Source organism: Nitratireductor luteus (assembly GCF_026162365.1).
Taxonomy (GTDB): Bacteria; Pseudomonadota; Alphaproteobacteria; order Rhizobiales; family Rhizobiaceae; genus Chelativorans; species Chelativorans luteus.
This window is the reverse complement of the sequence record NZ_JAOANW010000004.1, coordinates 283,880-339,518: the sequence shown is the minus strand read 5'-3', so window position 1 is coordinate 339,518 and position 55,639 is coordinate 283,880. Positions and strand designations below refer to the sequence as shown.

Annotated in this window: 55 protein-coding genes and 1 pseudogene (1 of these 56 only partly in view); 27 read left to right on the top strand and 29 right to left on the bottom strand. The window is 62.7% G+C overall.

Annotation, left to right across the window (positions count from 1 at the left end; genetic code table 11):
• Positions 1 to 169 precede the first annotated feature (169 nt).
• A pseudogene (locus N1058_RS24205) lies at positions 170 to 262 on the top strand (hypothetical protein); the annotation flags it as partial.
• A 363-nt stretch (positions 263 to 625) separates the two neighbouring features.
• Here the strand turns inward: N1058_RS24205 and N1058_RS06805 are convergent.
• A complete protein-coding gene (locus tag N1058_RS06805; protein WP_265516745.1) occupies positions 626 to 1,015 on the bottom strand; it encodes a helix-turn-helix domain-containing protein in 390 nt (129 codons plus the stop codon).
• A gap of 226 nt (positions 1,016 to 1,241) precedes the next feature.
• Here N1058_RS06805 and N1058_RS06800 point away from each other — a divergent pair, with 226 nt between their 5' ends.
• Positions 1,242 to 1,487, top strand: coding sequence for a GlsB/YeaQ/YmgE family stress response membrane protein (locus tag N1058_RS06800; RefSeq protein ID WP_265516744.1), 246 nt, complete (start codon positions 1,242 to 1,244; stop codon positions 1,485 to 1,487).
• A 108-nt stretch (positions 1,488 to 1,595) separates the two neighbouring features.
• On the opposite strand, the gene N1058_RS06795 is transcribed toward N1058_RS06800, so the two are convergent.
• Positions 1,596 to 1,970 carry a hypothetical protein gene (locus N1058_RS06795; RefSeq protein WP_265516743.1) on the bottom strand — a complete coding sequence of 125 codons (375 nt, stop codon included), beginning with the start codon at positions 1,968 to 1,970 and terminating at the stop codon, positions 1,596 to 1,598.
• 203 nt (positions 1,971 to 2,173) lie between these two features.
• Between N1058_RS06795 and N1058_RS06790 the strand changes: the two genes are divergently transcribed.
• Complete coding sequence (locus tag N1058_RS06790) at positions 2,174 to 2,818, top strand: SGNH/GDSL hydrolase family protein (protein WP_265516742.1); 645 nt, start codon at positions 2,174 to 2,176, stop codon at positions 2,816 to 2,818.
• An 18-nt stretch (positions 2,819 to 2,836) separates the two neighbouring features.
• Here N1058_RS06790 and N1058_RS06785 read toward each other — a convergent pair whose 3' ends face one another.
• Positions 2,837 to 3,559: a FadR/GntR family transcriptional regulator gene (locus tag N1058_RS06785; protein WP_265516741.1), complete on the bottom strand. Its 723-nt coding sequence runs from the start codon at positions 3,557 to 3,559 to the stop codon at positions 2,837 to 2,839.
• 321 nt (positions 3,560 to 3,880) lie between these two features.
• Between N1058_RS06785 and N1058_RS06780 the strand changes: the two genes are divergently transcribed.
• From N1058_RS06780 to N1058_RS06740, 9 genes are all read left to right on the top strand, one after another.
• Positions 3,881 to 5,077 (top strand): mandelate racemase/muconate lactonizing enzyme family protein, encoded by a 1,197-nt coding sequence (locus N1058_RS06780; protein WP_265516740.1) that lies wholly within the window; start codon positions 3,881 to 3,883, stop codon positions 5,075 to 5,077.
• Positions 5,078 to 5,095: 18 nt separating this feature from the next.
• Positions 5,096 to 5,488: a cupin domain-containing protein gene (locus N1058_RS06775; RefSeq protein ID WP_265516739.1), complete on the top strand. Its 393-nt coding sequence runs from the start codon at positions 5,096 to 5,098 to the stop codon at positions 5,486 to 5,488.
• Between the two features lie 66 nt (positions 5,489 to 5,554).
• Positions 5,555 to 6,493 carry a tripartite tricarboxylate transporter substrate binding protein gene (locus N1058_RS06770; protein WP_265516738.1) on the top strand — a complete coding sequence of 313 codons (939 nt, stop codon included), beginning with the start codon at positions 5,555 to 5,557 and terminating at the stop codon, positions 6,491 to 6,493.
• A 65-nt stretch (positions 6,494 to 6,558) separates the two neighbouring features.
• Positions 6,559 to 7,068 carry a tripartite tricarboxylate transporter TctB family protein gene (locus N1058_RS06765; protein ID WP_265516737.1) on the top strand — a complete coding sequence of 170 codons (510 nt, stop codon included), beginning with the start codon at positions 6,559 to 6,561 and terminating at the stop codon, positions 7,066 to 7,068.
• Between the two features lie 9 nt (positions 7,069 to 7,077).
• The gene (locus tag N1058_RS06760; RefSeq protein WP_265516736.1) at positions 7,078 to 8,571 is read left to right on the top strand and encodes a tripartite tricarboxylate transporter permease; all 1,494 of its coding nucleotides are present in this window, start codon (positions 7,078 to 7,080) and stop codon (positions 8,569 to 8,571) included.
• 48 nt (positions 8,572 to 8,619) lie between these two features.
• Positions 8,620 to 10,359 carry an L-arabinonate dehydratase gene (gene araD, locus N1058_RS06755; protein ID WP_265516735.1) on the top strand — a complete coding sequence of 580 codons (1,740 nt, stop codon included), beginning with the start codon at positions 8,620 to 8,622 and terminating at the stop codon, positions 10,357 to 10,359.
• A 44-nt stretch (positions 10,360 to 10,403) separates the two neighbouring features.
• A complete protein-coding gene (locus N1058_RS06750; protein ID WP_265516734.1) occupies positions 10,404 to 11,303 on the top strand; it encodes a dihydrodipicolinate synthase family protein in 900 nt (299 codons plus the stop codon).
• 226 nt (positions 11,304 to 11,529) lie between these two features.
• The gene (locus tag N1058_RS06745) at positions 11,530 to 11,943 is read left to right on the top strand and encodes a CAP domain-containing protein (RefSeq protein WP_265516733.1); all 414 of its coding nucleotides are present in this window, start codon (positions 11,530 to 11,532) and stop codon (positions 11,941 to 11,943) included.
• 291 nt (positions 11,944 to 12,234) lie between these two features.
• The gene (locus tag N1058_RS06740; RefSeq protein ID WP_265516732.1) at positions 12,235 to 12,480 is read left to right on the top strand and encodes a GlsB/YeaQ/YmgE family stress response membrane protein; all 246 of its coding nucleotides are present in this window, start codon (positions 12,235 to 12,237) and stop codon (positions 12,478 to 12,480) included.
• Between the two features lie 149 nt (positions 12,481 to 12,629).
• On the opposite strand, the gene N1058_RS06735 is transcribed toward N1058_RS06740, so the two are convergent.
• Positions 12,630 to 14,315 carry a sulfatase-like hydrolase/transferase gene (locus tag N1058_RS06735; RefSeq protein WP_265516731.1) on the bottom strand — a complete coding sequence of 562 codons (1,686 nt, stop codon included), beginning with the start codon at positions 14,313 to 14,315 and terminating at the stop codon, positions 12,630 to 12,632.
• A 189-nt stretch (positions 14,316 to 14,504) separates the two neighbouring features.
• Here N1058_RS06735 and N1058_RS06730 point away from each other — a divergent pair, with 189 nt between their 5' ends.
• Both N1058_RS06730 and N1058_RS06725 read left to right on the top strand, forming a co-directional pair.
• Positions 14,505 to 14,771: a hypothetical protein gene (locus N1058_RS06730; RefSeq protein WP_265516730.1), complete on the top strand. Its 267-nt coding sequence runs from the start codon at positions 14,505 to 14,507 to the stop codon at positions 14,769 to 14,771.
• Between the two features lie 33 nt (positions 14,772 to 14,804).
• Positions 14,805 to 16,271 (top strand): class I SAM-dependent methyltransferase, encoded by a 1,467-nt coding sequence (locus N1058_RS06725; RefSeq protein ID WP_265516729.1) that lies wholly within the window; start codon positions 14,805 to 14,807, stop codon positions 16,269 to 16,271.
• 22 nt (positions 16,272 to 16,293) lie between these two features.
• Here the strand turns inward: N1058_RS06725 and N1058_RS06720 are convergent, their stop codons facing one another.
• The 5 genes from N1058_RS06720 to N1058_RS06700 all read right to left on the bottom strand — a co-directional run bounded on the left by N1058_RS06720 (position 16,294) and on the right by N1058_RS06700 (position 19,171).
• Positions 16,294 to 17,199 carry a lipid kinase gene (locus tag N1058_RS06720; protein WP_265516728.1) on the bottom strand — a complete coding sequence of 302 codons (906 nt, stop codon included), beginning with the start codon at positions 17,197 to 17,199 and terminating at the stop codon, positions 16,294 to 16,296.
• A 15-nt stretch (positions 17,200 to 17,214) separates the two neighbouring features.
• Positions 17,215 to 17,418 (bottom strand): hypothetical protein, encoded by a 204-nt coding sequence (locus tag N1058_RS06715; RefSeq protein ID WP_265516727.1) that lies wholly within the window; start codon positions 17,416 to 17,418, stop codon positions 17,215 to 17,217.
• 84 nt (positions 17,419 to 17,502) lie between these two features.
• Positions 17,503 to 18,234, bottom strand: a complete 732-nt coding sequence (locus tag N1058_RS06710; protein ID WP_265516726.1) for an RNA polymerase sigma factor — start codon at positions 18,232 to 18,234, stop codon at positions 17,503 to 17,505.
• On the bottom strand, positions 18,231 to 18,752 hold the full coding sequence (locus N1058_RS06705) for a plastocyanin/azurin family copper-binding protein (RefSeq protein WP_265516725.1): 522 nt from the start codon (positions 18,750 to 18,752) through the stop codon (positions 18,231 to 18,233). The genes N1058_RS06710 and N1058_RS06705 overlap by 4 nt, the downstream gene beginning before the upstream one ends.
• Positions 18,749 to 19,171, bottom strand: coding sequence for a DUF5602 domain-containing protein (locus tag N1058_RS06700; RefSeq protein ID WP_265516724.1), 423 nt, complete (start codon positions 19,169 to 19,171; stop codon positions 18,749 to 18,751). Before N1058_RS06700 ends, N1058_RS06705 begins: the two co-directional genes overlap by 4 nt.
• Positions 19,172 to 19,459: 288 nt before the next feature.
• Here N1058_RS06700 and N1058_RS06695 point away from each other — a divergent pair, with 288 nt between their 5' ends.
• From N1058_RS06695 to N1058_RS06685, 3 genes are read left to right on the top strand one after another with little or no spacing between them, the layout of a single operon-like run.
• Positions 19,460 to 21,658 carry a TonB-dependent receptor gene (locus tag N1058_RS06695; protein ID WP_265516723.1) on the top strand — a complete coding sequence of 733 codons (2,199 nt, stop codon included), beginning with the start codon at positions 19,460 to 19,462 and terminating at the stop codon, positions 21,656 to 21,658.
• A 10-nt stretch (positions 21,659 to 21,668) separates the two neighbouring features.
• Complete coding sequence (locus N1058_RS06690) at positions 21,669 to 22,049, top strand: hypothetical protein (protein WP_265516722.1); 381 nt, start codon at positions 21,669 to 21,671, stop codon at positions 22,047 to 22,049.
• A complete protein-coding gene (locus tag N1058_RS06685; protein ID WP_265516721.1) occupies positions 22,046 to 23,326 on the top strand; it encodes an MFS transporter in 1,281 nt (426 codons plus the stop codon). Before N1058_RS06690 ends, N1058_RS06685 begins: the two co-directional genes overlap by 4 nt.
• A gap of 29 nt (positions 23,327 to 23,355) precedes the next feature.
• Here N1058_RS06685 and N1058_RS06680 read toward each other — a convergent pair whose 3' ends face one another.
• Positions 23,356 to 24,543, bottom strand: a complete 1,188-nt coding sequence (locus tag N1058_RS06680; RefSeq protein WP_265516720.1) for an MFS transporter — start codon at positions 24,541 to 24,543, stop codon at positions 23,356 to 23,358.
• Positions 24,544 to 24,665: 122 nt separating this feature from the next.
• Between N1058_RS06680 and N1058_RS06675 the strand changes: the two genes are divergently transcribed.
• The 4 genes from N1058_RS06675 to N1058_RS06660 are packed head-to-tail and all read left to right on the top strand — an operon-like array spanning position 24,666 to position 30,682.
• Positions 24,666 to 26,435, top strand: coding sequence for an IucA/IucC family protein (locus N1058_RS06675; protein ID WP_265516719.1), 1,770 nt, complete (start codon positions 24,666 to 24,668; stop codon positions 26,433 to 26,435).
• Positions 26,436 to 26,439: 4 nt separating this feature from the next.
• Positions 26,440 to 27,537 (top strand): GNAT family N-acetyltransferase, encoded by a 1,098-nt coding sequence (locus tag N1058_RS24110; protein ID WP_265516718.1) that lies wholly within the window; start codon positions 26,440 to 26,442, stop codon positions 27,535 to 27,537.
• The gene (locus tag N1058_RS06665; RefSeq protein WP_265516717.1) at positions 27,537 to 29,372 is read left to right on the top strand and encodes an IucA/IucC family protein; all 1,836 of its coding nucleotides are present in this window, start codon (positions 27,537 to 27,539) and stop codon (positions 29,370 to 29,372) included. The genes N1058_RS24110 and N1058_RS06665 overlap by 1 nt, the downstream gene beginning before the upstream one ends.
• Positions 29,369 to 30,682, top strand: coding sequence for a lysine N(6)-hydroxylase/L-ornithine N(5)-oxygenase family protein (locus N1058_RS06660; RefSeq protein WP_265516716.1), 1,314 nt, complete (start codon positions 29,369 to 29,371; stop codon positions 30,680 to 30,682). The genes N1058_RS06665 and N1058_RS06660 overlap by 4 nt, the downstream gene beginning before the upstream one ends.
• Positions 30,683 to 30,806: 124 nt before the next feature.
• On the opposite strand, the gene N1058_RS06655 is transcribed toward N1058_RS06660, so the two are convergent.
• The 6 genes from N1058_RS06655 to N1058_RS06630 all read right to left on the bottom strand — a co-directional run bounded on the left by N1058_RS06655 (position 30,807) and on the right by N1058_RS06630 (position 36,315).
• Positions 30,807 to 32,066, bottom strand: coding sequence for a TRAP transporter large permease (locus N1058_RS06655; protein WP_265516715.1), 1,260 nt, complete (start codon positions 32,064 to 32,066; stop codon positions 30,807 to 30,809).
• Positions 32,063 to 32,605 (bottom strand): TRAP transporter small permease, encoded by a 543-nt coding sequence (locus tag N1058_RS06650; protein ID WP_265516714.1) that lies wholly within the window; start codon positions 32,603 to 32,605, stop codon positions 32,063 to 32,065. Before N1058_RS06650 ends, N1058_RS06655 begins: the two co-directional genes overlap by 4 nt.
• 8 nt (positions 32,606 to 32,613) lie before the next feature.
• Entirely contained in the window at positions 32,614 to 33,606 is a 993-nt protein-coding gene (locus N1058_RS06645) for a TRAP transporter substrate-binding protein (RefSeq protein ID WP_265516713.1), read from the bottom strand.
• A 75-nt stretch (positions 33,607 to 33,681) separates the two neighbouring features.
• Positions 33,682 to 34,704 carry a transketolase family protein gene (locus tag N1058_RS06640; RefSeq protein WP_265516712.1) on the bottom strand — a complete coding sequence of 341 codons (1,023 nt, stop codon included), beginning with the start codon at positions 34,702 to 34,704 and terminating at the stop codon, positions 33,682 to 33,684.
• A complete protein-coding gene (locus tag N1058_RS06635; RefSeq protein ID WP_265516711.1) occupies positions 34,701 to 35,570 on the bottom strand; it encodes a transketolase in 870 nt (289 codons plus the stop codon). The genes N1058_RS06640 and N1058_RS06635 overlap by 4 nt, the downstream gene beginning before the upstream one ends.
• Positions 35,563 to 36,315, bottom strand: a complete 753-nt coding sequence (locus tag N1058_RS06630; protein WP_265516710.1) for an SDR family NAD(P)-dependent oxidoreductase — start codon at positions 36,313 to 36,315, stop codon at positions 35,563 to 35,565. Before N1058_RS06630 ends, N1058_RS06635 begins: the two co-directional genes overlap by 8 nt.
• A 100-nt stretch (positions 36,316 to 36,415) precedes the next feature.
• Here N1058_RS06630 and N1058_RS06625 point away from each other — a divergent pair, with 100 nt between their 5' ends.
• Positions 36,416 to 37,309 carry a LysR substrate-binding domain-containing protein gene (locus tag N1058_RS06625; protein WP_265516782.1) on the top strand — a complete coding sequence of 298 codons (894 nt, stop codon included), beginning with the start codon at positions 36,416 to 36,418 and terminating at the stop codon, positions 37,307 to 37,309.
• Positions 37,310 to 37,358: 49 nt separating this feature from the next.
• Here the strand turns inward: N1058_RS06625 and iolG are convergent, their stop codons facing one another.
• From iolG to N1058_RS06590, 7 genes are all read right to left on the bottom strand, one after another.
• On the bottom strand, positions 37,359 to 38,363 hold the full coding sequence (gene iolG / locus N1058_RS06620; protein ID WP_265516709.1) for an inositol 2-dehydrogenase: 1,005 nt from the start codon (positions 38,361 to 38,363) through the stop codon (positions 37,359 to 37,361).
• Between the two features lie 54 nt (positions 38,364 to 38,417).
• On the bottom strand, positions 38,418 to 39,197 hold the full coding sequence (locus tag N1058_RS06615) for an SDR family oxidoreductase (RefSeq protein ID WP_265516708.1): 780 nt from the start codon (positions 39,195 to 39,197) through the stop codon (positions 38,418 to 38,420).
• Between the two features lie 95 nt (positions 39,198 to 39,292).
• Positions 39,293 to 40,075, bottom strand: a complete 783-nt coding sequence (locus N1058_RS06610) for an ATP-binding cassette domain-containing protein (protein WP_265516707.1) — start codon at positions 40,073 to 40,075, stop codon at positions 39,293 to 39,295.
• Between the two features lie 29 nt (positions 40,076 to 40,104).
• On the bottom strand, positions 40,105 to 41,133 hold the full coding sequence (locus N1058_RS06605; protein WP_265516706.1) for an ABC transporter permease: 1,029 nt from the start codon (positions 41,131 to 41,133) through the stop codon (positions 40,105 to 40,107).
• A 277-nt stretch (positions 41,134 to 41,410) separates the two neighbouring features.
• A complete protein-coding gene (locus tag N1058_RS06600; protein ID WP_265516705.1) occupies positions 41,411 to 42,355 on the bottom strand; it encodes a sugar ABC transporter substrate-binding protein in 945 nt (314 codons plus the stop codon).
• Between the two features lie 237 nt (positions 42,356 to 42,592).
• Positions 42,593 to 43,429, bottom strand: a complete 837-nt coding sequence (locus N1058_RS06595) for a TIM barrel protein (RefSeq protein ID WP_265516704.1) — start codon at positions 43,427 to 43,429, stop codon at positions 42,593 to 42,595.
• A 138-nt stretch (positions 43,430 to 43,567) separates the two neighbouring features.
• Entirely contained in the window at positions 43,568 to 44,602 is a 1,035-nt protein-coding gene (locus N1058_RS06590; RefSeq protein ID WP_265516703.1) for a LacI family DNA-binding transcriptional regulator, read from the bottom strand.
• Positions 44,603 to 44,753: 151 nt separating this feature from the next.
• Between N1058_RS06590 and N1058_RS06585 the strand changes: the two genes are divergently transcribed.
• Genes N1058_RS06585 through purU form a run of 5 tightly spaced genes read left to right on the top strand, consistent with a single transcriptional unit; the run spans position 44,754 to position 49,087 of the window.
• Positions 44,754 to 45,842 carry a fatty acid desaturase family protein gene (locus N1058_RS06585; protein WP_265516702.1) on the top strand — a complete coding sequence of 363 codons (1,089 nt, stop codon included), beginning with the start codon at positions 44,754 to 44,756 and terminating at the stop codon, positions 45,840 to 45,842.
• Between the two features lie 20 nt (positions 45,843 to 45,862).
• On the top strand, positions 45,863 to 46,177 hold the full coding sequence (locus N1058_RS06580; protein WP_265516701.1) for a MocE family 2Fe-2S type ferredoxin: 315 nt from the start codon (positions 45,863 to 45,865) through the stop codon (positions 46,175 to 46,177).
• Positions 46,178 to 46,179: 2 nt separating this feature from the next.
• Positions 46,180 to 47,364, top strand: coding sequence for an NAD(P)/FAD-dependent oxidoreductase (locus N1058_RS06575; RefSeq protein ID WP_265516700.1), 1,185 nt, complete (start codon positions 46,180 to 46,182; stop codon positions 47,362 to 47,364).
• 3 nt (positions 47,365 to 47,367) lie between these two features.
• Positions 47,368 to 48,171, top strand: a complete 804-nt coding sequence (locus tag N1058_RS06570) for a 3-methyl-2-oxobutanoate hydroxymethyltransferase (RefSeq protein WP_265516699.1) — start codon at positions 47,368 to 47,370, stop codon at positions 48,169 to 48,171.
• Positions 48,172 to 48,226: 55 nt separating this feature from the next.
• On the top strand, positions 48,227 to 49,087 hold the full coding sequence (gene purU, locus N1058_RS06565) for a formyltetrahydrofolate deformylase (RefSeq protein WP_265516698.1): 861 nt from the start codon (positions 48,227 to 48,229) through the stop codon (positions 49,085 to 49,087).
• A 285-nt stretch (positions 49,088 to 49,372) separates the two neighbouring features.
• Here purU and N1058_RS06560 read toward each other — a convergent pair whose 3' ends face one another.
• The 6 genes from N1058_RS06560 to N1058_RS06535 form a co-directional block, all read right to left on the bottom strand.
• Positions 49,373 to 50,383: an aldose epimerase family protein gene (locus tag N1058_RS06560; RefSeq protein ID WP_265516697.1), complete on the bottom strand. Its 1,011-nt coding sequence runs from the start codon at positions 50,381 to 50,383 to the stop codon at positions 49,373 to 49,375.
• Positions 50,384 to 50,456: 73 nt separating this feature from the next.
• Positions 50,457 to 51,635, bottom strand: coding sequence for a Gfo/Idh/MocA family protein (locus N1058_RS06555; RefSeq protein WP_265516696.1), 1,179 nt, complete (start codon positions 51,633 to 51,635; stop codon positions 50,457 to 50,459).
• 119 nt (positions 51,636 to 51,754) lie between these two features.
• Entirely contained in the window at positions 51,755 to 52,813 is a 1,059-nt protein-coding gene (locus N1058_RS06550) for a sugar phosphate isomerase/epimerase family protein (RefSeq protein ID WP_265516695.1), read from the bottom strand.
• A gap of 52 nt (positions 52,814 to 52,865) precedes the next feature.
• Positions 52,866 to 54,476, bottom strand: coding sequence for a glycoside hydrolase family 43 protein (locus tag N1058_RS06545; protein ID WP_265516694.1), 1,611 nt, complete (start codon positions 54,474 to 54,476; stop codon positions 52,866 to 52,868).
• Complete coding sequence (gene mgrA / locus N1058_RS06540; protein WP_265516693.1) at positions 54,473 to 55,519, bottom strand: L-glyceraldehyde 3-phosphate reductase; 1,047 nt, start codon at positions 55,517 to 55,519, stop codon at positions 54,473 to 54,475. The genes N1058_RS06545 and mgrA overlap by 4 nt, the downstream gene beginning before the upstream one ends.
• Positions 55,516 to 55,639, bottom strand: the end of a protein-coding gene (locus tag N1058_RS06535; protein WP_265516692.1) for a Gfo/Idh/MocA family protein. The gene runs 1,031 nt beyond the window's last position; 124 of the gene's 1,155 nt are visible here — the last part of the coding sequence; its start codon lies off the right edge, out of view; its stop codon occupies positions 55,516 to 55,518. Before N1058_RS06535 ends, mgrA begins: the two co-directional genes overlap by 4 nt.

The following is a 55,639-nucleotide window of genomic DNA, read 5'->3' as shown; positions in this document are numbered from 1 at the left end:
TCAGTATGGGCGGTGGAACGATTAAGGGGACTGCACCCAGCACCGATCATCGCAGCACTGCGGCTGTGGCTCGAAAAACAGCTGTCGATGATCTCGTCGGGTTCCACCCCGGCTACCGACATCCGCTGGGCAAGGTCTCACCCGCTTACTCGATGACGGACGGCTTGAGCTCGATGCTAACCCGCTCGAGAACGCCATGAGGCCGGCCGCTCTTACAAGCCAGTCGCCGTTACAAGAAAGATGCACTTTCTGCCGGTCATGAGGTCGGCGCCGAAAATTGGGCGCTACTGGCCTCCATCGTCGCCATGCAAGCTCAACGATGGCAACCCGATCGCCTATATCGCCGAAAACCCTCGTGGCGATCCGCAAGGCCGCATTGGCGACCTCATGCCCCGGCACGTTGTAGTGACGGCTCGCCTTCGAGCAAATCCGTCTACGGTAGAAGGTTGGGAGATTCCAATTGGCATAGGGTTGCCCCGAAACAAGGGCAAAGAAGGGTGGCACCCTGCCCTTCCCCCCAATGTCGCGATCAGGATGTCAAAGTTAAAGCCGTAGAAGGCAGACTAGATCTCTCCCGACCGCGGCTCTGCAACTCTGACCAGCACCGCCTGGTCGGGCGCTCGTTTCAACTCCCGACCTTGACCCGTGCCACCGCCTTGACGAATTCGATGAGCGTTCGGCGCATTCCTTCATCGGGGATCAGCGGAAAGAGCCTGTTCAGTTCGGCCGCGTCCTGAACCAGGGCCACGTTCAGTTTCTGGTTCTCGGACAGCGGCAGTCCGTCGGCTTCTGTGTTCTTGAAGAAGTAGGACGGCGTGATGCCGAGCTGATCGGCGAAGACGGAAAGCTTGCTCGGACTGATCCGGTTCACACCTTTCTCGTATTTCTGGACCTGCTGAAAACTGATGCCGGCCGCGTCGGCGAGGTCGCCTTGGGATTTGCCGAGCATCTTGCGCCGGTGCATCAGGCGGAATCCGACGGTGCGATCAATATCGTTCGGCCTCTTCTGGGGCATCTGGCGCCTCTCCCACCACCTGAAAGTCTTTCGTCGCAGACATTCCTTTCAGTCGCGTTAGGGTTGATGCCATAATTGGAGCAGCCTCCAGCCGGTGAGCGGGGAGGCCGGCGTTTGGTTTCTTTTATCCGAGGTCTGTCGAGGCCGTGCGGGAACAACTGCGCCTTGCATGTTCACCGTTCTGGTGGATCATGCGCTGCGTTGCTCACATAGGAGGTGATTCCTTATGGAGGGAATTGGTTGGATCGCAGCCATCGTCATCGGCGGCATAGCCGGTTGGCTGGCGAAGCAGTTCATGAACACGAACACCGGGCTTCTCATGAACATCGTGCTCGGCATCGTCGGTGCTGCCGTGGCGAGCGCGCTGCTTGGGGTGTTCGGTATTTCGTCCGGGGGCTGGATCGGCTACCTGATCGCAGGGTTCATTGGCGCCTGTATTCTCATAGCAATTGTTCGAGCGGTCTCCAGGTAGCCATCACAGATGGGGGAGCTTGGCTGGCATCTCCGCACCACTTTGAAGACGCGTGATGTTCGCCGCGACCCGCTGCGCTTCCGGCGCGCGGGTCGTTTGTCAACTTGATCATCCAGCATTTACCGCTCTGGCAAGCAATGCGATGATGGCACCGGCGCCCAAAAGAGCGATCTGGCACAGAATCTCGACCAATCGACGCTGAGCCCGATTGCTTCGAGTGTCGCCAAGAAAGGCCACCACAGTGGCCGCCGCTCCGCTCAGAACAGTCATCGCCAGGACAGTTAAAAAGATCAGGTGGAAGGGGATCATTATCGGCTCCATCGCTTGATGAGAGCCATTATTCACCGGGCCGAAACACCGTGGATAAATCGCCTTCAAAAACACATGACGATGCCGGAATCCTGCCGCCTGCGGCGAGCGTCTATCCACGCACTGCGTCCAGGCGGCTCCGTTGAGGCGTTCGATCTCGCCGAGTACATCCATGATTTGGTCAGTATGCGCGCTGGCTCATAGCTTCCAGGCATCCGCTTCAGCCATGGAGCCGCCATGCGTGGTTCTGGCCCGAAAAGCGGCGTGTTGAGTTACACGCTTGAAAATCCCGATTTTCACGATAGTACTTTGCTGCGCCGGGGACGAACCGACGCGCTCTTTTCCCCCCAACGCTCAGATTCTCAACCAACGGGCCGATGAAGACCATCCTGGCATTTGGCGACAGTTTGACCTGGGGTACCGACGCCGCGGCGGAACGGCGGCATGCATTCGCCGATCGCTGGCCCAACGTTCTGGCCGCCGCGCTCGGCACCGATGTTCAAGTCGTCGCGGAAGGGCTCGGCGGGCGGACGACAATCTATGACGATCCGGAGTCCGTCGCAGACAAGAACGGCGCGCATGCGCTGCCGATTCTGCTTGGCAGCCACAATCCCCTGGACCTCGTCATCATCATGCTGGGCGCGAACGACCTCAAACCCGCCATGTGCGGGCGCGCGGAAGGTGCTGCAAAAGGCATCGAACAGCTTGTCCGGATAGTAAGGGACTACCCGTACAATTGGGATGTCCCGGCGCCGGAGGTGCTTATCGTGGCGCCACCCCATTTCGAGAAGAAATTCGACGGCTCGGGACCGGACGGAGAACGGATCATAGCCGAGTCTCACAAGCTCGCGGAGCTTTACCGCGAGGTCGCACGCAAGGCGGCAACCGGATTTTTCGATGTCGCACCCTTCGCGAAGGCTTCCGGTGCCGATGGGGTGCATCTAGACGCGACCAATTCACGAGCGGTGGGCATGGCGCTGGCACCGGTCGTGCGGGAGATGCTGGGCCTCGCGCAGGAATAGGGATGCAGCGCGCCACCCTCACCTGCCCAGGAAGACCCGTTCTCGCGCCCCTTCGATGTGGGCGCGCATGGCAGCCCGCGCCCGGTCCGCATCGCCGGACTTGATGATTTCCAGGAGACGCGCGTGCTCGGCCACGGCGTTGGCAATGCGTTCCTCGTTCGTCCAGCGCGAGAGCGTACGAGCGATCTTGATACCCACCATGATGGCCTTGGTCGCCGACTCGATAGTGGCGATGTAGTATGAGTTTTCCGTCGCTCGGGCGACGGCGAGATGGAAGTTGATATCTTCCTCTGCGCCAAAGGCATCGGCCTCGGACATGGCCTCCTGCATTCGCTTATGGGCCAGTTCGATATCGGCGATCCGTTCGGGTGAATTGCGAAGAGCGGCCAGATAGGCGGCCTCGCCCTCGATTCCCACGCGGAATTCATAGCAGCGCTGAAGATCGGCGATGCTGCCCGGTTCGGCGAACTCGAGGACCGAGCGGTTGGGCATGTTGATGACGCGCGTACCTGCGCCTTGGCGCGACTCGATAATCCCGTCGATACGCAGCCTCAGGAGCGCCTCGCGCACGACCGGCCGGGATACGCCATAAGCCGTCGCCAGCTCCACTTCGGTCGGCAGCCGCGCTCCCAGCGGCCACTCGCCAAGGGTGATGTTCTGATAGATCTTTTCGTACACACGATCGCTCAGAGAGCCCGACACACCCGATTTGACGATAGAGGACGGCTCATCGCTGTTCATAATCGGTTTCCTTTTCCGCGTGACATCTTTTGGCATGTAAGCGAGTTCTCCCGCCGGCTCATTTTCATTGGTCATACAAATCAGGCGCGCCGTACCGGGACATATTCGCATATTCCATGGCAAGAAAGGCACAACACGAACGTTATCCCCACGCGATTCCAGCGTTGCCTCACGAGACGCGGCCTCTCATTGACATACCATATTTATAAAAGTAAGACCAATCACGCTCATGAGGTGAGTTTGTAAAATGAATACGGCCATCGGGTCCGGGTCAAAGTGGAGACCCGCGATCCGACATGGGAGCCGCGAGATGAGAGCGAAATGAACGACACCTATTCCAACGGAAAAGACGTTATCCGGATCACCGACGTGAAACTGACGACGGTGCAGACGCGACGCCGCACAGGCGCCATCAGTTCCCACATCGTTCTTCAGCTCTCGACCGATGCCGGGATCACCGGCGTCGGGGAAATCTCCGACCTCGATTGCTATCGCATGTATATGCCCGATCCCGCCGCGGTGAAGATGGGCATCGAAAAAGTAGCGCTCGGGCAGAATGCGTTCGAGATCGCTGCCCTCCATGAGCGGCTACTGGCCTATATGCCTTCCTATTTCCGCTACGCAAACACCTACCCACCCTTTACGCCGGCCTCCCAGATCGCAGCAGGCGTCGAGATGGCGTTCTACGATATCGTCGGCAAGGCGTTCGGCACGCCGGTCTACAATCTCCTGGGCGGTCGTCAGCGTGATCGTTTCGAGATCACCTACCCCGTTTTCCAGGCCAAGAAGGAGAGCGATACCGAACGCTACCTTGGCTACATGGATGCACTCGTGGCCGAAGGGGTGACCCGGTTCCGCTACTACGTGGGGGTCAACTTCGAGCAAGACGAGAATTTCCTCATCGCCTTCCGCGACCGGTTCGGCGACAAGGTCCAGCTCAAGGCCCTCGATTTCCAGGGACACCACCACTGGAAGGATGTGCTGCGCATCTACGACCGGTTCCGCCAATATGGCTTCGAGCTCCTGGAAAGCCCGAGCTGGCGCGAGGATTACGAAGGCATGGCCGAATTGCGCAAGCGGGTCGATGTCGACATTTCCGAGCACATCTCGAGCCTTGCCCAGGCCATGCGCATGATCCGCGCCGGTGCGGTCGACGTCTTCAACATCACCATCCAGTCCGGGGGCATCTATCAGGCCAAGAAGCTCTTCGATCTGGCCGAGGCCGCTGGGCTCAAATCCCTCATCAGCACGACCCAGGAGATGAGCATCGGCACGGCCGCCAATGCGCATCTGGGCGCCGTCGTCCCGCAACTGCATTACGCGGGCGATCCCGTGGGGCCCCTGCTCTACGTGGATGACGTCGTCACCGAGAAACTGCGCTACGACGGCACCCAGCTGATCGTGCCGCAGGGCCCGGGTCTCGGTTTCGAAATCGACGAGGACAAGCTCGCTGCGCTCCAGGCAGGCCTGGTCGAATGGGATCGCCCGGCCCATGGCGCGAACTACGTCTCGGACTGAGGCTGAAGGAGAAGAACAATGGACCGCGGCCTCGGCGCACTCAAGAAATTCAACGTCATCGATACGCTGGAGGGTCATCCCCCACGTACCAACTTCAATGTCTTTCGCCTGGACGACAAATATAATCTGCGCATCGCGCGGGTCGAGGGGCGGTTTCCCTGGCACCGACATGTCAATGGCGACGAGGGCTGGCTGGTCCTCAAGGGCCGGCTGAGGATCGACGTCAAGGACAGTCCCTCGCTGGATTTGCGGGCTCTTGAGGGCACCATGATCCCTGTGGGCATGGTGCACTCCCCGATCGCCCTGGAGGATGACACGGTGGTGGCCGTCTTCAACGTCGATGATTTTCAGCATGAATACGTCGAGGAGGCGCCAGATCTCGGCGCCTTCGGCGAACGCGATGTCGAATGATCGCACGCGAGACAGATGTTCACGCGTGCCGAAAATCCACTCTCGGATAACAAGGAGGAGATCAAGATGACCCGATTCTGGAAAGCCGGACTGCTCGCAGCCGGCCTGTTGATGCCCGGTGCCGCCCTGGCGCAGGTAGACTATCCTGTCGATACGGTGCGCGTATTCGTGCCCGCAAGCCCGGGCGGAGGCACCGATGCCGGCGCCCGGCTCTTTGCCGAGTTCTTCCAGAAGCACTCAGATGCTTCGCTCGCCATTGTCAATCAGCCGGCTGGCGGCGGAGTCGTCGCGGCCCAGACGGTCGCCGAGGGTCCAAGCGATGGCAGCGTGTTGTTCTTCTTTCATGCCGCCCTCCACACGGCCAACCTCTTCGGCCAGTCGCCATTCTCCTGGGAATCGTTCACCCCGCTGGCGACAACCTCCGAGATCAACGAGGTCTATGCAGTGCGCGAGGACGCACCGTTCGATACCGTTGATGAATTGATCGCCTATGCAAAGGAGCATCCGGGCGAGCTCAATATCGGCTCGCAGCTGGGCGGAACGACGCAGGTCAAGGGTGAAGCGCTCAACCAGGCCACCGGCGGCAACATGCGGATCGTCGACGCGGGCACCGAGTCCGACCGCATCACCGCCCTTCTCGGCAGTCAGGTGGACGTCATCTCGATGAGTGTGGCCAACGCCAAGCAATATGCCGAAGATGGGCAGATGATTGTCCTTGCGCTGATGAACGAGACCCCGGATCCGGCCGCGCCGGAGTTTCCGACCACCGTTTCCCAGGGGATCGATTTCTCGCTCCCGCTGGTAATGACGGTTTACGGGCCGGGCGAGGTCGATCAGGCTGCGGTCGATGCCTTTGACCAGATCGTCGCCGAGATCAAGGCCGATCCTGAGTTTGCCGAGGCGCTGGCGAAGCAAAGCCAGGCTCCGGCTCTGCGCGGGCCCGAGGCGGCGGCCGGGTTCCTCGCCGGCGAGCACGAGACGATTGCCGGCCTACTCGGCAAGTGAGTGCAAACATGGCGTGCGGGGCCCGTTGGGGTCCCGCATCGCTTCTTCCCTGGGAGGATACTGTCGTGACGGCGGATCGGGTTTGCGGCCTCATCTTCTGCATTCTGGGCGTCCTGATCGTTCTGGGCAGCCTGATGATTGTTTCGAATTTCCCAGGATCGGGGGATCCCGGGCCCCAACTGGTTCCGCTTATTCTGGGGGGCGCCATGGCCGTGCTGGGGGCGCTTCTGGCCCTGCGCACGCCCCCGGAACTGAGCTTCGAAACGAGCCGAGCGGTCGGCCACGCCAAATCGGGTGACGACCTCGACACGCCCAATGAGACCGTCGCGCCACCGGCAGTCTGGCGCCGGATCGCGCTCGCAGCCCTGCTGATCGGCTACGTAGCGACCTTTAACCATCTTGGATTCTCGCTCGCGTCCTTCCTGTTTCTGGCCGGCTCGATCCTGCTCCTGGGCACGTTCGCCGTTGCCGCCGTCGTCAGGAAGGTCGTCGTCGCCGTTCTTGTTGTTCTGCTGTTGGGTTATGCGCTCAACGGCCTTCTGGGGCTTTCCGTACCCGGCGTCTGGTGGAGTTGAGACCCGACCATGGTTGATCTGTTTTTTGCCAGCGCCGTCCATCTTTTCGAGCCGCACATCCTCGTCCTGATGGTGCTCGGCGTTACCGTGGGGCTCATCTTCGGCGCATTGCCGGGGCTGAGCGCGACCATGGCGCTCGCCCTTCTCCTGCCCGTGACCTTCGCCATGGAGCCCGACGCCGGCATCGCCATGCTGGTTGCGACCTATATCGGCGGTGTCTCGGGCGGCCTCGTCGCCGCCACGCTCCTGAGAATTCCGGGAACGCCCTCGTCCATCGCCACCACATTCGACGGCTATCCGCTTGCGCGCAAAGGCCAAGCCATTAAGGCTCTTGCCACCGGCATGGTGGCGAGCGCCGTCGGCGGCCTGCTGGGGCTTGCCGTTCTCGTCGGATTTGCGCCCGTCGTCGCCCGTTTCGCGATTCAGTTCGGCGCGGCCGAATACACCGCGCTGACGATCGCCGCCCTCGTTCTCGTCGTGGTTCTATCGGAGTCCAACCTCCTGAAGGGACTGCTCGCCGCACTTCTGGGGCTTTCGCTTTCGATGGTCGGCTTTGCACCCATCGGTTCGGCGCAACGGTTCAGCTTCGGCAGTATCGATCTGCTGGCGGGTATCGGCATCATCCCCTTCATGGTCGGTCTGTTTGCCATTGCCCAGATCATTCGCGAGATCACCGAGCCGGGCACCCGCGTGAAAGGCAAGCTCGACCTAAAGGGCACAGGCATCCAGCTCAGCGAGTTCGTCGCCAATGGCGTCAACATGGTGCGCTCCGCAGCCATCGGCATCGCCATCGGCGTGCTGCCCGGCATCGGCGGCTCTGCATCGAACCTGGTAGCTTATGGTGCAGCGCGGTCAGCTTCTCGCAAGCCCGAGGAATTCGGCAAAGGTTCGCTTGAAGGCATATACGCCGCCGAGACGGCCAATAACGCTTCGGTCGGTGGCGCACTTCTGCCGCTCCTCACGCTGGGCATCCCAGGTGACGGCGTCACGGCAATCCTGATCGGCGGTTTCACCATCCATGGCTTGCAGCCAGGCCCACTCCTCTTCCGCAATGAGCCAGAGCTGATCGCGACGATCTATGCGGCATTCCTGCTCGCGACGTTGGCGCTTCTCGTCGTTCAATTGCTGACCATCAAGATGTTTCCCCGCGTTCTCCTGATCCCCAGGCACTACCTCGTACCGGTGCTCACGCTGCTGATGGTGGTAGGGGTCTATGTCGGCGAGTATCGCATCTTCGACGTCTGGCTGATGCTCGGCTTCGGCATTGTCGGCTACCTTCTGGAGCGCTACGGCTTCCCGCTCGGGCCCATGGTGCTCGGCTTCGTCCTGGGCACCATTTTCGAGACCAACATGCGGCGGGCGCTGATGTTCGCCGACGGCGACTGGTCGACATTCGTGACCCGACCGATCTCAGCCACCCTTCTGGCCGCGGCAACTGTCCTGCTCGGTTTTTCAATCCGGAATCTTCTGAAAGCCCGCTCACGACGGCAGACGGCAAGCTAGCTCGATGTCCAACCACTTCCATATTATCGCGAACGGAGGCCTCTCCTCATGACCAGCCGTCGTCTGGCACCCCGTGATCTGCGCAGTGCCCGCTGGTTCGCACCCGACGACCTGCGCAGCTTCGGGCACCGCTCGCGCATGATGCAGATGGGGCTCGATCCGCAGGACTGGGAGGGGAGGCCGATCATCGGCATTCTCAATACCTGGTCGGAGTTCAATCCCTGCCACCTGCACTTCCGGGACAGGGCGGAGGACGTCAAACGCGGCATAGCCCAGGCCGGCGGGCTGGGGATCGAAATACCGACGATCTCCGTCGACGAGAGTTTCACCAAGCCAACCTCGATGCTTTACCGTAACCTCATCGCGATCGAGGCGGAAGAGACCATTCGCTCCCACCCGCTAGATGGCGTGCTGCTGATGGGCGGATGCGACAAGTCAACGCCCGGCCTTGTCATGGGAGCGATCAGTGCCGGCGTTCCGTTCATCTTCCTTCCGGCGGGGCCGATGCTGAGAGGCAATTATGCCGGAAAGGTACTCGGCTCCGGTTCGGACGCATGGAAGTACTGGGACGAGCGCCGCGCGGGCAACATTTCCGATGAGGAATGGCTGGGGGTCGAAGGCGGCATCGCGCGCTCGTATGGCCACTGCATGACCATGGGCACCGCTTCGACCATGACCGCAATTGCCGAAGCGCTGGGGTTGTGCCTGCCCGGCGCCTCCTCCATCCCCGCGCCCGATTCCGGGCACAAGCGCATGAGCGCGCAATGCGGACGGCGTATCGTCGACATGGTATGGGAAAACCTGCGCCCGGACGCGCTCGTAACACCGGCTTCGGTGCGCAATGCCGCAACGGTCGCCATGGCCATGGGCTGCTCGACCAATGCCGTTGTGCATCTTCTGGCCATGGCGCGCCGCGCCGGCGTGCCGCTCACGCTCGAGGATTTCGACGCACTCGGCCGCACCACGCCGGTTATCGCCAATGTGCGGCCCTCGGGCAGTGCATATCTGATGGAAGATTTCTTCTATGCCGGTGGGCTGCGCGGGCTGATGAAGCAGCTCGGCGGGCGGCTCGACCGCGACGTGCTGACCTGCACCGGCGCCACGCTCGGCAAAACGCTCGAGGGTGCCGAGATCTATAACGAGGACGTCATCCGCCCTCTTTCCAATCCCGTCTACCATGAAGGCTCGCTCGCGGTGCTGCGTGGCAATCTCTGCCCCGACGGCGCGGTCATCAAGCCTGCTGCTTGCGATCCGCGCTTCCACGTGCACCAAGGGCCGGTCCTCGTCTTCGATTCCTATCCGGAGATGAAAGCCGCCGTCGAAGACGAGGATCTCGACGTGACGCCGGACCATATTCTCGTATTGCGCAATGCCGGCCCCCAGGGCGGGCCGGGCTTTCCCGAGTGGGGCATGCTGCCGATCCCCAAGGCCCTGATCAAGCAAGGACACCGGGACATGCTACGGATTTCCGACGCGCGCATGTCCGGCACCTCCTATGGTGCCTGTATCCTGCATGTGGCGCCCGAATCCTTTATCGGCGGGCCGCTGGCGCTTTTGCGCACGGGCGACATCGTTCGGCTGGACCTGCCCAAACGGCGGCTCGACACGCTTGTCGCCGATGACGAACTCGCGGCGCGGCGCGCCGCCTGGATCCGTCCCGAACCCCGCTTCCACCGTGGCTATGGCCACATGTTCAATGAGCACGTCACGCAGGCCAACGAAGGGTGCGATTTCGACTATCTCACCGCCCGCTTCGGACCTTCGGCGGACGAGCCTGCGATTTACTGAGCCGCCCGCTACGGCCTTACCAGAAAACCATCGAGGAGCTGATCATGTCAAAAGCCTTTCGCGATGCGCTTACCGGCATCTCGGGCATTCTTGTAACCCCTTACGACGAAAACGGAGAGGTCGCCCCCGCCAGGCTCGCACCCATCGTCGACAAGGTCGTCGGCGCGGGCGTCCATATGCCGGTCATCAATGGCAACACGGGTGAATTCTACGCCCTCACGATCGACGAGGCATGCACCATGGTCAGGGCGGTCGTGGGGCTTGTCGATGGCCGCGCGCCCGTGCTGGGCGGCGTCGGCCGCGGGGTTCGCGATGCCTGCCGGCTTGCCGACGTGTCGGTCAAGGCCGGTGTCTCGGGCCTTATGATCCACCAGCCGCCCGACCCCTTTGCCGCCCCGCGCGGGATCGTCGACTACGTCAAGGCCGTCGCGGAAGTGGCCGAGGGCACGCCCATAGTCCTTTATCTGCGCAACGATGCCATCGGCACGGCGACCATTGCCGAACTGTGCGCGATCGAGACAGTTGCAGGCGTCAAATGGGCAACACCCAATCCGCTGAAACTGGCCGAGGCGATCGAGGCTTCGCGCCCGGACGTGGTATGGGTCGGCGGCCTCGCCGAGGTCTGGGCCCCGGCCTTCTACGCGGTCGGCGCGCGCGGTTTCACCTCGGGGCTGATCAACGTCTGGCCCGAACGTTCGGTGGCCATCCACAGCGCGCTCGAAGCCGGCGACTACGTTCGGGCCCGCGAGTTGATCGGCGAGATGAAACCGTTCGAAGCGATCCGCGCCGAAGAGCTCAACGGCGCCAATGTGACCGGGGTCAAGGCAGCGCTGCGGGCGCTTGGGCACGACTGCGGCCCCACGCGCCCGCCTTCGGCCTGGCCCCTCAGCCCCTCCCAGGAGGAACAGCTTCAGACCTTCATGAGGGCCAACAAGCTTCTGTGAGTTTACGAGCGGTCATTCTTGCTGGCAGAGTTGCGACGCACGAGGGCTTGGCGCAGGCTGGACTGGACAGGCCACAATTCCGTGATAGCAGACCCACGTGAATCGGCTTTGCACCATCTCAGAACATTGGCGAGGGGCAGCTTGGGTGCTGCTCCTTCTTCTCATATGCGCTGCCTGCGCTTCGCCTCGGCAAAGGTCACTGGAGACTGTCGGCAAACTTGAAGGGTTGCGGCAGAGCGCTCTCGCGCTCGTCAACGCGGAGCGGGCGCGTGAAGGTCTTCCGGGCTTGCGCATCGCCGAGCCGCTCAATACGGCGGCGCAAGCTCACGCCGAGGATATGGCGCGGCGGGACTATTATGCACACCGCTCCCCCGAGGGGCAGGATGTGGCGGACCGCTATCGGGCAGCCGGCGGCGGCCTTTGGGATATCATTGCGGAAAACATATCCAGTTGCATTGCTTGCCGGACCGCTGGTGAGCAGATCATCGAGTTCCATGCCGGCTGGCTGCAGAGCCCGGGCCATCGCCGCAACATAGTGGATCCGCGCGTCAAAAGCTTCGGGTTCGGAATTGCGTCCGCCGAAGGCAAGCTCTATGCCGTGCAGGCCTTCGTCGGCGAACGCGTCGAGGCACGGCCGTAGGCGATCTCCACTTTGTTCGTGACGCTGTGGTGGGTTGAGCGGCTATTCGACCAGCTTCAACCTGCCGAACAATCAGCAGATTGTCTTTCCGCGGGCCTTACGGCTGGAGAGTTTTTGTGCCTGCCCATCGCCGCAAGCCGGCGCGGAATTCGCGCGCTCCAAATCCTGGCCCCGAGCCTGTGCCGCAGCCGACGAATTCGATTAGCGTCCGGTGCATCTCCTTCTGCACCTTGCATGTTCGCCGTTCTGGTGGATCATGCGCTGTATTGCTCACATAGGAGGTGATTCCTTATGGAGGGAATTGGTTGGATCGCAGCCATCGTCATCGGCGGCATAGCCGGTTGGCTGGCAAAGCAGTTCATGAACACGAACACCGGGCTTCTCATGAACATCGTGCTCGGCATCGTCGGTGCTGCCGTGGCGAGCGCGCTGCTTGGGGTGTTCGGTATTTCGTTCGGGGGCTGGATCGGCTACCTGATCGCAGGGTTCATTGGCGCCAGTATTCTCATAGCAATCGTTCGAGCGGTCTCCAGGTAGCCATCACAGAGGTGGACCTTGGCTGGCATCTTCCTCGCTCCACCTTGAGCACGCATGATGTTTGCCGCGGTCCGCTGCGCTTCCGGCGCGGCGGGCCGTCTGTCAATTGAGGCCCGGGCCTGTCTGGACAAGATCACGGCGCGTTGCATCTATTCCGTAGCCGGCGGGCTGATGGCTTGGTCGTTATCGGGGGCTGTCCCGGCCGGCTCCTCCTCCGTGCTTCCGCGTACCGTGTCCGTGACGTCATGGAATTCATAGAGCCGATTCGTGTTGGGAAAGGCGAAAATGCGATCGGGAAGCAATGAGTAGTCGGTTCCGAAATGCGCGTTGAACACCACGCGGTAAGTGTTCACCGAGGTTATGTCGGGGAATAGCTGGTCATATGCGCTGTTGGGGAAGTAGTAGGCATTCAGGATGCCTGTCTTGATCTGAAGTGCGTCGGCGGGCGCTTCATGCCAGTCGCCCTTCCAATCATGCTCGGGAAACGGCCCTTCATCGGCCTGAATCAGGATCACCGGCGGATCCGTGTCGCGACTTTGAAGCGTGGCCACGATTTCCCGTATGATCTGGTTGGCATAAGCGATCTGGTCGACATAGCCTTGCGCGCTGCCACGCTCGGCCGCCTCCTTCTGACTGAGGCAGCGCCCATCGGGAGCAAAGACAAAAGGACCGTGCGGAACCAATATATGTGCGAAGACATATAGAGGGTGGTCCCTCTCGCCGATTTCCTTGATTTCCGCAATCTGGTCCGACACCCGCTGGCATTGCGCGTTGTCCCAATCAAGGCGCATCGTGAGGTCGGTGTCCGGCAGGGCATGGAATAGCGGACGCAGTATCGTGCGTCTCAAATAGATCATGTTGAATTCGCTGAAACCATGCGGCCGGTTCTCGTCGGCGAGGGAGCTATCGAATGTTCCGCCCCACCAGGAGCCAAACTGGATGAACTCGTATCCGCGCGACTTCAGGAACCGTCCCACGCGATGGTCGTCAAGCATCGCATAGATGGGGCGCCAATTGCCGCCTTCTATCTGCGCATCCGCTAAGAGGTCGAGATAATCCATGTAGAACGTCGAGGCGAGAGAATGGCCCGTCTTCTGGTAGTTGGAGTTGCTCAAACGGGCGACGTAGAAGCCGCGGTCTTCCAGAAACCGCCCGATTGCCCGGTTGTCGAAGTTGTAATGGCGCTTCAGGATTCCTTCGGAAGCATAGCGGTCGAAGATGAAATGATAGATGTCCGGTCGGTTTGCTGCATCGGCGAGCGTTTCCTTCTCCGGCGCATCGACCCCCGGCACTTGGGCTGCAGCTCGATCCGCGTCATAGATGAAGCGAGCGACATCGTTGCGCCAGTTGTAGGCGACCGCCTGCCAGGCAGGTGTCACGAACATGACAACGGCAATGCAGTTCAAAACAATATCGACGGCGCCCAGCCATCGTCGTATTCGCAGCACGAGAAGGGTCAGCAAGATCAGCGCGATGAGTGCAAAGGGCAGCGAAACAACCATCGCGTAGCCACCGTCGAGCATGCGGTTCAGGCGGCCGAACAGGTCGACATAGAACAGGCATCCCACGATCCAGACCGTGGCGACCACCGTCGTTACGACGCCAAAATCCTGGCGCACAGCGGCCACCGCGAGATAAATTACCAGCGCGAAAACCAGCACCCCGGCCAGTGCGGGCGCGGCATCGGTGAAAGTGATCTGATTCAGCCCGTTCGCCATCACGGCAAGGACGGACGCAAGCGCAAACAGAAAGGGATGCAGCGGGTAGCTTCGCGTCCCCTTATCCTTCTTGCCGCGAGACACCCCGTCTGTTTTGACCCGCTGGGTACCGGCCATCAACAGCTCCTACTTTGCGCTTCGCCGCGCCCAGGCGGGGGAACTGGATGAGGCAGCAAGCTCCGGCCAGCGCCGCGCCAACCATTTACGACAGATTTGTAACACATTTTTGAAGGATCGTTCTTGCGCCGAGTTCGTTAGCCAGCTGCCATCGGATTTCCGTTAAAACGCGATGAAAGGCAGATTATCATGCGCCCGGGATTTGTGTCTCGTATCTTCCCTCTCACGCTGTCGGTGCTGTTTGTCGGAATTTCCACGAACAATGCGCATGCCTATCTCGACGCCGGCACGGGCAGCATGATCCTTCAGGTGGTGCTCGGTGGTGTTGCCGGGCTAGCCATTGCCGGCAGGCTCTATTGGCATAAGTTCCTTTCGTTATTCGGGATCGAACCGAGGAAGTCGGAGCCGGACCAAAGCGAACCGGAAAGACCGATTGAAGGCCCGGGCCGTCGATAAGTGAACGGGATCGGTGCCCAGAAGACCCAATCCGTGGCAACCGGTGCGCGGGCACGCAACCCCGCAAAGGAGCACCTCGCTATCGAAGAGGAGCCTGGCTCTTATCGGGATCGTAATGGAGCGGTCTTCTACCGGGACGGCCGCGTCTTCCGATATTTGAACGCCACGGCGGTTGCCAACTGGCGGTGCCTGCAGAAGGCGGCGTTCTTCGAACGTGAGTGTGGAACTGGCCGAATTGTAGACACCTGGATGGTCGATCCGGAGAAGGAAGGCATCGCCCAGGGGGAATGGGCGGGCGTTCTCGAGCACGCGCGTATACCTTATATCTCATACCCGTATGAATGGACCTTCAGCATGCTGAAGGATGCAGCGCTGCTTCATCTGGAGCTCATGCGTGGCGCGCTGGCCTCCGATATGATCTTGAAGGATGCTTCACCTTACAACATCCAATGGCGCGGGGTTCGTCCCGTCTTCATCGACATACCCTCATTTGAACCGCTCGGGCGCGGAGAGCCATGGGTCGGCTACCGGCAGTTCTGCGAGCTCTTCCTCTATCCGCTCATGCTGCAGGCCTACAAGGGTATGGATTTCCGGCCCTGGTTGCGCGGACGCATCGACGGCATTCCGGCCGAAGAGATAAGAAGTCTGTTGTCTGTGCGCGACATCCTGCGGCCTGGCGTTCTTCTGCATATCGTTGCGCAGAGCGCTCTCCAGAAGCGCTATTCCAATAGTGGTCGCGACGTACGCGGGGCGCTGCTTCAAGCAGGGTTTGATAAGACGCTCATCGAACGCAATGTTGAAAAGCTGATTGCTCTCGTCTCGAAACTGGAGCCACGCCCTAACAAGACCCAGTGGTCGGATTACGACCGAAATCATTCTTATGGCAAGACGGATCTTGAGAAGAAGGTGGAGTTCGTTCGTGCCGCGGCCGGGGTCAAACGCTGGCGCCGTGCGTGGGATTTGGGCTGCAACACCGGCACTTTTTCCCGGATAGTCGCTGAATATGCCGACGACGTCATAGCAATGGACGGCGATTGGATGGCGATAGAATACCTCTACCGACGCGAAAGCGAAAGCAAGGCTGCGAGATCCATCTTGCCGCTTGTCGTCAACCTCGCCGACGCTTCGCCCAACCAAGGCTGGCGCAACGCGGAAAGAAAAGGTCTTGCGGAGCGCGGGAAACCGGAGCTGACATTATGCCTCGCCCTGGTCCATCACATCGTGATCTCATCCAACATTCCGCTGGCTGACTTCATATCGTGGTTAGCCGGACTGGAAACGGCAATCGTTATCGAGTTCGTCGGGCGCGACGACGAAATGGTGCAGACCCTTCTGGCCAACCGCCAGGATCAATACACCGACTATTATCCCGATACGTTCCGGAATCTCCTGACGAGGCATTTCGATATCGAGGCCGAGCAGTCGCTGAAGGGCGGCAAACGCCACATCTATTTCGCATATCCAAAGCGACTGAGACAGACAGGCTCCAGCCGGAAGTAGAACATTGGAGACCTCAGTCCTGTCATCGGGCCACACCTGTTTGCTTCGGCGTGAAGACCTGGATGGCTCTCGGACGGATACGGAACTTGGCGGGTGTCCAGGTGCTCAGCTCGCCATCTGTGTTGACCGGTCTTGGCCGGCTGGTACGGATGGTCACTTCGGTGGTGCGGAACGCCCGCACATCATCCCACCGCCCGTGTGTGCCTTTCCTGAGCGCGGGAAGCAGCGCCAGTAGCCGCCACCAATGGTCGACCTCGAGGCTGTAGAAATCCAGCATCCCGTCATCTGCCGTCGCGTTTTCCTCCACGGTCATGCCGCCGCCGTAGTGGCGACCGTTGCCGACGGAAACCTGCATCGTCCTGATCCTTTCGGTCGTGCCGTCATGATCGAGCTGTGCGGTGAACACCCTGGAGCGGGCAAGGATCCGTGCGGCCGCAATGGCGTAGCCGAGCTTACCCCAGCGCTTCTTTGCCTGTTCGGTCAGGTCGGCGGCGAGTTGGGCGCTGAAGCCGATGCTGGCAACGTTGAAGAAAAGATGCCCGTTGACCTCGCCGAGGTCGATCGGGCTCGGCGTTCCGGTGGCAATCAGTTCGGCCGCCTTGACCAGATTGAACGGGATGCCGACCGTTCGGGCAAAGTCGTTGGCGGTGCCAAGCGGCAGCACGCCGAGCGACAATCGCGTATCGACGAGCGCAGGTGCTGCGGCATTCAGCGTACCGTCGCCGCCGCCGACCACGACCAGATCGAACTCGCCGGCATGATGCCGGATGAGATCGGCCATAGTTTCATGCGGACTGGCTTTCAATTCCGTTACATCAATGCCATTCGTCCGCAGCACATCAACCGCTGAGGCGATGGAACCGGTGCCGCGCCTGGCCTTCGGATTAACAAGGAGAAGCGCGCGCTTCAAGGTATTCGGTTTTCGCAAGATGCCTGTTCTTTATTAGCGTTGACGTGTCATCGCCAGATAGTCATGCGATGAGGCCAATTTAAGCCCGGCACCTTCAGCAAGCTGCCGCTCCACGTCGTCCGCCTGCTGACGCGGGTCAACGACCCAGGCCAGCTCATTATAATTCCGGTCGACTTCGTGCAGGAAGGATTGAGGGGAAGCAAATCGTGGCGGGTGGCCGTCATCGTCGCCAGTCATGCGTCGCGTCGATTCCCAACCGGCAGGCTTTCCTCGCCCCCCGTGATTCTCCCTCCCTGCCGGGACCTGCAATTGTGCCAGGGATCAGAAGGACGCCGCGCGCAACCGCTCGATCACGCGTTCAGCCATCATTGCACACCGCTTTCCAGCGAACGGAAAGACGTCGGAAAAACGCGGCAGCAATGCCTTCCTCATCTCCGCACGTAGCAAACGCCTTGCCCGGAAGAGGCGCGTCTTGACCGTCTCCGGCTTGATCGACAGAAGCGTTGCAGTTGCCTCGGTCCCAAGCCCCTCGATATCGCGCAGGATGAATACCAGTCTAAACGGTTCCGGCAGCCGATCGAGAGCATCTTCAAGGAGCCGTCGCACCTGCTCGCGTCCGGCTTCGGTTTCGGGACTCGGCGCAATGGACGACAGGGGAAACATGATGACTTCTGCTCCATCGGCATGGCTGGATTCGTCTACCTCTGACAGTTCGACCGTCGGGCGCTTGCGCCGCAGGCGCCCGTTGGCCTCGTTCAGCGCAATGCGCGTGAGCCAGGTGGAAAACGCCGCACCGCCACGGAAAGTTTCGAGCGCAGTGAAAGCTCGGACATAGGTCTCCTGGACAATATCTTCGGCTTCGTGGTCGTCGTGCACCACCCCGCGCGCAATGCGGAAGAGGCGTTGATTGTGGCGCCTGATGAGCGCGCTGACCGCTGTCTCATCCCGCTTGCGCGCCAGCGCGATCAGTTCGTCGTCGCTCATGCCTTCCCGACGGCGCCGGTGCTCTAATGCCGACCAGAAGGCTTCCACTGCTTTTGCACCCGCGCTCATTTTCGCTCGACCATTCCGTTCGCCACGATGTCCTCCACCGCTGGAAATGCCAGCCGTGCCGCTTCCGGCAGACCAGCATCAGTTCCGCGGCTGCGCCGATCATTGGCTTGTGGCCCAGCGACGACGATTCTGCCGACCATACCGGCTCGTTCATGCGGGATGCAGAAATAGTCGTAGACGCCGGGTTGGGTCAGTGTAACGGAAAAACTCTCGCCGGGCAGCAGATAGTCCGAGTCCCATGGCTCGGCGGCGGCCGGAATACGGTTTGGCTTGCCGAAATTGGCCGGATGATAGGCCGTTGCCGTATGCGAATTGCCCCGGTCGCGATTGATCCAACGTATGGTCTGCCCCGGCTGGACCATGAGCCCAACCGGGTCGAACCAGACATGCGACCCGTCGCTCCTGCCGCCCATGGTGATTTCCGTGATCGCTCCCGCACGGGCGAACAGGTTCGGAAGAGCGAGGGCGGTGACGAAGCTGCCGCCCATGCCGATCACCTGACGACGGCTCGGTTTCACTCGGCGACCCTCGCCTCGTCATCGGCGGAGACATGCCATAGGATGATATGGGCATGCGGCACTTCCACGCCGGGATGGCCGGCATTGTAGTAGACGTCCACGTGGTCAACGGTGCCGCCGGGCGCCTCAAGATCATCGAAGCTCTTGTCCGGGTTCAGGTCCTGGACCGGGATCATGTAGACCGTGCTGACCAGCTGGCCATCGTGATCGTAGGCGAGGAAAGGCCCGGCCGGAAGCGTCGAAGGATCGACAAAGAGCTGTCCGAGACCCGGGACAAAGTCAGGCAGCGAAACCAGGTCGCTCACCTTCTGGTAGGGCGCGGCCGGCGGCGCTTCCGCTACGGTCCCGGCATCCTGAGCCGGGGCCGCTACAAGGCCGCCGAAGAGCATGGCGACCGCAGGAAAAATGACCTTCTTCATTGTCTTGTCCTTCCGATTGGGCGCACCGAATTGCGAGGGCGCTACCTGATTGGATGGAGCTCGATGCGAAAAGTTCCCGGAAATCTTGCGGCGGTCCGGCTCAACGCTTCAGCGCGGGACGAGATTTAGGCGGCGAAGTGACAGGCGCTACCTCGTTCGTCGCGCGCAATCCATCCTTTTTCTTGACAATTGCAATCATATTTTCTAGCGACGAGATCGAGAAAGCCAGGTCGCTCCATGGCAGCTACCCAGCCAGCAAACATCATTGATGCAAGGGGCTCAATGCGCATGCGTGTCTGGCCATATCTTCTCTCGACCTGTCTCGTCTCGCCGGCCGCGTGGGCGCAAGACCAGGGAACATCCACAACGACATCCACTCTACTCGACCGGCTCGTCGTGACGGCGGGCCGCGAGGAAAGTTCCATCGCCGGGGTCGCCCAGTCCGTCATCGTGGTGGAACGCGACGAGATCGAGCAGGCGACGGAGATTTCGCCGAACGCCACCGATCTCGTTGAACGGCTGGTTCCCGGCTTCTCGCCTTCCAACCAGACGATTTCCGGCGGGTCGGAAACTTTCCGTGGCCGCAGTGTGCTCATCATGGTGGACGGCGTGCCGCGCAACACGCCGCTGCGCGACGTCTCCCGCATCCTGTCCTTGATAGACCTCAACACCGTGGAGCGCGTCGAAGTGGTGAACGGTTCGTCCAGCCTTTATGGAGCGGGTGCGACCGGCGGCACCATCAACTTCATCACCAGGCGCGGCACCAGCGAAAAGCCGACCGTGACCGTTCGCACCGGCGTGACGGCCTTTACCGAGAATGTCGGCAAATCTGCCGCACCAGAAACGAGCGTGACGGTGGAGGGCCGTAAGGGCGATTTCGACTATTTCTTCGCTGCTTCGGGCGAGCTGACGCGCCGCACCTATGATGGCAACGGCAACGAGATGCCCTCCGATGCAATGCTCGGCCAGGGCGGCGGCGACCGCACCGGCTCGGCGGACCTCTTCGGCGTCATGGGCTATGAAAGCGGATCCCGGCGCTTCGAGGCGAGCGTCGACTGGACCTACGCCGAACAAAAGCCCGACTGGTTCACCGATTATACGACAGACCCGGTCTCGCCGAATTTTTCCGATGCCTATACGGGCGAGCCGTTAAAGGAAGATTCCAAATACTTCACGGCCAAATATACCGACAGCGCCTTTGCCCTCGGCGATCTGGAAGTGAAGGCCTACTACAACAAGATCTTCAAGCAGTCGCCCTTCACCAAATTCTCCGCCGTCAATTCCATTGTCTACTACTCGGGCGATCCGCTGAATCCGACGGCCGACTACAACCAGTCCGCGCTGGAGGCCGACCGGACAGGCCTGAACTTGACAGTCAATTCGCCAATCGACTTCGTCCGCGACGGCGCCACGCTCACCTGGGGCGCGGACTACAGCTATGACGACACCCGTCAGAAGCTCACGAACGGCTGGGACGTCATCTCGCCGATGACGCAGCATTCGATTGCCGCCTTCGCGCAGGCCGAGATACCCGTTACGGATCGATTCCGGCTTCAAGGCGGCGTGCGCTTCGACCAGTTTTACCTCGACGTCGACGATTTCGAGCGGCCGGAGGCTTATGTCGGCCAGTTCCGCATGGCATTCCCGGCCATCGATGTGCTCGGCGGTTCCTTCGACTACAACGCCTTCACCGTCAACGCCGGTGCCGTCTTCGACGTCACGAACGAGCTTCAGGCGTTCGGCAATTTCTCGCAGGGCTACAGCCTGACCGACATCGGCGCCTTTACCCGCCGGGCGGGTTTGAACACCACGGCTGAAGCCTGTGACGCCTACGGCGCATTGCTCGGCGCGCTGGGCTGCGCCGGCACGCCCGATTTCACGATCAGCTATGCCAATATCGCGCCGGAGCCCCAGTTGGTGAACACCTATGAAGCGGGCCTGCGCGGAGACTGGGGAGACTTCCGCGGCATGGTCAGTGCTTACCTGTCGACCTCCAAGGACGGCGTGAACTACGATGTGGCCGCCAACCGCGTTACCCAGCAGGAGGAGCGCATCTGGGGCGTGGAGGCTTCCGCCGAGTACGACATCAACGCCATGTTCACAGTCGGCGGTCTGCTCGGCTACACCGAGGGCAAATACGACGAGGATGGCGACGGGTCGATCAATGATTATCTGCCGAACAACCGCATTCCGTCCACCTGGAAGGGACTCGCCCATGTGACCGCCCGCTTCGACAATGGGTTCAGGGCGCGCGGCGAGGTCGAATATTTCTCCGGCCGCGACCGTATCGGGGGCGAAGAACTCGACGGCGCGACACTCGTCAATGTCGCCGTGTCGAAGTCCTTCGAAAACGGCAGCGAACTCAGCCTCGCGGTGCGCAACCTCTTCGACACCGACTACATCAATCCGACAGCGACCGCCACACGCGGTGCGCCCGTCGCGGGATTGGGGCGGTCGGTCTTTGCATCTTACAGGGTTACCTTCTGAGGATGCGGCAATGGCTGTCAACCTGCATCGGGAAGAAGCACTTCTATCGTTGATCGTCGACGAACCGGTCGGGAAGGATGATCCCGACCGGTATATCGCAGCGCTTAACGAAATTTCAGGTGCAGCCGGTCCCTTCGTGCTCCTGGTCGCCTTCCGCGTGCCGCTCGACCTCGCGCAGGAGCAGCGCAAGGCGCAGAACCTCTGGTTCAAGGCCACACGCGAGAAAATGAACGCAACATGCCGGGCGGTCGCCATCGTCCGCGTCAATCCGAGCGAGGAGATGCAGCGCACCTTCAGCGGATTGTGGAATTTCCCGGTCCTCGTGACCGAAAAGACCGACGACGCCAAACCCTTCCTTGCCGCACACCTGCCGGAAAAGGGCCGATCATGACCGCCACGGACGCAATCTCCGCCCCCGACGCGCCTGCGAAGCCGCGCTACCGGCTGTTTGCCGTACTGGCGGGCCTCTATCTCGCGCAAGGCATTCCGACCTATCTCTTCGCCGCCGCCATTCCGCCGATCATGCGCGAGCAGGACGTCTCCCGTACCGCGATCGGCTTCTTCTCCATCCTGCTTTTGCCGCTTGTTCTGAAGTTCCTCTGGGCGCCCGTGGTGGACCGGGTTCGTCCCTTCGCGAGGGCACACCGCGCCGGCTGGGTGATCCTCACCCAATGCGGCATCATCGCCTCCATCCTGTCGCTGATGCTGGTGGAGCCCGACAATGTCTGGGCAATCTTCGGCATCGGCTTTGCCGCTTCGCTGTTTCTGTCCACCCAGGACATCGCCACCGACGGCTATGCCTCCAAATATCTGGAGCCGGAGGAGCGGCCCATCGGCAACGCCATACAGGGCGGCGCGGTTGCCTTCGGCGTGATCGCCGGCGGCACGATGGGCCTCGTGCTCTACCATTATGCCGGATGGGACGTGATGCTCCTCACCATCGCGCTCATCTCGATGCTGCCGCTCGCCGCCGCCTTCGCCATGCGGGAGGCGGACCCCGCGCCCGAGCAGGCGGGAGCACGGCTTTCCCGCCCCTCCATCATGGCGTTCCTGCGCCGCCCGGAGGCGCGGCAGATCCTCTGGATCGCGCTTGTCTACCGGGCAAGCGAGGGGCTCGTGAAGGCGATGGAAGGATCTTATCTGGTCGATGCCGGCATTCCGCTCGATGTCATCGGCTATCTCTCCGGCGCCTCGGCCGCCACTGCCGGTCTTGCCGGCTCGGTCATTGCCGCGATCCTCTTGCGGCGTTGGGGCGTCGCGCCGGTCCTCGGCCTGCTGGGCAGCCTGAGGACCGTGTGCTTCCTCGTCTTTGCCCTGCATGCGATGGGTGCAATCCTCGGAGTGTGGCCACTCTACGGGGCTTCCGCCTTCCAGACGCTTATCCGCTACATGGAAATCGTCGCGCTCTACAGCCTGTTCATGAGCGTCACCTCCTCCGAGCAGCCGGGGACGGACTTCACCATCCTCGCCTGCGCCCAGCTTCTCATCTATCTCGCCGGCTCCATGTCGTCGGGCGCTCTCGCCGATCTTATGGGTTATGGCGCGCTGTTCGGACTGTCCGCTGGTCTGTCGGGTGCGGCGGTGCTGGCGACGATGCTGATGCTGCGCACGCATGCTGCGGCAATACCGGGCCTGTCTGCCGCGCCGGCCGGAGGGCGCGGGCGATGAAGACAGGATCGGCTCTTCCGCTCTGCATTTCAGCTCTCGCCGGGCTTCATGGTCCACACTGCCGCCGCGACCCCCAGGGCAAGGCCGGCGCAGGAAAGAAGCGGCAGCAGCGGACACAGGGCAAAGGCGTAGCCGCCCAGGAGGGCGCCCGCGCCCTGCCCCAGCACATGAGCGCTCGCCAGCCATCCGGCGGCGGCACCCTGCTCTTCCGGCTGGACGCGCGAGAGGAGCCAGGCGAGATAGGCGGGCGTGGCGATTGCAACGCCGACGCCGCCGATGACGAGTCCAGCCGCGCAAAGGATAAATCCGCTGCTTGCCGCGACGATAAGCGCTCCGAGCGCCAGCAGGCTCGAGCCGATGGCTACACCGGCGCCCTGTCCGAGCGCGAGGCGGGGAACGGCAAAAACCTGCATCAGGATCATGGCTGCGGCAACGAGAGTGAGGATGAGGCCGGTCGCGGTGGTGGCGGAGGAAGCCGCAAGATCGAGCTTCGTCTGCAGGATCGGCCCCAGCATCATCTGCATCTGTCCGAAGCCCGCCATCAGGCAAAAGCCGATGGCCAGAAACGGCAGGATGCGGCGGTCGAAGGGAAACAGGCGCTTGCCCTCGCCTCCGTTCACGGCGGCAAGCTCCCTCTTGTCCTTCGGCGCAAGCAACAGCGTGATCGGGCTCAGCACGAGCAGCACGAATGGAAGCTGTGCCGCCAGGCCCGCCGTCATGGCGGCGACGGAACCGAGGATGCGGCCGGCGCCAAGCCCGGCGCTGAGCAGCGCCAGCAGGCCTCGATGTTCCTCCCGGGGTGCTTCCCCGCACACCCAGGCCTGCGCAACCGGCATGACGCCCGAGGCCCCGAGGCCATAGACCAGCCGCGAGGCGAGGAGGATAGCGAAGGCAAGCAGAGGCGCCAGCATTCCAGCCCATATCAGACCGGCGAAGACGAGCTGCCCCGCCAGCACCAGAAGGCCAAGGGCGCGCAGAGTGCGCCCATGACCGTAGCGTGCCCCAAGCGCGCCGCAAAAGGGCGCGCCGGCCACGAAGGCGAGCGCGCCGAAGGACGCCGCCGTGCCGATCGCACCCGTTCCAAGACCCGTCTGCACCGCGATAAGGGGCACCAGGGCGATGAAGGCGGATTGCCCGAAACCGATGGTGGACACGCCGAAGGCAAGCTGGCCAGCCAGCGCTCGTGCGCTGCCTCGGCATTTTCCCATCACCTTCATCGCGGGGCTCCAAGGCTGATAAGCTATAAACGATATAACGTTTCACATGGCTTTTGCCGTATTCCGTTCGCAAGGGCAACCGCCTCCTTCTGCTTGTCCCACGCAATCACGGAGGTGGGTCAATGCTGATCTCGGTCGAGACAGTGAAATACGACCCCACCTGCAGCCGCTTCCTGAATGCCCTCATCCGCGAATGGAGCGACTGGCGGATCTTGGAGAACGGGGACGGAACGGCGCCGCAAGGCTGCACCCATACGCTCTGCCTCCTTTTGCCGGCCTCGCACGCCGAGATCAGCGTGCCCGTCATGCACCATTCCACGAGCGGCTCGCACGCCTTCGCCTATCCCATGCATGTAAGCTGGGACGGAGGTACGCCCGAGCCGGTAACGCTTCCCGAACTCGCAATCCTCCTGATGCGCGAGCCTGACATCGGTGGCCGTGCTTTGCCGGAAGCTCGCCGGATTTTCCTCACCCGCGTCCTGGACAGCGCCGGAGCGATTGCTGAGGTGAGCCAAGCGGCTGGAGCGGAGCGTCCCTTCGCCGCGGGCGATCCCGGCTTCATCGAGGCGGAAAAGGCACTGCGTTTCGGCCATGCCGTGCATCCTTCCCCGCGCAGCCGCGACGAGTTCACGAACGAGGATTCCCGCCGCTACGGCCCCGAATACGGCAACGCCTTTTCGCTACGCTGGTGGGCCGTCGACCCCGTCCTGCTTGCCGGCGAAAGCGCAGCACCCGTCAGTGCGGCGGAAGCCGCGCGCGCCCTCGCCGCCCTCGATCCGGCGCTCGTCGGGCGCGCCGAGGCGGAGGCGGGCAAGGAACTGATGCCGCTGCATCCCTGGCAGGCCGCGAGGCTGATGCAGGAACCGTTGATCGACACGTTGATGCGCGCGGACCTCATAAGGGATCTCGGTCTGGGCGGCCCCCAATGGCGGGCGACGACCTCGCTCAGGACGGTCTATTCCGCTGATGCCGACTGGATGCTGAAATTCTCGCTCAGCCTGCGCCTCACCAATTCCCGTCGCCTGGTGGAAGAGCATGAATGCGCGCGCGGGCTTTCCGTCTACCGGCTGTTGGCGGGACCCATCGGACAGGCGCTTGAGGCGCGCTGCCCAGGTTTTCATGTCATGGGCGAACCGGCATGGCTTGCGCTGCGCGCGCCCGATGGGTCGGTTATCAAGGAAACCATGGTCTCCTTCCGGGAGAACCCGTTCCGGGGGGCGCATCAGCCCAAAGCCGCCGTGCTGGCCGCCCTTTGCGAACGGCATCAAGACGACCGCGACAGCCATCTGGCCGATCTCGTCCGCCGCATCGCCAAGGCGGAAGGTGAAGCACCGGAGCGCGTCGCCGAACGCTGGCTCGACCGCTTCCTCCAGGTCGCCATCGCGCCTTTCCTGATTGCCCAAGGCAGTTTCGGGCTCCTCTTCGGCGCCCATCAGCAAAACCTCGTCCTCGGCCTTCGAGAGGGATGGCCCGACCGGCTCTATTTCCGCGATTGCCAAGGCACCGGCTATGTCCGCAGTTTCCTGCCGAGGCTGAGAGAACATCTGCCGGAAGCCGGGGCAGCCAAGGATCATGTGTTCGGCACGGACGATGCCGCCCGCATCGTCGGCTACTATCTCTTCGTCAACGGCGCCTTCCCGGTGGTCGGCGCGCTGGCCGCGGCCGGCCTCGGCGGCGAGGACCGGCTTTTTGGCCGCTTCCGCGCCTTTGTGGAAAGGCTCGCCGCCGAGCCGATCGAGGACCGGACCTGCCTCGACTACCTGCTCTCCTCGCCCACCGTCGGCGCCAAGGGCAACTTCATGATTTCCCTCGGCAACATCAACGAGAACACGGACGTGACCGACCCGCTGGCAGGCTACGTTCAACTGCCAAACCCCCTGGCCAAAAGGTGATCCCGTGACCGTGCAGCCTGCCACCCGTGATTTCGCCCGTTCCGAAAAATCCCGCGCCGCCAGGAGCCATGACGTGACCTGGCACTATCCCGCGTCCATCGACACGCCCGTGGCGGTGCTGCTCGACGGCGGCAACCGGCTCATGCTTTCGGGAAGCGCCGGCGAATTCCTCGCCACGGCACAGCTTCAGCATGACGGACCGGACGGCGCCGGGCTTTCCGACGTGAAGATCGACCCCGCTCGGCCGGACGGCGCGCATCTGCTCGCCGCCCTGATCGACGCAATCTTCATCCGCCTTCCCGATGTGAACCGCATCCTCCTGCCCGCAGCGAAAGCGCTTCCCCCGGTCGCCGCCCTGGCAACCGGGCGTGTGCAGGCCCCAGGCACGGGGCAGGAAGCCGCCATTGTCGAGCGGGCCGTCTTCCGGCAGCTCCCACTGCTTTGGCGCGAGCAGAAATCCCACACGGCCTATCCCTGTCTCCGCTCCTCCATCGGCCCGGAGGATCGCCTGCCGCCATTGCGTCCGCCGCTGCCTTCGGGCGTCATGTATCGGCGCTGGGTGCCCGAGATCGAGCTGACCGTCACGCTCCGGCCGATCGACCGCCGCACGGACCTTTCCCTCTTTCACGGCTGGATGAACCAGGGCCGTGTCGCCCATTTCTGGGAGCTCGCCAAAAGCGAGGCGGAACTGGACAACTATCTCGCCGAGCAGGAGGCCGATCCGCATCTTTTCGGAGTGATCGCCAGCTTCGACGGCGATCCGGCCGGCTATTTCGAGTTCTACTGGGCCAAGGAGGACCGGCTCGGCCCCTATTACGAGCCGGAGGATTTCGACCGCGGCTGGCACGGTCTCGTCGGCAATTCACGGCATCTCGGCCGGCCGAAGACCCGTGCCCTCTTCTCCTCGGTCACCCACTATCTCTTTCTCGACGAGCCGCGCACGCTCCGCATAGTGGGAGAGCCGCGTGCATCGCATCAGAAGATGCTGAGCTACACCACAGAGCTGGCCTATGTGAAAGTCAAGGAATTCGACTTCCCGCACAAGCGCGCCGCCCTGGTCTGCTGCGAGCGCGGCCGCTTCTTCCGCGAGGTGGCGCCGTGATGCCTGGCCCCCTTCCCGGTGGGCGGGTGGTGGAGCGTGAAAGCTGGCGGGCAGTCAATCGCGCCGCGGTGGCGAAGATGATCTCCGAGCTTGCCTACGAGGAGGCATTTCAGCCCGAGCCCCTCGACCCGGCACAAACGCGATGGGAGCTTCCCCTTGCCTCCGGTGTGACCTACCGCTTCGATGCCGTCCGTCGCATCTGGGGGCAGTTGACGGTTCGCCTCGAAAGCCTCGAGCGGCTCGCGGCCGGCGAGAAGCAGACCGTCGATGATGCAGTCGCCTTTCTGGCGGACGCGCGCGAAACGCTCCACATATCCCCGCCGACCTTCTGCACCTATGCCAAGGAGCTTTACAACACGCTCATGGCCGATGCGCGGATCGCAGCGGCACGGGCGCATCTGAACGCCGACGATCTCGCCGCCCTCCCCGATACGGAACTGCAACGGCTTCTCGACGGCCACCCCAAGGCACCCGCCAACAAGGGCCGTCTTGGGTGGGGTCTTACGGAATTTTCAGCCTATGCCCCCGAGTTCGGCGGTACGATCCGGCTTTTCTGGCTGGCGGCCGCACGCGACCGATGCCGGCTCTCGCTCGCGCTCGACATTGACGAGGAAGCACTGTTGAGCGCGGCTCTCGACGAAGGGGAGCGCGATCGTCTGAAGGCCGCCTGTGCCGAGGCGGGGGTCTCAACCGATACCCATTTTCTGCTGCCCGTTCACCCCTGGCAATGGCAGGGCATGCTTGCCGCCCAGTTTGCCGGCGAAGTGGCGGCGGGAAGGCTCGTGCCGCTCGGCGCCTTCGGCGATCCCTTCGTGCCACAGCAATCGCTGCGCACGCTGGCAAATACCCGCCGGGCAGACGCGCTTCACGTCAAGCTGCCGATCACCATCCTCAACACCTCCGCGTGGCGCGGCGTGCCCGGCAAGTACATGGATGTCGGCCCGGTCTTCTCCCGCTGGCTCGCCGGCTGTGCCCGCTACGATCCCGCCTTGCAGCCACTGAAGGTCCTTAAGGAGGTTGCCGGCGCCTTCTACCCGCACCCCCACTACGAACACATCCCGGACGCCCCGTACCAGTTCTGCGAAATGCTGGGCGTGATCTGGCGCGAGAGTCCCGACGCCCACCTGTCCGACGGTCGTCGGCCTATGATGATGGGCGCCCTGCCCCAGCGCGACGTATCCGGCCGCCCCATCGTCAGCGCGCTGATCGCCCGCTCCGGCCTTAGCCACGCCGAGTGGCTCGACCGGCTTTTCGGCGCCGTCACCGTTCCGCTCTACCATTTCATGTGCCGCTACGGGGTCGGCTTCATCGCCCACGGACAGAACGTGACGGTGATCCTTGACGGCGCAATTCCGGTCGGCGTCGCCATCAAGGATTTCCAAGGCGATGCCGATCTTGTGGATCAGGCGTTTCCCGAACTCGAAACGCTGCCCGCAAACGTCCGGAAAACGCTGAAGCGCCGCCCGCCGGCGCATCTTCTCCAGCACCTGCAGACGGGCCAGTTCGCAAGCGTGCTGCGCTTCCTCTCGGAAGCCCTCGCGGATCATGACGGCCTGGACGAAACCGTCTTCTACGCAACGCTCGCCGGACGCCTCCGGCGCTATCAGGCCGAGCACCCGGAACTGTCGGAGCGCTTTGCTCTCTTCGATCTTTTCCGTCCCAAGGTACCGCGCATCGCCATCAACCGCGTCCGCTTCGCCATCGGATACGGCGATGCCGGTGAGCGTCCGCTGCCGGACCTTGGTACCGATCTCGACAATCCTCTCCACCTCGCCGAAACGGCGCCTTCTTCCCGAGCAACCGACCGCCCCACCCTGTCAGGAGCCTCCCTATGACAGTATCTCTCGACCTCGCCGGAATCGGCATCGGCCCCTTCAACCTCAGCCTTGCCGCCCAGCTCGACTCCATCGACGGGCTGGAACTCGGCTTCTTCGAGCGCAAATCGCGCTTCGACTGGCATCCCGGCATGATGCTGCCGGGAGTGGAACTACAGACCTCGTTCCTGAAAGATCTGGTGACGGCGACGAACCCCACCAGCCCCTGGTCCTTCGTCGCCTATCTCGTCGCCCACAAGCGGTTCTATGAGTTTCTCAACGCCGATTTCGAGGCCGTGCCACGCCGCGAATTCGCTCGCTATCTCGCCTGGGTCGCGGAAAACCTGCCGACGCTCAGTTTCGACCGCGAGGTGCGGGAAATCGACTTTGACGGCAGATCCTTCACACTCTCCTTCGACAACGAACAACGCCTGGCTCGCAACCTGTCGCTCGGCATCGGGCTCGTGCCGCATATCCCTGCCTGGGCGGCACCCGTTCCGGGAAGCGCAGTCTTCCATTCCTCCGAGGCCGCCCACAGGCTGGACCGCACGCCGGGACGCCGCATCGCCGTGGTCGGCGGCGGACAGAGCGGAGCCGAAATCATGCTCCATCTGCTTACCAACGCCGCCGCCGGCACGGAAATCACCTGGATCAGCCGGCGTCCGAATTTTCAGCCGCTGGACGACACGCCCTTCACCAACGAGTTGTTCGCGCCACCCTATGTGGAGCGTTTTCACACCTTGGCCGAGCCGCGCCGACGCGCCACCGTGGCGCGGCAAAAGCTCGCCGGTGACGGCATTTCCGGCTCCACGCTTCGCAGCGTCTATCGCCGCCTGTACGAACTGAGGCATCTTGCAACGGAGGGCACGCGGGCAAGCCTTCTGCCGCATCGGGACGTGCTCGATCTGACCAGGGAAGGAGACGATATCCAACTCGTCATGCGCAACGGTTTCGACGGTGGCATCGAAATGTTCAATGCCGACATGCTGGTGCTGGCGACAGGCTACAGATTTGCACTTCCCGAATGCCTTTCACCGCTCAAGGACCGTCTGTCACTGGATGAAAGCGGCTTGCCCCGGCTCGCTGCCGATTTCTCCGCCCAGTGGGACGGGCCGACGGACCGGCGCATCTTCGCCCTCAATGCAGGCCGCTTCAGCCACGGCATCGCCGAGCCGCAACTCAGTCTGATGGCCTGGCGCAGCGCCGTGATCGCCAATGCGCTGGTTGGCCGGCGGCATTTCGACCTTGAACAGCCGCGCGAGCCGCTTGTGGAATGGGCGACCGACGACATCTGCGCCTTTGTTGCCGACGCCTCGAACCTGCGCGCCTGATGCGGGCATTCTCCTCATTTTACCCTCGGCCGCTCCGGCGACTGAGTCCCCGAAAGAGGAATATGGCTTTCAGACCGGAGCCCGGCGTGACGAGCATCTCCTTGAGGTGACCGTTCAACGACAGTCAGTGGATCGTGAGAGCGGGCACGAAGCTGAATCCGAGCAGGATCAGCAGCGATACGGCGTAGAAGGGCCACATTTCCCGCACCACATTCAAGATCGGCACCCGCGCAATTGAACTCGAAATGAACAGGGTCGTGCCGACCGGCGGGGTGAAGAGACCGATGGCCAGCGCCAGCACCATCATGATCCCGAATTGAACGGGGTCGAGCCCGATCTGGTTGGCTAGCGGGACGAAAATCGGCCCCAGAAGAAGGATTGCGGCAGGCAGGTCGATGAACATGCCGACGACGAGCATAATCGCCAGCATGGCCAGGATAATCAGCCACGGCGCATTCAGGGTCTCCGCCGCCCAGGTGGCGAAGGTCTGCGGTATCTGCGCATAGGTCAACAGCCAGCCGATCACGGCGGAACCCATGATGACCAGCATGACTACCCCCGTTGCGACCCCAGCCGAGAGGACCGCGTGCGTCAGCCTTCCAAGCGTCATGTCACGGTAAATGATCAGGCTGACCAGAAAGGCATAAAGCGTTGCCAAAACGGAGACTTCGGTCGGCGTCGCAAAACCGAAGCGCAGCAGCACGACGATCATCACCGGCGTCATCAAGGCCGGCAGGGCAAAGAGCGTCTGGCGCCCTATCTCTGCCCATGTGGATGTTTCTGGCCGATAGGGAAAACCGCGCAACCGCGCCGAGATACTGCAAACGCCGATGAAGCCGACCGTGATCATAAGCCCTGGCAGAATGCCTGCCGTGAAAAGCGCGGCGACCGAGGTTCCCGAGACCAGCGCATAGAGGATCATCGGGATCGACGGCGGGATGAGAACGGCAAGCATGGCAGACGATGCATTGTTCGCGGCAGCAAAATCTGCGGGGAAGCCTTCCCCCTTCTGCCAAGGAATGAGCATCGAGCCCAGTGCCGTGGCGTCGGCGACGGCCGAACCGGAAACGCCGCCGAAAACGGCCGAACCGACGACGGAGGCCGATAGCGGACCACCGCGGTAGCGCTGCACGAGCATGGATGCGAAACGGATCAGCTTTTGCCCAAGTGCTCCGCTCATCATCAGGTTGCCGGCCAGAATGAAGAACGGCAGCGCCAGCATCGGGAACGACTGGGTCTGCCCGAACATCTGCTGGACGATGATGTTCAGGGGAAGGAACTCCATCGCCATGATGCTGGCGCCGGAGGCCATCAGGAGCACGTGACCGACCGGGACTGACAGCACAAGCAGGATGAAGAAGACGGGAACGAGAACGCCGATCATGCCGGGCTGTCCTCCGGTTCGGCGCCCCACATCGCCTCTATGCCCCCGACCGCCACCCTCAGCGCCAGGCTGAGGCTGGCCAGGGTCATTCCGACCGACATGAAAACAAGCGCATAGTAGGCCCAGCGCCGGGAAATATGGAGGAGGGCCGAATACTCGATGGCGACGATCTGCGAAACATTGACCGCCACGAAGCCGAGCGTCACATATGTTGCAGCAACGGCGACGTGGATCCCGATGGCCAGGATGCGCGCCGCCTTTTCATTGAGCGCGTATAGCAGGATGTCGACCGCGATATGGGCGCCCTTGAGCGCCGCCAGGACAACGCCGGCGGCGACCATCCAAGGGAAGAAATGCTCCGGCAATTCGCTCAGCCAGGAGCGGCCGCCACCGCCAAATCCATAGCGCAGCACGACATTGACGCTAAGCGACGTGAGAAGGACGGCGACCGTGATGAACACGATCGCCTGACTGACCCGCGCCAGGATCTTGTCGCTGGTCTCGGCGGTGGCCAGCGCGATTTCCGTGACCCGCGTCATTGACCGACCTATTGCCCGGACGCTTCAATGAGCCGCTTAATGAAGTCGCCGAATTCCTTGTTCTGCCACTCCTCATAGACGCCGGCCGTCGCTTTCCTGAAGGCGTCCCGGTCGGCCTCGCTGACGGTGACTTTTTCGTCCGCTTCAAACTCGGCCAGATGCTTTTCGTGAGCCTTCTGCATGAGCTGGCGTTGCAGTTCGCCGGCCTCCAATGCGGCCTCCCGAACCGCCTGCATCTGGTCGTCGGTCAGCCGTCCGGCCGCAATCTGCGACATGAGGAAAGGCGTGCTCTCCCACTTGTGCCCCGAGATCGATATGAAGGGTGTCACTTCGTAAAGCTTGCTCGAAGCGATGTTGGCCAGCGGATTTTCTTGGCCGTCGACCACGCCTTGCTGCAGGGCGACATAGAGCTCGCTGAAGGCGATCTGCTCGGTCGATGCGCCGAGCGCCTCAAAGATGTCGATCGTCATCGGATCGGCCGGGGTTCGAATGCGAAGGCCTTCAAGATCCTTAGGTGTTTCGACGGAACGGTCCGTCGTCGAGATGTGGCGAATGCCGTTGTCCCACCAGTCCAGCGGAACGATCCCGACGGCCTCGAACTTCTTGTTCAACTCGTTCCCGATGGGACCACGCAAGATCTCGATGGCATTCTCCGTGTCTTCGAACAGGAACGGCAGGCCGAGAGCGGCAAGCTCCGGCACGACGCCGGCAACCGCGCCCTGACTGTTGATCGTGAAGTCGAGCGTGCCCGAGCGAAGGCTCGTCAGCATGGCAACATCATTGCCCAGTTGCTCCGAGCCCGCCACCGTGATCGTTACCTCCCCACCGGTCTTCTCCTCGACCAGTTCAGCGAAGCGTTCGGCGCCCACGGAGCGCGGATTGCCGGGTGCTGCACCATGGCCGAGCGTCAATTTGGTCTGTGCAGATGCTTCGCCGGATGCGCCAAGGATCGTGCTCGCTGACAAAAGTGCGGCTGCGGCAAGCATAGTTCTGCGTTTCATGGTCGTCATCATTATCCTCCCTGATGTGGATGACAAAGTTCGTCGTGAGTTCTCCCCAAGGTCTCCCAGCCGGCGTCAGCCCAGCCAGGAGCGCACGGATTGGCACACCGCCCTCGTCGAAAGGCCGTATCGGTCATGAAGCGTCGGCAGAGCGCCGGCATCGAGAAACTCATCCGGCAACCCGATGTGACGGAACTGCGGAGTGATGCCGTTGATCATCAGCGTACGCGCCACCGCCTCACCAAGTCCCCCGACGACAGTGTGGTTTTCCGCAACGACGACCAGACGCCCTGACTTTCCTGCTTCTTCCAGAATGGCTGCGGTATCGAGCGGCTTGATCGTCGGGACGTGCAGCACGGCGCAATCGATGCTGTCGTTTTCCAGCTCCTGCGCGGCCTCGAGAACACGCATGGTCATCAGACCGGTCGAGACGAACAGAACGTCCCTGCCCCCGCGAACGGTCTTGGCGCGCCCGAGTTCAAACTTGTAGCCATATTGATCGAGAATGTTCGGAACCTTGCCGCGAAGGAGCCGCATGTAGACCGGCCCCTGATGTTCGGCAATGGCCGGAACGGCCTGCTCGATATCTGTGGCGTCACAAGGGTCGATCACCGTCAGATTGGGCATTCCTCGGAAGATGGCGAGATCCTCGGTGGCCTGATGGCTCGGACCATAACCCGTGGTCAGTCCCGGGAGAGCGCAGACGATCTTGACGTTCAGGCTTTCCTCCGCGATCGCCATGCAGATGAAATCGTAAGCGCGCCGCGATGCGAACACGGCATAGGTTGTGACGAATGGGGTGAAGCCTTCCCGCGCCATGCCGGCGGCCGCGCTCATCAAAACCTGCTCTGCCATGCCCATCTGGTAAAACCGGTCCGGATACTCCTGCGCGAAAACATGCAGGTCGGTATATTTGGCGAGATCGGCGGTCATGCCGACGATGTCCGGCCGATCGGCAGCCAGGGAGACGAGCGCATGACCGAAGGGGGCGGCCTTCGTCGGCATTCCCTCCGCGGCCAGCGAAGCGATCATCGCCGATGTCGTTTTGCGCTCACCCGGCGCCGCCGGGCGGCGCGGTTCATATTTGGAAAGTTTCATTGCACGCGGCCCTCATCGAGTGCTTTCAGCGCGAACGTCCATTCCTCAGGCTCGACGCGGACGAAATGCGTAATCTCTCGCTCCTCCAGAAAGGGCACGCCCTTGCACATCTTCGTATCGCAGATGACGATCCGCGGTTTACTGCCGCGATGGCTGCGCGCGGCATCGAATGCCTCGCGAACTGCATCGATATCGTTGCCATCGACGCGCTGGACGAACCAGCCGAAAGCTTCGAATTTATCGATGACCGGCTCCGACGAGAGTGTCTTCGTGGATGGTCCGTCTGCCTGCTGATTATTGAAGTCGACGATGGCGATCAGATTGTCGAGGCCATGATGCGCGGCTGACATTGCGGCTTCCCATGTCGAGCCCTCCCCGAGTTCGCCGTCCGAAAGAAGGTTGTAGACGAAGGACTTCGAGGCTTTGCGTTTCAGCCCAAGGCACATGCCGACAGCGATACCGAGGCCGTGACCGAGCGACCCGCCGGTAATCTCCATGCCGGGCGTGTAGGCGGCCATGCCTGACATCGGCAGCCGGCTGTCGTCAGTGCCATATGTTTCAAGCTCGAATTCCGGCAGAATGCCGGCTTCGATCATCGCAGCGTAAAGGGCAATCGCGTAGTGCCCGATCGACAGGAGGAAGCGGTCGCGATCCTCCCATTCCGGATCGTCCGGACGGTAGTTGAGCGCATGGAAATAGGAAACGGCCAACACGTCCGCGATACCGAGCGCCTGCCCGATATAGCCCTGCCCCTGGACCTTCCCCATTCGTACGGCATAACGGCGAATGCGATAGGCGCGTTCCTGAAGCGTTACGTTCGAGCCGATGTGTGCCGAGGCGGATCGTGTCGTCATCGTCTTATCCATGGATCAGCATCCCGCCATTGACGTCGATGACGGCGCCGGTGATGTAGGAGGAGAGATCGGAAGCGAGGAAAAGATAGGCTCCCGCCACATCGTCCGCCGTGCCGAGGCGGTTGAGCGGTATGTTTTTCAGGATCTCGGTCCGCATCTCGTCCGTCAGCTTGCCGCCCGTAATGTCCGTCTGGATGAGTCCGGGTGTGATGCAGTTGAAACGAATTCCCTCGGAGCCGAATTCTCTCGCCATCGCCTTGGCGAGCCCGAGAACACCGGCCTTGGCTGCAGAATAGTGCGGACCGCCAAAAATGCCCCCGCCGCGCTGCGCCGAAACCGACGACATGCATATGACCGAGCCGGCCTTGCGTTCACGCATATGCGGCACCACGGCCTGGCTCAGATAGAGAACGCCGCGTAGGTTCACATCGAGAACCCGATCCCAGTCCCCGGCGGATATGTCGAGGGTCTTCACCGGCTGCGTGATGCCGGCATTGTTGCAGAGGATGTCGATCCGGCCGAACTCGTCGATTATCCGGGCCGCCGCCGATTTGCAGGCACGGCCATCGGCCACATTGCAGCCGATCCCCATATGGCCTTCACCGAGACTGCTGGCAGCTCGGAGGGATTGCTCCTCATCGAGGTCCAGAATTGCGATACGCGCACCATGGGATGCCATGAGACGTGCCGTGGCCATTCCGATACCCCGCGGGCTTGCGCCGCCGGAGATGACTGCGGTCTTGCCGCTCAGAAGCATGCGTTCCTCCCTATGCCAGTGCGCTGAAGACTGGTTCAGGAGCGGCTTCGCCACAAACGCGAACTTTACAACAATCGGTGATTCTGGTTCATCATTCATCATGCTCGACAAAGTGCCTCTTTCGCTTTTGCGCGCCTTTGAAGCGGCCGGTCGCGCCGGCTCTTTCCGGGCTGCTTCGGAGGAACTGGCACTGACGCCGAGCGCAGTCAGCCATGCGATCAGGAAGCTTGAGGTCCTGTTGGGGGTGACACTCTTCTTCAGAACCGGCCGGACGATCGAGCTCACACCGGAAGGCTATGCGCTATTCGAAATGGTCTCGCGCGGCTTTCAGGAAATCCGCGACGGGCTCCAGATGATTTCCACACGCAACCCCAACCTGCTTCGCCTCCATAGCGCACCAAGCTTTGCGACACAGTGGCTGACCCCCCGCCTTCGGAGATTCTTCGCCGACAATCCAGGCCTCGACATCCGCCTTGCTGCAAACACCACCTACGCCGATTTCTCCGAAAGCGAATTCGACGCGGATATCTTCTACGGCGTCCCGAAACAGGAGGGCGTCGAAATAATCTCGCTCGGCGAGGAAACGGTTACACCTTTGTGTGCGCCCGGCGTAGCCGAGCTCATAAACGGCGTTGACGATCTCTTCGATCAAATCCTGATCCAGAGCGATAACAAGATGATCCGCTGGAGCGATTGGTTCCGCGCCAACAAACTGCGCTCACCTGAACCACAGGGCCCAAGGTTCGACCGAAGCTACCTCGCGATCGCCGCCGCTGCGGATGGATTGGGCGTCGCCCTTGAATCGACACGGCTCGCCGAGCAAGAGTTGCAAGACGGGCGCCTGGTCCGGCCGTTGAAAGACACATGCGTGGATGTTCGATACCAGGGGCACTATCTCATCTATTCACAGGCGATGAGAAATCGCACATCCATCCGGATGTTCCGGGAGTGGCTCCTGGCGGAGCTGGATCCGCACAACAAGCGTACAGGCTGACCCAGTTGCCAGCGTTCGTGAGCTGATCTCCAAAGTTAGCCTGGCTAGGCTATCCCATCACCTCCGCAACCTTCACCGCGCGCCCTTCCTTCACCGAGCGCAGCGCCGCATCGGCGAGTGCCAGCGCGACCAGGCCGTCGCGCCCCGACGGCGAGACCGCGGCACCGCTTGAGATCGCCGCGATGAACGCGGCTATTTCGGCCGCATAGGCTTCGGTGTAGCGGGTCATGAAGAAATCGTGCAGTGGCGGGCGCGTGAAGCCCGTCTCGTTAGCGATCTCTATGGAGACCGGGCGTTGGTTTTCCGCCGCGACCGCACCCTTGGAGCCCAGCACCTCGATGCGCTGATCGTAGCCATAGGTGGCGCGGCGCGAGTTGGAAATGGCGCATTGCTTGCCGGAAGCGGTGGTCAGGATGAGGGAGACGCTGTCATGGTCGCCGAGCTTGCCGATTTCCGGATCGACCAGCACCGATGCGGTCGCAAACACCGACTCCGGCTCCTCCCCCAGAAGGAAGCGCGCCATGTCGAAATCGTGAATTGTCATGTCGCGCAGGATGCCGCCCGAGGATTTGATATAGTCCGCCGGCGGCGGGCCCGGATCGCGCGAGGTGATCTGTATCATCTCGACCGAACCGATCCGGCCTTCATCGATTGCCGCGCGCACGGCAGAGAAATGCGGATCGAAGCGGCGGTTGAAGCCGACCATCAGCACCGCGCCGGTTTCTTCGACAACGGAAAGGCAACTCTTTACGCGGGCCAGATCGAGGTCGATGGGCTTCTCGCAGAACACCGCCTTGCCGGCGCGGGCGAAGCGCTCGATGAGATCGGCGTGAGTATTGGTCGGCGTGCAGATCACCACGGCGTCGACGTCGGACGCCGCCTCGATCTCGTCGATCGAGCGGACGGCGCAGCCATAGGCTCCGGCAATAGCCTGCGCCGCCTCGGCAAAGGCATCTGCAACGGCAACAAGCTTGGCGTCGGCATTGCCGGCGATCGCCTTGGCGTGGACCTTGCCAATGCGGCCGGCACCGAGGAGAGCAAATTTTACGGTCATGGGAGGTTCTCTTTATATCTTCGCTAAAGGGTCGAAACAGACTTTGCGGAACCGCTATTCGGGATAGGCGCCCGCAACATTCTGGTCACAGTCGATGATCGCGCCGGTCATGACGCCGGACTGCGGCGACAGGAGGAACGTGGCAAGCGGCGCGACCTGATGCGGTTTGACCAGCTGGCCGAACGGCTGTTCAGCCTCGGCCAGTTCCAGCCAGTTGTCCGGCGCGTCATGATGGCGTTTCTGGGTCGCGTCCTCGCCCGGCGTGTCCATCCACCCGCACGCGATGGCATTGCAGCGGATATGGTCGCGGCGGTGTGCCTGAGCCGTGTTCCTGGTGATATTCGCAAGAGCCGCCTTGGACGCGGAGTAAGGCGCCAGATAGGACTGGCCGCAATGGATCACCATGGACACGATATTGACGATCGACGCATGGATCCCGTGATCCCGCGCCTGCCGGACGAAAGCCTGCATGGTGAAGAAGGGCCCGCGCGCGTTGACATCCATCAGCCGGGCCCAGACCTCCGGCGTGGTATCGAGCAAGGTTCCGCGGTCGCATGCCGCGGCGGCATTGACCAGCGCATTGAGCGGACCGATGAGCGCGCCGGACTGTTCGATCACGCTATGGCAGTCATCGAGATTTCCAAGGTCGGCGGCAACGAAACGGGCATCGCAGCCAAGTCCGGCCAAAGCAGCAGCCGCGTCGGCGCCTTTTGCCCGGTCGCGCCCTGTAAGGACGATAGCCCGGCAACCTTCCTCGACCAGTTGCCGCGCGATGGCGAAACCCAATCCCTGGGTGCCGCCAACGATGACAGCGCGTGTATTTGCATTTCGCATTGTGCGCTCTCTGTTGCGCTTGTAGATGCTCCCGGCCAAGGTCCGGGAAAAAGAAGCCCGACAGCACCCGAAGGCGCCGCCGGGCCACGGGAGGATCAGATGTAGCTTGCGTTTTCGTGTACGCCGGACTGCACTCCGGTGATGAGGGAGACCACCTCGTTTCCGTCTGTCTTGCCGGCCTCCAGCATGCCGGCGATGCGGCCCCGGCGGAATACCCATATCTTGTCGACCAGGTTGAACACCTGGCGCAGATTGTGACTGACCAGGATCAGCGGGATGCCGCGCTCCTTCAGGTTGCGGATGATGTTTTCGACCTGCGTCGTCTCCTGCACGCCGAGCGCGGCCGTGGGCTCGTCCATGAGGATGAGCTTGGAGGCAAAGCTGGCGGCGCGGCTGATGGCCACGCACTGGCGCTGGCCGCCCGACATGTTGGCGATCGAATTGTGCAGGTTGGGGATCTTCACACCGGTCTTCTCCAGCGCCTCGCGCGAGCGCTGGTACATCTTGCGCTGGTTGAGGAAGCTGAAGGGGCCGAGGTTGAAATAGACCTCCTCACGGCCGAGAAAGATGTTGGACGGCACGTCGAGGTCGTCGGCCAGCGCCAGGTTCTGGAACACCGCCTCGATGCCGACCTCGCGCGCAGCGACAGGATTGTGGAACTCCACCTCCTTGCCCTCGAACAGGATGCGCCCTCTGGTCGGCTGCTCGACGCCGGTGATCTGGCGAACGAAAGTCGACTTGCCCGCCCCGTTGTCGCCTACGATGGCGACGTGCTCGCCTTCGTAGAGTTCGAAATCTGCATCCTCCAGCGCATGCACGCCGCCATAATGCTTGGTGAGACCCTCGGTCTTGAGGATGATCTTGCGATCGGTGCTCATATGTTCCTCCCTTTGCGCCAGAGCGTCGCTCAGCGCGACGATGCGCGCATGCGCTGTCGGTAGACGTCGGCTACCACGGCAGCGACGATGATCGCGCCCTTGATCATCTCCTGGTAGTAGGCATCCAGCCTCAGAAAGGTGAACCCCGAGATGATGACGCCGAATATGACGGCGCCGATGAGCGTGCCGACGATGGAGCCGCGCCCGCCGGAAAGCGACACGCCGCCGATGACCGCCATGGCGATGGCGTCGAGCTCGTACATGATGCCCATGCCGGCCTGGGCGGTCAGCCCGCGCGCGGCGACGACGATGCCGGCCAGCGCGGCCAGAAGACCGGCGATGGCGTAGACGATCACAAGATGACGTTCGACATTGATGCCCGACATGCGCGCCGCCTGCTCGTTGGAGCCGATCGCATAGGTATGCTTGCCGTAGACGGTGTATTTCAGCGCGACGTGGAACAGCGCCGCGACGGCCAGGAATATGATGACGGGTGTCATGCCCTGACCGAGAGAAGCAAAGGTGTCGGTCGGGAAGGAAACGGGCTGGCCCTTCGTATACCACTTGGCCACGCCGCGCGCCGTCACCATCATGCCGAGTGTGGCGATAAACGGCGGTATTCTGGTGAACGCGATCAGCAAGCCGTTGATCAGGCCGGCGAAAAGGCCGCAACTCAGGCCTATGAGCAGGGGGATGATGACCGGCAGATCGGTCCATTCGGGATAGACGGCGCGGGGGTAGGTACTCACCTGGGCAAAGCTCATGGCGACCATGGCGGTCGCGCCCGCCACCGAGCCCGATGACAGATCGATGCCGCCGGTGATGATGACCTGGGTGACGCCGATGGCGATGATGCCGATGACGGCCACTTGCAGGATCATGATCGAGAGGCGCTGCGGGTTGAAAAGAAAGCTCTGCCCCTGAAGCATCCAGCCGAGAATTTCGAAGATCAGGGCGATGCCCACCAGACCGAGCAGCGCGTTGAGCTCGTGGGAACGCGGCCGCTTGTGGGTTTCGTCCGGTTTGTCGGGCGTGATCGCCTGTGCCTGGTTTGCCATCGCTTTTGTCCATCCTGAAGCGCCGGCCACATTCCTGCATCGAGCAGTTCAAGCACTTGTGTGCCGGCTACCGTCCCGCACCTCGAACCGCCGAGACGCGGAGACCGTTGGAGAGATTGCGAGGACCCGACCGGAGAGAAAGCGCGTCCGGCGGATGCCTTGCAGTTCGCAGCGCCGTGCGTCTTCACGGACATCGGTGGCGCTGCGAACGTTCGTTTTCCACGCGCCAGCAATTCCGAGATCCATTGTGGTCCCGGAACCCGGCGCCCCGGCCCGATCAGTTCTTGCTGGTGAACTGATCGATGTTTTCCGGCGTGACCAGCTGGAAGGGGATGTAGACCTTCTGATCCACGTCTTCGCCGCTCGCCAGTTTCAATGCCGCATCCACAGCGCCCTTGCCCTGGCCCGCTGCATCCTGGAAGACAGTGACATCGAGGTCCCCGGCCTCCATCGCCGCCAGCGCATCCTGGGTCGCGTCGACGCCGCCGACCAGCATTTCGTCCATGGAAATGCCGGCCGTCTTCATGGCCTGGATCGCCCCGATGGCCATCTCGTCATTGTTGGATACGAGTGCGTCGAACTTCAGGCCGGCGGAAAGCCAGTTGGTCATCAGATCGGCCGCCTCGGTGCGGTTCCAGTTGGCTGTCTGCTCTTCGATGATTTCCATGAAGGAACATTCATCTGTAGCGATGACGTCATGGATGTCCTGGGTACGCTGGCGTGCGGCCTGGTTGGAAAGCTCGCCCATCATCACGACGATCTGGGCGCCGTCGCCCTTGCCCTGCTCCTTGAGGAGCCGGCAGATCTCCTGTGTCTCCAGCGTGCCGGACTCGCGCTCGTCGGACGCGACGAAGGCCTGATTGTCGGGTAGATCGTCGACATTGACGGGTTCGCGATTGACATAGACCAGCGGCACGCCCGCATCGGCTGCGGCCTTGCTCATGGCGACGGTCGCGTCCGTATCGACCGGGTTGACGATTACCGCATCCACGCCCGAAGCGATGAAGTTCTGGATCTGGTTGAGCTGTTTTCCGACGTCGTTCTGCGCATCCTCGATCTGCAGGTCGACACCATCCAACTCTCCAGCGTAATCCTGCATACCGTTGCGCAGAACCGTCAGGAAGTTGTCGTCAAACAATGCCATCGAGACGCCGATCTTCTCGGCCATGGCCGAGCTCGTCATCAGCGCCGAAAGAGCTGCACCAAGCAAAAACTTCTTCATTGATTTCTCCTCCACATTGGGTGCCCGGCATCACCCGAACCAGACCGGATTCCCTCCAGGGGATTTTCCAGAGCGTTTACAGTGGCTTGTCTATCCTGCACCTGCGTTCGCATCGTGCGGTCCCTATCAAAAATGGAACACAGCCACCATAAATCGCTCAATATGTAATTTTTATTCCATTTTTTACGCCGCCGTCAAGCGGTATTCTATTTTCCACCACGGTCGTGTCCCGAGATGTCAAACCCAAGCCGGGATAACCGCATCCCGCTCGATGACGCTGATGCTGGCGGCAAGCGCGGTTTCCAGCTCTGTCTCCCGGTGGACCAGTTCGGAAAACGGCTCGAACGAGAAGAACCCGTCATATCCGCCCGCGACGAGGGCGCGGATCTGTGCCGCGTTCCCTAGCCGGTCGTGCTCGTCGACCAGGATGCGGTGGCCGTCGCGCATGTCCGGCACCGCGACCGAGGGATCTCCCACGCCCGAAATATGAACGAGGCCGGTGTCGAGCGGAAACAGCGCCTCCTCTCCGGCCAGGAAGTGATGGAAAGTGTCGTGGACGAGGCTGAAAACCCTTTCGGCCTGGAGCGCGCGGATGGCCTCCAGCGCCTCCGATTTCAGCCGCAGCGAGCAGACCTCGAAACCCAGCGGCTCGACCAGCCCGCGAATGCCGGCGTCCTCCAATATGGGGCGCAGCGCCTTGAGCGCGATGCGCAGATTGGCTTGGCGCTCGCCGTTCGCACGGCCCGTTCCGTCGTTGACGGGGACGAGGACCAGCGCCTGCGCACCGCAATCGCGGGCATAGGCGGCAAGCTCACGCGCCTCGCGCTCGCGTTCGGGCGTCCACTCGTTGAAGCGCTGAAGGGCGTTGATCGACAGGATGCGCTGACCACGTTCCTCGGCGGCCCGTTTGATCTGTACGGCGGGAGTGCCATCGAGAATCGCATTGCCTGCTAGATCGTTGCGGATCTCCACGCCGGCGACGCCAACAGCCGATGCGAGGTCGAACAATTCCATTACCGACCGGCTCGGCGCGCACATGTGATTGAGCGCAAACCGGGATTTGAATGCTGACATGCAGGCCTCCCTGACCCTTTCAAAGTTGAAGCCCGAAGCATGAAGAGAGCCAGCAGGACGGTCAATGAGGATATGCGATAAAACCTCTCATTTGTGATAGATTCTCATCCCACACCGGTCACCTGTGCGGCCGTTACGTCAAAGACTCTCGGCCACATGGATCGCCATCGGCAGGAAAAGCTGACCCGGCGGATCCGCGGGGCCGGATTTTGCAGCGCCAATCATCAGGTCGATCAAGGCCCGGGCCATCGCCGCGGGTCGCGTCGAGAGGGCCGCGATCAGAAGCCCCTCCTGCAGCGCCAGGGTGGAATCGGCGGTGAGCTCGTTGACCACCACCGACGGACGCGGGGCTTGCGCGGCCGTTTCCCGCAAGGCGGTTATGGCGCCTTCCATGCCGCCGCCGGCCACGTAGAAACCTGCAAGGTCGGGATGACGCGAAAGCAGGCTCAGCGTTGCCTCGTAAGTAACCTGCCGGGTTTCCAGATTGACCAGCGTTTCCAGTATCTCGAACTGGGGCCCGTATTCGCGAAAGAAGCTGCGGAAGCCGGTCTCGCGCAATTCGTGGCCATGCCAGCGGTGGCTGCCCACGAAGATCGCCACCTTGCCCAGTCTCGGCGCTGTGCGGGCGATGAACCATGCCGCAGTGCGCCCCACTTTCATGTTGTTCAGCCCGACATAGCTATCGCGCACACCTTGGGCGAAATCCGACAGAAGCGAAAAGACCGGCGTTCCTTCCGCCCGAAGCGCCTCGACGGTCTGCGTCACCAGATGATGGTCGAGGCTGGTGGCCGCGATGGCGTCGCAGCGGCCGGCCAGCGCCCGCATCGCCTCACAAACCTCCGCCGGCGTCTGGTTGCGAACGAAGACGATATGGGCCCTGCCCTGGATGTCGCGGCGCGCGGCGACCGCCTCTTCCAGCGCACGGGCCATCGCCTGGTAGAAGGGCTGCGTCTCCTTCTGCAGGACGAAGCCGAAATCCATTCTCGGCAGATCGGCGGTGATGCGCTGGTGAATGAGGGCGGCGGCGTGGTAGCCGATCTCGCTCGCCGCCTCATAGACGCGGCGGGCCGTCTCTTCGCGCACCCGGTGGCGGCCGTTCAGGACGCGGTCGACGGTGGCCACGCTCACGCCTGCCTTGCGGGCAAGATCGGCAATGGTGGGGCGGCGGGCCATGTCGTTCTCCCCGGTGAGGAATTCACATCATGCTTTTACGCATATCATGATAGTAAATGAAAGAAAAACTTTCATTCTGCTTGAGGCATCACCGCGCGTTCCGTAGTCTCTGCGCATCAACTGGCGGATAGTCAGGGAGGAACACTGAACCATGGCAGCGGCAAAACGCGACTACAGCCTTGTCGGCCCCAACGCCAGGCGCGCGGTGGAGACCGGCCTCGCCTCGGCCGAATGGTACCATACGGACGTGCCGCGCAAGGAGATGAAGGCGCTGATGAAGCGCAGCGACGGGCCGGCGATCCGCGACACGGTCCTATGGCTCGGGTCGATGATCGTTCTGGCCGGCGTCGCCGTCTACCTGTTCCCTTCGGCCTGGTCGGTCCCGTTCTTCCTCGCCTACGGCGTTCTCTACGGCTCGGCCGCCGATTCGCGCTGGCACGAATGCGGGCACGGCACCGCCTTCAAGACGCGCTGGATGAACGACGCCGTCTACCAGATCGCCTCCTTCATGATGATGCGCAATCCGGTCACCTGGCGGTGGAGCCACGCGCGCCACCACACGGACACGGTGATCGTCGGCCGCGATCCCGAGATCGCCGTCATGCGCCCGCCCGACCTTGCGCGGCTGGCACTCAATTTCTTCGGCATCATCGATGTCTGGCATGCGGCCGTCGATCTCGCGCGCAATGCCTCCGGGCGACTGAGCCCCGAGGAGGCGACCTTTATTCCCGAGCAGGAACAGCCCAAGGCCATACGCATTGCACGCATCTGGGTGGCGATCTACGCTGCCACCGGTCTTGCAGCAACTGCAACGGGCTCGATCCTGCCGTTCCTGCTGATCGGCGGCCCGCGTCTCTACGGCGCCTGGCACCATGTCATGACCGGCCTCTTGCAGCATGGCGGCCTGGCAGATGACGTGACGGACCACCGGCTGAACAGCCGCACCGTCTACATGAACCCGATCAGCCGCTTCATCTACTGGAACATGAACTATCATGTGGAGCACCACATGTTCCCCATGGTTCCCTATCACGCGCTGCCGCAGCTGCACGAGCTGATCAAGCACGACCTGCCCGCGCCCAACCGTTCGATCCTCGACGGCTACCGCGAGATGGTGCCGGCGTTCCTGCGCCAGCTTCGCTACGAGGACTACTACGTGGTGCGCGCGCTGCCGGCGACGGCCAAGCCCTACCGGGCCGAGTTTCACGAAGTCGAGCCGGACCTGGCGCCGGCGCAATAGCAGACACTAGGGAGGTACGCATGAGCCAATGGGTGGAAGCCTGTGCCGTCGACGATGTCGAAGAGGAAGACCTCATCCGCTTCGATCATGACGGCCGCACCTTCGCGATCTATCGCAGTCCCGACGACGCGTTCTACGCCACAGACGGCCTGTGCACCCATGAACATGTGCACCTGGCGGACGGGCTGGTGATGGATCACATCATCGAATGCCCCAAGCACAATGGCCGGTTCGACTATCGCACCGGCGAGGCCAAGGGCGCGCCGGTCTGCGTCAATCTCAGGACGTATCCGGTCAAGGTCGAGGACGGCCGCGTCCTGATCGACCTGTCCTGACGATGGGCCGCATGGTCATTGTCGGCGCGGGCGAGTGCGGCGTGCGCGCCGCATTCACTCTGCGCGAAGAAGGCTACGAGGGCACCGTCACGCTGGTCGGCGAGGAGCCGCATCTTCCCTATGAGCGGCCGCCGCTTTCCAAGAATGCGCCGCCGGCCGTCAAACTCATCGCGGAGGAGACGCGCTACCGGGACCTGTCCATTGATCTATTGCGCGGCACCCGGGGCCAGCGCATCGACCGGGAGAACAGGCGCCTCGTTCTCGCGGACGGCCGGACGCTCGACTACGACAGGCTGCTGATCGCGACGGGCGCGCGGGCGCGCCGCTTTCCCGGCATGGAAAAGGCGTGCACCCTGCGCAGCGTCGGCGATGCGGACGCCATCCTGTCGGCCATCGATGCCGGCACAAAGCTCGTCATTATCGGCGGCGGCTTTATCGGGCTGGAGCTGGCGGCCACGGCGCGCGGGCTGGGCGCGGAAGTGACCGTCCTTGAAGCCGCGGACCGGTTGATGGCGCGGGCCGTTCCGGCGGAGATCGCGGCCATGTTCGAGGACCGCCACCGGCAGGAAGGCATCCGCCTGCGGCTCGGGGCCAAGGTCGAGACATTGGAGGAACATATCGTAGAACTGGCGGACGGGTCGCGGATCGAAGCGGACATCGTGGTGGCCGGCGTAGGCGCCGAGCCCATCACGGGCCTTGCGGCCGATGCCGGGCTCGCCGTCGACAACGGGATCGTCGTCGATGGATGCCTGCGAACGGCCGACCCCAGCATTTTCGCCGCCGGCGACTGCTGCAGTTTTCCCTATCGCGGAGCCCCCGTGCGGCTGGAAAGCTGGCGTTGCGCGCAGGATCAGGGCGCCCACGCCGCCCGCGCCATGCTGGGCTGCGGCGACAGTTTCGGGCGCGTGCCCTGGTTCTGGTCGGATCAGTACGATCTCGGCCTGCAGGTCGCCGGTCTTGCGCGGGCCGATCAGCCCTTCCTGAAGCGGGAGGCGGGCGACGGCGCCTTCGTCCTGTTCCAGCTCGACGGTCAGGGCCGGGTGCTGTCGGCCAGCGGCGCGGGGCCCGGAAACGCCGTGGCGCGCGACATCTCGATTGCCGAAAAGCTGATCGAACGCGGCATCGCCGTCGCGCCCGAGGTGCTTTGCGATCCGGGCACCAGACTCAAACAATTACTGAAGGGATAAAGGATGAAGCGCGCACAGCGAAAGACGGTGCAGGATCTGCGGGACCTGCGCGGCAAAAGGCAGCTATCCATGCTGCGGGTCACGACGCTGGAAGAGGCGGAGGCGGCCGAGTGCGCCGGGATCGACATGGCGTCGGTGCCGACGGCCATGATGCTCGACCCCGCCTTCCGCGACGCCGCGCCGTCGATCTTCGCCGTGCCCGGCGAGAACTTCTACGAGATCGGCACGACGGACGACTTCATCCGCTGGGCTTTCGCGCTCTACAAGGCGGGCGCGGACGCGGTCTATTGCTCGGCCGGCACGCAGACCATCGCACGGCTTGCCGCCGAGGGCATTCCCGTTTGCGGCCATGTCGGCCTAATCCCTTCCAAGGGCACCTGGACCGGCGGCTTTGCGGCGGTGGGCAAGACCTTGGAGACGGCCAAGCTCGTCTGGAACCAGGTGAAGGCGCTGGAAGAGGCCGGTGCTTTCGCCGCCGAAATCGAAGTCGTGCCGGAGGCGATCGCCACCGAGATTTCACGCAGAAGCTCGCTTTTCATGATCTCCATGGGTGCCGGTGCGGGCTGCCACGCGCAATATCTGTTCTCGGACGACGTGCTAGGGGCCAACACGGGCCACGTTCCCCGTCACGCCAAGGTCTACCGCAACTTCGCCGCCGAGTTTGCGCGGCTTCAGGAAGAGCGCACCTCCGCCTATCGGGAGTTCGCCTCCGAGGTCCAGTCCGGCGCCTATCCGCAACCAAGCCACAAGGTTGCCGCCAGGGACGAGGTGCTGAACGCGTTCCAATCCTGGCTCGACGGCGTATAGAGACATCGGCCCCACCAGCCGGCGCCCGCCCCCGCACGACAACCGGACCTCATCCATGACACACAAGACATTCGACATCACCCTTTCCTGCGAGGACAGGCCGGGCATCGTTGCCGCGGTGACGACCGAGCTTGCCGGGCTTGGCGCCAATATCGCCGAATCCAACCAGTTCTGGGATCAGCGGACCAACCGCTTCTTCATGCGCATTTCGTTCACGGTGGCGGAAGGCGTGGGGCGCGAGGAGATAACGCGCGCGCTGGAACCGGCGATCGCGCGCTTCGACATGAAGACGGCGCTGGCCGACCGCGGGCGGCGGCCGAAGATCGTCATCATGGTCTCGAAATTCGACCACGCGCTGCTGCATCTTCTCTACCAGATCCGCGTCGGATGGCTGGATGCGGAGGTCGTCGCCATCGTCTCCAATCACGAGGATTCGCGCCGCACAGCCGAGGCCGGGAACATACCCTACCACCATTGGAAGGTGACCAAGGACAACAAGGCGGAGCAGGAGCAGAAGCTGCTCGCGCTGGTCAAGGAAACGGGCGCGGACCTCGTCGTCCTTGCCCGCTACATGCAGGTGCTTTCCAACGAATTGTCGAACCGTCTGTTCGGCAAGGCGATCAACATCCACCACTCGTTCCTGCCCAGCTTCAAGGGCGCCAAACCCTATCACCAGGCCCATGAGCGCGGCGTCAAGCTGATCGGCGCCACCGCGCATTACGTGACGCCCGACCTCGACGAGGGGCCGATCATCGAGCAGGAAACCGAGCGGGTGAGCCATGCCATGAGCGCGGAGGATTTCGTGGCTGCCGGGCGCGACATCGAAAGCCGGGTGCTGGCCCGCGCGGTCAAACTGCATCTTGAAAGCCGCGTCATGCTCAACGGGCACAAGACCGTGGTGTTCGCCAAGGGGTGACGCGACAGGCCGCCAACTGCCGGGCGACGCATGATTCAACCTGATCCGCCTTCGGCCGCCAACCTACCCCAACACGCTCAAACAATCCCGGCCGACCGCAGGGAGAGCCTGGACCCATTGGGTTTGCGCGGCCGGGTTCCGCAGAAGAAATTGCCATACTGACCTGCGCCAACCTGAGGACCGGGCCGCGCTCTACGATGCTCTTCCAATAGGTCCCGGCTCTCCCTGCGGTCGGCCGGGATGACGGCAGGCCGTTTGCCCCGTCCTGAACTCATCAAGCTCAAATCAAGGGCGGATCTCAATGGCGCAACGGTGCCGGTAGGGCGCTTCCGGCGTCACGATCGTATCCGGGAAGTGGGGATTGTTGACCGCATCGGGGAAGTGCTGGTCCTCCAGGCACATGCCTCCGAAGCGCGGGTAGCGCCGGCCTCCGAGCCCTTCCACCCTGATATCCATCTGGCCGCCATTATAGACCTGCAGACCCGGCTGATCGGTGAACAGCTCGAGGCGCAAGGAGCCGTCCGGCGCGACGAGGCAGGCCACCGGATCGGCGGGGTCGCGCCGGGTATCGAGCACCAGATTCTGGTCGAGAATGACCGGCGCGCCGCTTTCATCGCGCATGGGATGGCCATGCCTGAAATCGAAGCCGGTGCCGGCAACGGGCTTGATCTCGCCGGTCGGGATGAGCGCGTCGTCGGTGACCGTATAGGCGCTTGCGGCGACCTCGAGGCGATGGTCGAACACCTCGCCGCCGCCCATCAGGTTGAAGTAATTGTGCTGCACCAGATTGACCGGCGTCGGCGCGCTCGCCACGGCGGCGAAATCGATATGCAGGCGATAGCCGTCGAGCCGGTAGATCACCTCCATGTCCAGGCTGCCCGGATATCCCATATCGCCGTCGGGGCTGGACAGGGTCAACCGCAGGGCATTTGCCACCAGCGGCTCCAATTTCCAGAGCCTGTGCGAGATGCCGCCGGGGCCGCCATGGAGATGGTTGGGGCCCTCATTCGGCGTCAGCTCGTATTCCTGGCAGTCGAGCGTGAACCGGCTGCCGCCGACGCGGTTCGCCACCCGCCCGGCCAGCGCGCCGAAATAAGGGCTGTGGGCCGGATAGTCCTCGAAACGGTCGAAGCCCAACACGACCGACCGCATCTGCCCGCCTACCGGAACCTGCCAATCGCGGATGACGCCGCCGTAATTCATGACGTTCAGGCGGACGCCGGCTTCGCTCTCGAGCACGGCTTCGACGACGTCCCCGCCCTGCCATTCGGCAATCTTCCTCACGTCGCCCGCCATGCTCTCCCCCATTTGCCAATTGTCGCGCGACAATTGCGGGAGAGCTCAGCCACAGTCAATGGCTTGTCCGGGTTCAAACCGCGTCGAGCCGGGTCCAGGCGCTGTCGGCGCGGGACGATGCGACGCAGGCGGCGATGAAGCGCATGCCGTCCACGCCGTCATGAACGGTGGGCAGAGGCAGGTCGGGCAGCGCCGAGCCGTCCCGCCTGGCGCGAATCATCGCGGCGGCTTCGGTGTAGAGCGTCGCGAAGGCTTCCAGATAGCCTTCCGGATGGCCGCCGGGAATGCGGGTCACCCGGGCTGCCGCGTCGCCCGCCCCCGCGCCGCCGCGTGTGATGAGGCGGCGCGGCTCGCCCAGCGGCGTGAACCACAGATAGTTCGGATCGGCCTGCACCCATTCGATGCCGCCCTTGGTGCCGTAGACCCTGAGCTTCAGCCCGTTCTCGTTGCCCGGCGCCACCTGGCTGACCCAGATCGTGCCCTTGGCGCGCCCGCCGGCAAAACGCAGCATGATATGCGCGTTGTCGTCGAGCTGCCGGCCGTCGACGAAGCTGTCGAGATCGGCGGCAAGGCTCTCGGCCCTGAGGCCGGTCACGAAGGAGGCGAGCTGATAGGCATGGGTGCCGATATCGCCGATCGCCCCGCCGGCGCCCGAGCGTGCCGGGTCGGTGCGCCAGGAGGCCTGCTTCTGGCCGGTCTGTTCGATGGGCTCGGCCAGCCAGTCCTGGGGATATTCGGCCTGGACCAGGATGATGTCGCCCAGCGCGCCATCGGCCACCATCTGGCGCGCCTGCCGGATCATCGGATAGCCGGAATAATTGTGGGTGAGGACGAACAGCCTGCCGCTTTTGTCGACCGTTTCGGCAAGCTGCCTCGCGTCCTTCAGGCTGGAGGTCAGCGGCTTGTCGCAGATGACGTGGATGCCCGCTTCGAGGAAGACCTTTGCGGCCGGAAAGTGGACATGGTTCGGCGTGACGATGCTGACGGCCTCGATGCCGTCCTCGCGGGCGGCCTCCTTCGCGGCCATCTCCTCGTAGCTGCCATAGGAGCGATCGGGCGCAAGGCCCAGCTCCTCGGCCGAAGCCCGCGCCCGCTCGGGGTCCGAGGACAGCGCTCCGGCCACCAGCGTATAGTGGCCGTCAAGGCGCGCGGCCATGCGGTGCACCGCGCCGATGAAGGCCCCTTGCCCGCCGCCGACCATGCCGAGGCGGACCGGTTGGTTGTTTGCGATCGTCGATGCGGCCGAAACCATGAGCTTCCCTTTCGTCTTCCAGAGCAATTCCAGGAAAAGTGGGAACCGGTTTTCCGTCCGGAATTGCGTAAAATCAAGCAATCAGTCAGTTCACCGTTTCCGCGAAACGGTGAACTGACCTATCCGATGCCGAGCATGGAGCGCAGTTGCGCCTTGTCCGGAGCGCCGCCGGCGAAGTCGTCGAACGCCTTCTCGGTGACGCGGATGATGTGGTTCTTGATGAACGGAGCGCCCTCGGCCGCGCCGTCTTCGGGATGCTTCAGGCAGCACTCCCATTCCAGCACCGCCCACCCCTTGTAATCGTACTGGGCGAGCTTGGAGAAGATGCCGGTGAAATCGACATGCCCGTCGCCCAGCGAGCGGAAACGGGCGGCCCGGTTGATCCAGCCCTGATAGCCCGAATAGACGCCCTGCCGCCCATCCGGATTGAACTCGGCATCCTTCACGTGAAAAGCGGAGATGCGCTCGTAATAGATATCGATGAAGGCCAGATAGTCGAGCTGCTGCAGGAGGAAGTGAGACGGGTCGTAATTGATGGTGCAGCGCTTGTGGCCGCCAAGCCTGTCGAGGAACATCTCGAAAGTCGCGCCGTCGAAGACGTCCTCGCCCGGATGCAGCTCGAAGCCGACATCCACGCCCACCTTGTCATAGGCGTCCAGAATCGGCTTCCAGCGGCGAGCAAGCTCGGCGAAAGCTTCGTCCACCAGACCGGCCGGCCGCTGCGGCCAGGGATAAAGATACGGAAAGGCAAGGCTTCCGGTGAAGGAGACCGAGACGTCGAGGCCGAGATTGCGCGATGCCTTCGCCGCCAGCAGCATTTGCTCGACAGCCCAGGCCTGGCGCGCTTTCGGGTTGTTATGCAGCCTTGTAGGCGCGAAACCGTCGAACGAGACGTCGTAGGCCGGGTGGACGGCGACGAGTTGGCCGAGCAGGTGGGTGGAAAGCTCGGTGATCTCGACCCCGGCCTCGGCGCATATTCCCTTCACCTCGTCGCAGTAATCCTTCGAGGTGGCGGCTTTCGCCAGGTCGAACAGGCGCCCGTCCCAGGCGGGGATCTGGATGCCCTCATAGCCATGTCCGGCCGCCCACCGGGCGATGGAAGGCAAGGTGTTGAAAGGGGCCTCATCGCCTGCGAACTGGGCGAGAAAGATACCCGCGCCCTTCATGGTAGACGCCATTATCGTTCTCCTTCTTTTGTTCTTTCATAGCGGCGTGCGTAGTTGCGTTTCATCACGTGCCTCGCGGCTCATAGGAAAAGCGGGAAAAATCCGCGTGGATGGCGCCGCCGCTGGTGTCGAACGCGGCCATGCCGACAAATGCGCCCGTAAAGGAACCGTGCTCGCCCCGCCCGCCCTCGTCGGAAATGACGCTTGCGTCGAGCACGGGACCGACCTTGCGCCATTCCCCATCGCCCAGGCTATAGAAGAATTGCAGCTTCTGATGTTCGATCTCGACCGCAAGGCCGACCGGGCCGTTACCGGGCAGTTCCACCGGCGCTTCAAGGGGAAACGACAATTTGCCGTCCGGCCAGTTGCCGGGGCAGCTCATTATCGTCAGTACCCGGCCCAACCCCTCGTGAAAGGTAACGGCGAGGAAATGGAATTTGTGGCGATTATAATAATGCGTCAGCCCCGCCGCCTGCTGATAGTTGCGCGGCGCGAATTCAACCTCGGTTTCTGCCCGGAAGGAAAAATTCTCCTGCCTGCGGGCGACCAGTGCCTGCTCGAACCAGCTCCCGATGGATTCGCGCGCGTGCAGGCGCAGTGCCCGCCCGGTCAGGGTGAAAATGCGGTCGGGTTGGGGAGTGCGCAGCCACTGGAAATCGTCGGGCAACCGGGCCCCGGTGAAGTGGTGGCGCGCCGCCGCGGGTGCCTTGCGCTCCCTTGCTCCGACCGGCGCCGCGACCTCCACCTCCGGCACGGGACTGCCGCTTTCGGGATAAAGCCAGCCATCCTCACGCCAGACGCATTTCTGGATCGCGCTTTCGCGGCCGAGCGGAGAGCGTCTAATGCCCGGCAGCGGCCGCGAACATAGATGTGTGTGATAGGTCTCACCGTTCGGCGTCTCCACCACCTGCCCGTGGCCGGCGCGCTGGAGCGGCGCGTCGGGATCGTCCTTCGCAGTGAACAGGTGGATTTTCGGGTGCAGCTCATACGGGCCGTCGATGCTGCGCGCGCGGGCCATGGTGACCGCGTGCCCATAGCCGGTGCCGCCCTCCGCGACGGTCATGTAGTACCAGCCCCCGCGCTTGAAGAGGTGCGGGCCTTCCACCAGACCATGCGGGCTGCCGGCGAAGACGTTCTTCGCCTCGCCGATCAGCTTTCCGGCCGCCGCGTCATATTCCTGCAGGAGTATGCCGGCGAAGGCCGGATGCTTCGGCTTGCCGCCCACAGAGTCGGTGCGATGGTTCCAGATCATGTTGAGGAAATATTTGCGCCCGTCATCGTCGTGGAACAGCGACGGGTCGAAGCCCGACGAATTGACATAGACGGGATCGGACCATGGTCCTTCGATGGTGGGCGCCGTGACGATGTAGTTATGGGCGTCCTTGAAGTTTCCGTCGAGGCGCTTGACGTCCGTGTAGACCAGCCAGAACAGCCCGTCCGCATGGGAAAGGCACGGCGCCCAGATGCCGCCGGAATCGGGATTGCCGCGCATGTCGAGCTGGCTCGCCCGGTCGAGCGGGCGCTTGGCCAGGCGCCAGTTCACCAGATCGCGCGAATGATGGATCTGGACGCCGGGGAACCATTCGAATGTCGAGGTGGCGATATAATAGTCCTCGCCCACCCTGCAAATAGTAGGGTCGGGGTTGAAGCCCGGCAGGATGGGGTTGACGATCATTTGCGGGCCGGTCCCTTGCGCTCCGCCGAAGCGGCCCAGATGTTGATGTCGGCATCGCGCGCGAAGACATCGATCTCGGCCAGTTCCTCGTCAGTGAAATCCGGGTTGTCCAGGGCGCGCACGCAGTCCTCCACCTGGCTCGGCTTGCTGGCGCCGATCAGTGCGGTGGTCACGCGCCCGCCGCGCAGCACCCAGGCGAGCGCCATCTGGGCCAGCGTCTGTCCCCGACGCCCGGCGATCTCGTTGAGGCCGCGGATATTGGCAAGGTTGCGCTCGGTCAGGAATTCGCTGCGCAGCGACTTGCCCTGAGCCGCACGGCTCTCCTCGGGAATGCCGCCCAGATATTTGTCGGTGAGCATGCCCTGCGCCAGCGGTGAGAAGACGATGGAGCCGATGCCGAGGTCGTCCAACGCGTCGAGCAGCCCGTCATCCTCCACCCAGCGGTTGATGAGCGAGTAGCTCGGCTGGTGGATCAGGCAGGGGGTGCCGAGCTCCTTCAGGATCGCGGCTGCCTCGCGGGTGCGCTGGGCGTTGTAGGAGGAGATGCCGACATAAAGCGCCCGGCCGGAACGGACGATGTGGTCGAGCGCCATCATAGTCTCTTCCAGCGGCGTCTCGGGGTCGAAGCGGTGGGAATAGAAGATGTCGACATAGTCGAGGCCCAGGCGCTTCAGGCTCTGGTCGCAGCTCGCGACCAGATATTTGCGGCTGCCCCATTCGCCATAGGGGCCGGGCCACATGCCGTACCCGGCCTTCGACGAGACGATGAGCTCGTCGCGATAGCCCGCGAAATCGGTCCGCAGGATTTCGCCGAAGGCCGTCTCGGCCGACCCGGACGGCGGGCCGTAATTGTTGGCCAGATCGAAATGCGTGATGCCGAGGTCAAAAGCCTTGCGGCAGATCGCGCGCTTGTTGTCATGGCGCGAATCCTCGCCGAAATTGTGCCACAGCCCGAGCGAGATCGCCGGCAGCTTGAGGCCGGAGCGGCCGCAGCGGCGGTATTGCATGGTCTCGTAGCGGTTTTCGGCGGGTTGCCAGGTCATGCGTGTTCCTTCTCTTCGGCCAGCAAAGCGTGCGCTCCGGCCACATCCAGCGCCGGCGGGCGCTCGCATGTGGTCTGGAGTTCGACGAAGCTGCCTTTCTCGCCCGATTCCAGGATCGAT

Excerpts from the sequence above, each read along its gene's own strand:
- N1058_RS06805 (WP_265516745.1), bottom strand. The coding sequence starts at position 1,015 with ATGCCCCAGAAGAGGCCGAACGATATTGATCGCACCGTCGGATTCCGC.
- N1058_RS06640 (WP_265516712.1), bottom strand. The coding sequence starts at position 34,704 with ATGAAACTTTCCAAATATGAACCGCGCCGCCCGGCGGCGCCGGGTGAG.
- N1058_RS06800 (WP_265516744.1), top strand. The coding sequence starts at position 1,242 with ATGGAGGGAATTGGTTGGATCGCAGCCATCGTCATCGGCGGCATAGCC.
- N1058_RS06655 (WP_265516715.1), bottom strand. The coding sequence starts at position 32,066 with ATGATCGGCGTTCTCGTTCCCGTCTTCTTCATCCTGCTTGTGCTGTCA.
- N1058_RS06555 (WP_265516696.1), bottom strand. The coding sequence starts at position 51,635 with ATGGTTTCGGCCGCATCGACGATCGCAAACAACCAACCGGTCCGCCTC.
- N1058_RS06700 (WP_265516724.1), bottom strand. The coding sequence starts at position 19,171 with ATGAAGAAGGTCATTTTTCCTGCGGTCGCCATGCTCTTCGGCGGCCTT.
- N1058_RS06740 (WP_265516732.1), top strand. The coding sequence starts at position 12,235 with ATGGAGGGAATTGGTTGGATCGCAGCCATCGTCATCGGCGGCATAGCC.
- N1058_RS06595 (WP_265516704.1), bottom strand. The coding sequence starts at position 43,429 with ATGTCAGCATTCAAATCCCGGTTTGCGCTCAATCACATGTGCGCGCCG.
- N1058_RS06625 (WP_265516782.1), top strand. The coding sequence starts at position 36,416 with ATGCTCGACAAAGTGCCTCTTTCGCTTTTGCGCGCCTTTGAAGCGGCC.
- araD (WP_265516735.1), top strand. The coding sequence starts at position 8,620 with ATGACCAGCCGTCGTCTGGCACCCCGTGATCTGCGCAGTGCCCGCTGG.
- N1058_RS06760 (WP_265516736.1), top strand. The coding sequence starts at position 7,078 with ATGGTTGATCTGTTTTTTGCCAGCGCCGTCCATCTTTTCGAGCCGCAC.
- N1058_RS06680 (WP_265516720.1), bottom strand. The coding sequence starts at position 24,543 with ATGAAGGTGATGGGAAAATGCCGAGGCAGCGCACGAGCGCTGGCTGGC.
- N1058_RS06775 (WP_265516739.1), top strand. The coding sequence starts at position 5,096 with ATGGACCGCGGCCTCGGCGCACTCAAGAAATTCAACGTCATCGATACG.
- N1058_RS06615 (WP_265516708.1), bottom strand. The coding sequence starts at position 39,197 with ATGCGAAATGCAAATACACGCGCTGTCATCGTTGGCGGCACCCAGGGA.
- N1058_RS06785 (WP_265516741.1), bottom strand. The coding sequence starts at position 3,559 with ATGAACAGCGATGAGCCGTCCTCTATCGTCAAATCGGGTGTGTCGGGC.
- N1058_RS06795 (WP_265516743.1), bottom strand. The coding sequence starts at position 1,970 with ATGGATGTACTCGGCGAGATCGAACGCCTCAACGGAGCCGCCTGGACG.
- N1058_RS06645 (WP_265516713.1), bottom strand. The coding sequence starts at position 33,606 with ATGAAACGCAGAACTATGCTTGCCGCAGCCGCACTTTTGTCAGCGAGC.
- N1058_RS06710 (WP_265516726.1), bottom strand. The coding sequence starts at position 18,234 with ATGAGCGCGGGTGCAAAAGCAGTGGAAGCCTTCTGGTCGGCATTAGAG.
- N1058_RS06790 (WP_265516742.1), top strand. The coding sequence starts at position 2,174 with ATGAAGACCATCCTGGCATTTGGCGACAGTTTGACCTGGGGTACCGAC.
- N1058_RS06780 (WP_265516740.1), top strand. The coding sequence starts at position 3,881 with ATGAACGACACCTATTCCAACGGAAAAGACGTTATCCGGATCACCGAC.
- N1058_RS06575 (WP_265516700.1), top strand. The coding sequence starts at position 46,180 with ATGGGCCGCATGGTCATTGTCGGCGCGGGCGAGTGCGGCGTGCGCGCC.
- N1058_RS06695 (WP_265516723.1), top strand. The coding sequence starts at position 19,460 with ATGCGTGTCTGGCCATATCTTCTCTCGACCTGTCTCGTCTCGCCGGCC.
- N1058_RS06690 (WP_265516722.1), top strand. The coding sequence starts at position 21,669 with ATGGCTGTCAACCTGCATCGGGAAGAAGCACTTCTATCGTTGATCGTC.
- N1058_RS06585 (WP_265516702.1), top strand. The coding sequence starts at position 44,754 with ATGGCAGCGGCAAAACGCGACTACAGCCTTGTCGGCCCCAACGCCAGG.
- N1058_RS06735 (WP_265516731.1), bottom strand. The coding sequence starts at position 14,315 with ATGGCCGGTACCCAGCGGGTCAAAACAGACGGGGTGTCTCGCGGCAAG.
- N1058_RS06715 (WP_265516727.1), bottom strand. The coding sequence starts at position 17,418 with ATGACTGGCGACGATGACGGCCACCCGCCACGATTTGCTTCCCCTCAA.
- N1058_RS06590 (WP_265516703.1), bottom strand. The coding sequence starts at position 44,602 with ATGGCCCGCCGCCCCACCATTGCCGATCTTGCCCGCAAGGCAGGCGTG.
- N1058_RS06650 (WP_265516714.1), bottom strand. The coding sequence starts at position 32,605 with ATGACGCGGGTCACGGAAATCGCGCTGGCCACCGCCGAGACCAGCGAC.
- mgrA (WP_265516693.1), bottom strand. The coding sequence starts at position 55,519 with ATGACCTGGCAACCCGCCGAAAACCGCTACGAGACCATGCAATACCGC.
- N1058_RS06730 (WP_265516730.1), top strand. The coding sequence starts at position 14,505 with ATGCGCCCGGGATTTGTGTCTCGTATCTTCCCTCTCACGCTGTCGGTG.
- purU (WP_265516698.1), top strand. The coding sequence starts at position 48,227 with ATGACACACAAGACATTCGACATCACCCTTTCCTGCGAGGACAGGCCG.
- iolG (WP_265516709.1), bottom strand. The coding sequence starts at position 38,363 with ATGACCGTAAAATTTGCTCTCCTCGGTGCCGGCCGCATTGGCAAGGTC.
- N1058_RS06550 (WP_265516695.1), bottom strand. The coding sequence starts at position 52,813 with ATGGCGTCTACCATGAAGGGCGCGGGTATCTTTCTCGCCCAGTTCGCA.
- N1058_RS06605 (WP_265516706.1), bottom strand. The coding sequence starts at position 41,133 with ATGGCAAACCAGGCACAGGCGATCACGCCCGACAAACCGGACGAAACC.
- N1058_RS06660 (WP_265516716.1), top strand. The coding sequence starts at position 29,369 with ATGACAGTATCTCTCGACCTCGCCGGAATCGGCATCGGCCCCTTCAAC.
- N1058_RS06635 (WP_265516711.1), bottom strand. The coding sequence starts at position 35,570 with ATGGATAAGACGATGACGACACGATCCGCCTCGGCACACATCGGCTCG.
- N1058_RS06545 (WP_265516694.1), bottom strand. The coding sequence starts at position 54,476 with ATGATCGTCAACCCCATCCTGCCGGGCTTCAACCCCGACCCTACTATT.
- N1058_RS06600 (WP_265516705.1), bottom strand. The coding sequence starts at position 42,355 with ATGAAGAAGTTTTTGCTTGGTGCAGCTCTTTCGGCGCTGATGACGAGC.
- N1058_RS06685 (WP_265516721.1), top strand. The coding sequence starts at position 22,046 with ATGACCGCCACGGACGCAATCTCCGCCCCCGACGCGCCTGCGAAGCCG.
- N1058_RS06570 (WP_265516699.1), top strand. The coding sequence starts at position 47,368 with ATGAAGCGCGCACAGCGAAAGACGGTGCAGGATCTGCGGGACCTGCGC.
- N1058_RS06770 (WP_265516738.1), top strand. The coding sequence starts at position 5,555 with ATGACCCGATTCTGGAAAGCCGGACTGCTCGCAGCCGGCCTGTTGATG.
- N1058_RS06560 (WP_265516697.1), bottom strand. The coding sequence starts at position 50,383 with ATGGCGGGCGACGTGAGGAAGATTGCCGAATGGCAGGGCGGGGACGTC.
- N1058_RS06675 (WP_265516719.1), top strand. The coding sequence starts at position 24,666 with ATGCTGATCTCGGTCGAGACAGTGAAATACGACCCCACCTGCAGCCGC.
- N1058_RS06630 (WP_265516710.1), bottom strand. The coding sequence starts at position 36,315 with ATGCTTCTGAGCGGCAAGACCGCAGTCATCTCCGGCGGCGCAAGCCCG.
- N1058_RS06610 (WP_265516707.1), bottom strand. The coding sequence starts at position 40,075 with ATGAGCACCGATCGCAAGATCATCCTCAAGACCGAGGGTCTCACCAAG.
- N1058_RS06665 (WP_265516717.1), top strand. The coding sequence starts at position 27,537 with ATGCCTGGCCCCCTTCCCGGTGGGCGGGTGGTGGAGCGTGAAAGCTGG.
- N1058_RS06580 (WP_265516701.1), top strand. The coding sequence starts at position 45,863 with ATGAGCCAATGGGTGGAAGCCTGTGCCGTCGACGATGTCGAAGAGGAA.
- N1058_RS06750 (WP_265516734.1), top strand. The coding sequence starts at position 10,404 with ATGTCAAAAGCCTTTCGCGATGCGCTTACCGGCATCTCGGGCATTCTT.